The organism is Collimonas sp. GW821-FHT07E08, assembly GCF_059418905.1.
Genome location: NZ_JBWKQR010000007.1, coordinates 168,631 through 226,301 on the forward strand (window position 1 = coordinate 168,631; position 57,671 = coordinate 226,301).

A 57,671-nucleotide genomic window follows, 5' to 3' on the forward strand; every position below is an offset into this window, starting at 1 on the left:
CATATTAACTTGCGAAACTTTGCCATGCGCCCTTACAAACGGCTGTTGATCGTTGTTCTTTTCCTGTTGCTGCTGCTCGCCTTGTTTCAATTTTCCGGTTTGCGAGAACATTTCAATTTGACGTTCCTTCGTCAACAGATCGCCGACAACGAAGTTAGCGGCTTGCTGATCTTTGTTTTGCTGTTTTGCCTGGGCAACCTGATCCAGATACCCGGCTGGATATTCCTCGCCGCCGCGGTACTGGCCCTGGGCAAGACCTGGGGTGGCCTTGCAACCTATCTCGCCGCCGTCGTCTCCTGCGTGTTTACTTTCCTGACGATCCGTTTCATCGGCGGCGATGCATTCCGGGAATTGAAGAACCGCCATGCGCTGAAGATACTCCGCGGCCTGGATGCGCATCCGGTTGCAAGCATTGCGTTGCTAAGGGTATTGTTTCAGACCGTTCCTGCGCTCAATTACGCGCTGGCTTTGTCCGGCGTGAAATTCTACAAGTACCTGGCTGGCACCATGCTCGGCTTGCCGTTGCCGATCATGGCGTATTGCCTATTCTTTGACTATATCGGCCAGGCGCTGCATGTGCATTGAAGCGCAGCTGGCCGCTGCCATCAATGCGGAAGCGACAGGTACAGCCGGCCCAGGCCGGTAAGCTGCCCGGGAGCGCCCAGCAAGCTGGTGAAATGGCTGTCGTTATTCCAGCGGCCGGTAAACCACGCATAGCGGAATACGTCGGCGCGCGCCTCGCAGGTCGCCACCATGTCGGTCATCTGCGCCTCCTGCTTGGCAAGCGTGTCGATCTGCGCGCCGTCGGCTTGCGCATGCCAGTTGGCGAATTCGGTGACCCAGAACGGTTTGCCATACTTGGCGAGACGGTCGAGCTGCGCCGCCAGGCCGTAGTCGTACCAATGGAAGGCCAGGTAGTCGATTTGCGGATCGCGGTTGCCGTTGGCGCTGCGATAGGCGGCATAGAAGGCATCCAGCCATACCACCGGATCGGCATAACCCGGCATGGTGCCCCAGCTTATCGCCGGCCCGACGATCTTGACGCCGGTGTGCGCGGCAATCGCCTCGAAGCCGGGCCACAGGCTTGCGGCTTGCTGCGGCGTCAGATTGGACTGGTCGGACTGGTTAGGTTCGTTCAGCACCAGCAGATACTTGATTTGAGGATTTTGCTTCAGGGACGCTTCGATGCTGGCCGCGTCGTAATTGCCATTCCATAGCATGGGATAAAAATCCATCTGGTACTGTGCGCGGTAGTCAGCGGGGACCAGGGCATTCGGCTGCGAACTCCAGTTGTACCACCAGCTCACGCCAGGCGCGAGCGCGGCAAGGTCAAGCGGATTGGCCAGGTCATAGGCGACGCCGCGCTTTGCGCTCTTCGCAGTTACCGTCCCGGCTGGCGGCGTAGTGCCGGCCGGAGCAGCGGGACTGGCTGGATTCGGCGAAGTTGCCGGAGCCGGCGAAGTCGCCGCAGGTACGGTGGCGGAATTCGGAGATCCTGACGCCGCCGTGGAACCGCTGTCGCCGCCGCCTCCGCAGCCGCCCAGGGCCATGCAGCCGAAGACCAGGGTCCACGCGGCGCAGCGGCGGCGCGATCGCGAAAGGAACGCGCAAAGATATGTCAGGTACATAAAGAAATTTCTTAATAATATTGTTAGAGCGCAGCGGATAGACCAGCCTCGCTGCGATGCGTAAAGCAATATGACGGCTTCGCGTATCACACCGCAAATAACATGCCATAAAGCAATATTGTTTGATGGCCCATGTAGAAACGGACGATAAATATGCTTAAGCAACTGCAATACTCGTTTCTTTTTTACAGGCCCTGCCATACGAGACCTGGCAACGTGCGGGGGATCAGGCTATCAGTCCGATGGCGAAGTTTTCCCTCTTTGGGAGGACGATGCGGCTTCATTTCGTTGTGTCGCGCGCCAATCTGAAGCTGCCCAGCTTTGTCGCTAAGTGACAAGTAATGTCATGCGCGCTTTGGATGAAATTAGTCTTGGTGCGGCAACGCGCTTGCAAAAAAACAATCAGATGAGGATCAGTGCAACTTTGAGAGGCGATTGCTTGGCGCATGAAGCAATCCTGGCGATTCATTCATCCTTGATGCCGCCATCCGCCGCCCAGCGCCTGGAACAGGCTTACCGCGGCAATCAGGCGGTCGGCGCGCACCTGGATCAGGGTCAGTTCCGTCGACAGCAAACTCCGTTGCGCATCAAGCTGCTCAAGATAGGGGGAATAACCGGCGCGATAGCGGCTGCTCGCTAACGCCAGCGCACGCGCCAGGGCTTGGCGCTGGGCTGCGATCGCATGTTCCTGGTCGGCGTTGCGCCGGATTGCACTAAGCGATTCGTCGACTTCCTTGAAAGCGGTCAGCGCAGTCTTTCGATATAGGTAGGCGGCTTCATCGCGCCTGGCTGCCGCCGTATCAGCTTGCGCACGTAAACGGCCGCTGTCGAAAATGGGAGCCAGGACACTGCCGCCGAGCGCAAAGATGGCGATCGGACTGGTAAGAAGGGTAGAGGCGATATAACCCCCCGACGCCGTAAGCTGTATGTTCGGCATGAAGGCTGCACGCGCCGCGTCAAGCGAATGATCAGCGGCGACCAGTTGCTGCTCGGCTTGAGCGATGTCCGGCCGCCGCCGCAACAGCGCCGACGGCAGGCCGGATGCGGCAGACGGCGCTGTCAGCGCAGCCAGATCCGAACCGCGCTCGATCCCTTGCGGATTGTCCCCCAGCAGCAAGCTGAGGCCGTCTTCCTGCCGCCTGATCGCTAGCTCGGCTGCCGGGATAAGTTGCTCGGTCGCGCTATATTCCGCTTCTGCCTGGCGCAGATCGAGCATGGAAGAATAACCCGCCTCGGCGCGCCGCCGCGCCAGCTTCAACGATGCCGAGCGCGCCGCCAAGGTATCGCGCAATATGGCGAGCCGGGCATCGAGCGCACGCAATGTGATGTAGCCGCTCGCGGCCGAAGCCGCTACCGCGAGCCGGACACTGTCGTGCGCCGCGGTACTGGCCAGCAATGAAGCACGCGCCGCCGAACTGGCACTGGCAAGGCGGCCGAACAGGTCAAGATCGTAAGACACAGAGAGCTCGGCCTGTCCGGCGGTTTGGGTCTCCGGTTTGCCGAAGGGGCTGACATCACGCTGCCTGCCGCCGCCCAGGCTGCCCGCAAGATTGGGCAAGCGCTGCGCCTCGCTCAAGCGAAACTGTGCACGCGCGGCTTCCACCCGCGCCGCAGACACGGCCACATCAAGATTGTTGGCAAGCGCTGTTTCGACAATCCTTGTCAGCACAGGGTCGCCGAAACCTTGCCACCAGCCGGCCGCGAGTTCGTTGCCGGAAGCGGTGTCGTCCCGCCACGCCGCCGGCGGCGCGACGGCAGCCGCGAGTGGCGGCGCCGGCCTCGGCCCGGCACACGCGGCGAGCGCCACGGCCAGTAAAAGGGCAATCCTCCGCGCCGTCATTTTTGCCTGCGCGTGTCGACCCGCGCCTCCACCGACATGCCCGGCCGCAATCTTTGCGCCAGCGGCTGGCCAGGATCGATCACGATGCGCACGCCTATCCGTTGCGGAACCTTGACAAAATTGCCGGTAGCGTTGTCCGGCTTGAGCACCGCGAACTCCGATCCCGCCGCCGGCGAGATCGTTTGCACCACTCCCGCAAGCTCCGCTCCGCCCAGCGCGTCGACGCTGATGCTTGCCTTCTGGCCCGGCGCCATGCGCGCAGTCTGGGCTTCCTTATAGTTGGCAATAACCCAGCGCTCTGCCGGCACCAGCGACAGCAGCTGCGTACCGTTAGTCACATACTGGCCGAGGCGCACGCCGACCTCGCCGATCTGCCCGGACTCAGGCGCGCGGATCACGGCATTGTCCAGATCGATCTCGGCGAGCTTGAGCTGTGCTTGCGCCGCTTCCGCCTGCGCCTCCAGCCCGCCCTTACCGACATCCACCGTGCGGATATCCTGCCGGGCGATCTCGCCGGCCGCGTCCGCCTGGCGGACCTGCGCTTCCGCCTGGGCGAGTGCTGCCAGCGTCTGGTCGCGCTCGCGAATGGAAACGGAACCGTCGCGCACCAGGTCGTCAATGCGCGCCATATCCGCCTTCGCTCGCAAAAGCTGCGCGCGAGCGTTGGCGACACCGGCGGTCTGCGCTTGCAGTCCGGCGCTACGCGAGGCGCGAGCCTGCTCGCTATTGGCGAGAGCAGCCCGCTGGGCAGCCAGATTGGCACGCGCCTGCTCCACCCGTGCACGATATATGCGGTCGTCGATCCGCACCAGCACCTGGCCTGCGCGCACCTGTTCATAATCCTTGACCGCCACCTCGACCACATATCCGCTCACCTGCGGCGCAATCGCGGCGGTGCGTCCACGGACATAGGCGTTCTGCGTGCTCTCGGTTGAGCTTGCAAACGGCGGCAAATTCCAGGCGTAAAGAATCACCATGACAACCGCGACCGCCAGCAGGATAATCAAGATCGTCGCAGCCGCCCGCTTGGGAGCGGGATGCCAGCCCGGCGTGCGCGCGGGAGGGGATGCTGTGGCTGTAGTACTCACTTTGGTACTCATGTTGGGATTTCCGGCGTAGTTTTCCGTCGATGGCGGACGGCATGAAAAATGACCAAGTAACCGAGGTAGAGCGCAGTCGACAGCGCCAACAGCGCAACCAGCCGGAACACGTCGTTATAGGCCAGGATGCTGGCTTCCCCGGTCATCGCCTGAACCAGGAAAGCGCCGCCCTGCGCGGCGCGCAGCGTCGGATCGGAGACCACCTTGGCGATGGCCGCGCCGCCGCTGACAATGCGTGCCGCTACTTGCGGATCGGCCGCCAACAGGTGTTCCGACAGAGCCTGCGCATGCGCCCGCGCCGCAATCACCTGATAGCTCCCGAGCAGCGCAGACCCGCCGAGGCCGCCGATATTCTGGGTAATGCTGAACAGCACGACGAAGCTCACCAGATGGTCTGCTCCACGGCTGAACATGCGGATGAAGCCGTACAGCAGCGCCGGGCCGATGAAGAGCGTAGTACCGAAGGCAATCAGCGCCTGGCTCAAATACAGCTGCGGCGGGCGCGTCAAGTTGGTCGCGTTGCTGTCCATCCAGGCGCCAAGCGCAATCACCAGTGCCGCTGCAATCACCTGGTAAGGCAAGCGCTTTTCCGACAATGTGGCCGCCGCCGTCATCGTCCCCAGCACCATGGCTGCCGCGACGATTGCAAACAGCGTGCGCAGCTGATCGTTGGTAAGCCCGCCCGAGGTCAACAGTCCGACCGCACCGTAAGTCTGCTCGGCGAGCGCAAGCCGCACCAGCAGCGCGACGATCGCGAAGCGCACTATGTCGATACTGCCCAGCCAGCGCAGCTGCAGCAGCGGTTTTTTTCGGTGCCGCTCAACCAGGAAAGCAATGGCAAACAGCGGCACCGCTGCCGCCAGCGCCCAGCCGAGCCAGGGCGTATCCGTCCACCACAGCAGACGGCCCTCGCCCAGCACGCCGCAGACAAGCATGACCGCCGGCACCAGCAGCGCGATGGTAACCAGGTCGAGCGGCTGAAACGCCTTGCTGCGCTCGCTTGGCGGCAGAGGGAGGGCGGAAATGGCTGCCAGCGCAGCCAGGGCAATCGCCAGTTCGATCAAATGCAAGGTGCGCCAGTTATCGAGCGCCAGCATTTCGACCGGGATCAAGCGCGCAAGCGGCGTGCCCAGTTGCGGAATGCTGATGCCGATGACCAGGCCAAGAGGCCGCAGTTTTGCCGGAAAAGCCTGGAGCAGGTTGTAGATGGTGAGTGTAGTGAGCGCCGCGGCCGTCATGCCGCAAACCGCACGGATCAGCACTGCAGAAGCAAACCCGGGAGAGAGGAATTGCCACAAGCCGGCCAGCGCATAGGCGATCAGGAGTCCCTTGCTTACCGCTGGAATGCCGAACTGGGTACGCGCCTTGACCAAGGTCAGGTTGGCGCTCGCATTCATCGCCACATAGATCGCAGGCAACCAGCTTGCCTGTGCGACATATATTCCCATCGCACCAGACAGGTTGGCGACGTTGACATTAACCAGGGCATTGCCGAACGTTGCAGAAATACCCACCAGCAAGGCTACCGCAACGTAGCCGAGCCGGCGCCAGCCTGGATGCGTGGGCGCGTAAGGAGAACCGGGGAAGGCCGGCTGCTCTTCCGGCGCGAAGCGATAAGCGGGTTCGGGCGTGTCGCTCATGCCCGCTCCATCGCAACGAAAATGGGACAGATCGCCACATTGCCAGCGACGAATGCCTCTCCACTGTGTGAAAACTTGCGCATTTAACCGTCTCCCCCGACCAGCCACTGCAAGCCGCCCAGCCCCGAATTGGCGTTGAAGAAGGCTATCACGATTCCGCGATCCTGTGCGTCGCCGCCGGCGGCGTTTCCCGGCAATAATTCATGGTTAGGCATGGTCGGAACACAGCTTTCAACGGCAAGGGGATGACAGGAAAACCCGAACTTGCCGTGGTGCACGGCAGCCTGCGTATGGTCGCCGGACCGGACATGCCTGTCTTTTGATCTCGTGCGGCCATAGCGCAATCATGCGGCCGCTCCGCACGGCGGCGCCGGGAGCATGCAAAAAACACGGGTACAGCCGTCGCGCTATCGGCGCCGTTTCCGCACCGGCGGTTTCAGCACTTTCGCGATACGCGCGCACGTATCCGAAAGACGCATGCGGATGTCCCTCCTACTATCTTCCTCAAGCTGCCGCCAGAACTTCGTCAGGCGTCCCCACTCCGCCCACCACATTGAGGAATGTACACATGGTCAAGACTATCCAACGGGTTGCCGTCATCGGCACCGGCACCATCGGCGCCAGCTGGGCCGCCCTATTCCTGGCCCGCGGCCTGCACGTGACGGCCACCGACATCGCGCCCGGCGCCGAAGCCAGATTGCGCCAGTACATCGACCAGGCCTGGCCGGCGCTGATACGGATTGGCGTGGCCGACGGCGCCGACCGGAGCAAGCTGCGCTTCACGGCCGACATCGCCGACGCCGTCGCCGGCGCCGACCTGGTGCAGGAAAACGGTCCCGAGCGGCTCGATTTCAAGATCGCGCTGTACGAGCAGCTTGACAGCCTGCTGCCGGCCGACACGCTGATCGCCTCCAGCTCGTCCGGCCTGACCATGTCGGCGATCCAGGCCGGCTGCAAGCTGCATCCCGAGCGCTGCGTGATCGGCCACCCGTTCAATCCGCCGCACCTGATTCCGCTGGTCGAGATCGTCGGCGGCAAGCTGACGTCGGAAGCGACCATCGCGCGCGTGACGGCCTTCTACGACGGCCTGGGCAAGCGCACCGTCCGGCTGCACAAGGAAATGCCGGGTCACGTCGCCAACCGCCTGGCGGCGGCGCTATTCCGCGAAATCGTTTATCTCGTTTCCGAAGGCGTGCTCAGCGTGGCAGACGCCGACACCGCCGTCTGCTGGGGCCCAGGCCTGCGCTGGGGCGTGATGGGTCCGTCGCTGCTCTACCACCTCGGCGGCGGCGAAGGAGGCATTGAGCATTTCTTCGATCAGTTCTCGGGCCCCATGCAAGCCTGGTGGCAAGTTCTGGGCAACCCGGCGCTTACGCCGGAAATCAGAAAGAAAATGATCGACGGCGTAAAGGCGGAAGCGGACGGACGCTCACTCGGCGAGCTGGCCGAGCAGCGCGACGAAACGCTGCTGAGCCTGCTGGCCGCGCGCGCCAACGAATAAAGCCGGACCACGTCCAGGCTGGTGCGCCGGCCGGTACGTCAATTACCAGGAGCCCTGTTCCATGTCGCACTATGACAACCTGCTCTACCGCACGGCCGGCAATATAGCCTATATCTCGCTGAACCGCCCCACCGTGCTCAATGCACTCAACCAGGCCACCTTGGCCGAGCTGCTATCCGCCTTCGATGCGGCCGCGGCCGACGACGCCGTGCAGGGAGTGATCCTGAGCGGCGAAGGCAAGGCCTTCGCGGCCGGCGCCGACATCGGCGAACTGGCCTCGATCGGCGCCGTCGACGCCCAGCGCTTCACGCGCCAGGGCCAGTACGTGTTCGATCGCATCGAACGCCTCGGCAAGCCGGTCATCGCCGCCGTCAACGGCTACGCCTTCGGCGGCGGCTGCGAGCTGGCCATGGCTTGCACGCTGCGCGTCGCGTCGGAGCGGGCCGCGTTCGGCCAGCCGGAAGTCAGGCTAGGGGTGCTGCCCGGCTTCGGCGGCACACAGCGCCTGCCGCGCCTGGTCGGCGCCGGCCGCGCGCTGCAGATCATCCTGACCGCCGCCACCATCGATGCCCAGGAAGCCTGCCGCATCGGCCTGGTCAACGAGGTAGTCGCGGCCGATGGCCTGGTCGCGCGCGCCGAAGCCATCCTGCAGCAAATTGGCGCCAATGCTCCGCTGGCCGTGCGCCTGGCCGCCGAGGCGGTGCTGCGCGGCATGGACACGGCGCTGAACGACGGCCTGGCGCTCGAAAGCGCGCTGTTCGCCGTCTGCGCCGCCTCCGACGACAAGCGCGAAGGCACGGCTGCTTTCCTCGCCAAGCGTCCGCCGCAATTCACCGGCCGCTGACAGCGCACCGCGTCCTGGACCGGCGGCGCATCCACTCTCCCACTGAAAACGAGGATAACCATGAGTCATCTCCCTCCCGCCGGCGACGGCCTGCTGTATGTGCTCGACCTGAGCGGTGGCCGCATCCTGTCAGTCAGGCCCGACGGCAGCGACTGCAAGACCTTGGTGCGGAACTGCCGCCTGCCGGACGGCATTGCCATCGACACGGCCGCCGGCCACCTCTACTGGACCGACATGGGCGTGCCCAACATGGACGACGGCGCCATCGAACGCATCGACCTCGATGGCGGCAACCGCTGCACCATCATCCCGGCCGGCACTACGTTCACGCCCAAGCAACTGCAGCTGGACCGGCGCAACCGCAAGCTCTACTGGTGCGACCGTGAAGGGATGCGCGTCATGCGCGCCAATCTCGACGGCAGCGCCATCGAGACGCTGGTCCAGGCCGGCGAGGGCGCGGCCGACCGTACCGGCCAGGAGCGCTGGTGCGTCGGCATCGCAGTGGACGCCGAGCGCGGCCACATCTACTGGACACAGAAAGGCCCGGACGACGGCGACCGCGGCCGCATCTTCCGCGCCGGCATCGGCCTGCCGCCTGGCGAGCAGCCGGCCGCCCGTAGCGACATCGAACTGCTGTACGACGGCCTGCCGGAGCCGATCGACCTCGAACTGGACCTGCGCCGCCGCCTGCTGTACTGGACCGACCGCGGCAGCCCGCCGCGCGGCAACACGGTCAACTGCGCGCCGATGGACGCACCGGCGCACGGGCCGCGGCCGACACCGAAAATCCTGTTCACCCACCTGATGGAAGGCATAGGCATCGCGCTCGACCTCGACGGCGACCGCATGTTCATGACCGACCTCGGCGGCTCGGTCTACTCGGCCCGGCTCGATGGCTCGGATCGCAAGACGCTGCTCTACGCGCAGGGCAACCTGAGCGGGATCGCCTACGCGGAGGCGCGCTGAAGGCGCAGGGCGCGCGCCGACGCAAGAGAATGCAAAAAAAAATCGACCTCCCCCACTGCCGACGCCGCGCATGACGGCGAGATCGGCAGCGCTCGCCTTGACAGGCCCGGGCTGAAGCCCGGGCCTGGCCGCGTCGCGTTTTGTTCATCCAGCACACCGAGACCTCGGCCCGGCATCATCCGGCGCGCGTTCAAGCGCCGGGCCAAGCAACCGCCTCAGGCCTTCCGCCACGGCGGCAAATAAGGACGGCGCAATGTGTTTGCGAGGTACTCCAGCACGATCCTCGTCACTGTCCTATTTTGTCGCACTAATTGTCCGAAACAGTACTCCCGGTCCGATGCGGCCAGTGCGAGAATCAGCACGACAGCAGTTGAACCAACCCCTGCAGGTCATCTCACTTCATAGGGATACACCATGCGTCAGTGTCCACGAACTCTACCGCAGACCGCCCGGCCGTACCGCGTGGCTGGCGCTGTCAGCCGGCCCGCGACGGTGGCCGTGGCGGCCATCATGACCGACGGCGCCGGAGGTCTGCCATGATGCCGTGCGTGGCCGAACGCGCTTGCGGACAGCAAGACATCCTCGAAGCACGCTGCAACGACATGCGCATCCGCACCGGCAAGGGCCTGCGCGCCAACGCACGCGAACGGATCCAGGACGACCACGAGATCACCGCGCCGGGCATGCACGCGTCAGCCATCCTTACCTATCGCGGCGCCCACGGCGAGCCGCAGCAGATCAAAGTATCGGACCGCCACGTCTGCATCGTCCCGGCCGGACATACCCTCACCGCCGCATGGACTTCCGACGCCCAGATAACCAGCATCGCCGTCAAGCCCGCCTTCCTGGCCGCGCTGGCTCAGGCCAACGGCTATCACGACTGCCAGATGACCCCGCAGTACGCCTCGGTCGACCCCTTCATGTGGCACCTGGCGCGCTCGATCGAGCAGCAGATGCAGAGCCGGCGCGAACTGGAAAAATCCTACATCGAGTCGGTTGCCATCGTCATTGGCCAGCACCTGCTGTGCACCTACACCGACACCCAGGCGCCGTCAGTGATCCTGGGCGGACTGCCACGCTACAAAATCCGCCGCGCCGTCGATTACATCCGGGCCCACCATCAGGAAGACATCGGCTTCAAGGACATCGCCGACCAGCTCGACATGAGCCCCTATCACTTCGCCCGCATGTTCAAGCACTCGACACAGGAATCGCCGCACCAGTGCATCATGCGCTTCCGCATCGAGTCTGCCAAAAAGATGTTGATCGAAAGCGACAAGAGCATTGCCGACATCGCCTTCGAAGTCGGCTACAAGAGCCAGAGCTATTTCACAACCCGCTTCGCGCTGCTGGTAGGCGTCACGCCGGCCGCCTTCCGCGGCGCCCGTTAAGCGCCGGCTGCAGCGCCGGCATCGTGGCCAGGCCACTGGCCAAGGGCCTGGACGCCTTTTCACAAGCCCTTTTCACAAGCCCTTTTCACAAGCCCTTTTCACAAGCCCTTTTAACAAGCCCTTTTACAAGCCCGCGCAGCTTGGCGCCGCATGATTGCGACATGCGCGCACGAGAGCAGAAGACAGGCGGTTCGGCATGGGGGAGCATATGCCATCAGGGTTGCTGCCGCGGCAGCCTCGCCAGCAACTCTGCTCCCCCACTTGATCGCCGAACCAGAAGAGGAAATCCATGACCGCCACGCCGCAAGCCAGTTTGTTTTCCGGCCTCAAGGTCCTCGACCTGGCCAGTTTCATTGCCGGGCCAGCCGCCACCACCATCCTGTCCGACTTCGGCGCCGACGTGATCAAGGTCGAGCCGCCAGGCCTGGGCGATCCCTACCGCTATTTCTACATGACTCCGCCCAATCCGGCCTGCGAGAGCAACTACGCATGGCAGCTCACCAACCGCAACAAACGCAGTATTGCGTTAGACCTGAAGTCGCCGGCCGCGCGCCGCGTGCTGCGCCGGCTGGTGAAGTGGGCCGATGTGCTGGTGACGAATTTCCCGCCCAAGGTGCGCAAGTCGCTCGGCCTGACATACGAGGAACTGGCTCCGCACAACGACCGCCTGATCTATGCCGACATCACCGGTTACGGCCTGGACGGCCCCGAAGCGGACAAGCCAGGTTTTGACGTCACCGCATACTGGGCGCGCACCGGACTGATGGACGTGACCCACGACGCCGACAGTCCGCCGACGCTGCCCATCCCCGGCATCGGTGACCACGCGACCGCAGTGACGCTGTACTCGGCGATCGTCACCGGGTTATACCGGCGCACGCTGACCGGCAAGGGCGGTCATGTAACAACCTCGCTGATCGCCGAGGGCGCGTGGGCGGCGGCAGCCTGGATCGAGGGCGCGCTGAACGGCGCCAAGTTCGTCGAGCAGCACGACCGCAAACGCCCGGCTAACGCGCTGCTCAATCCTTACCGCAGCTCTGACAACCGCTGGCTGCTGCTGGTGGCCGCGCAGGAAAAGGATTGGCCGGGTTTCGTGCAGGCGCTGAGCCTGCCGCAGCTGTCGGACGATCCGCGCTTTGCCACCAAGCAGCTGCGGGTGCAGCACGCCGCCGACCTGGTGGCGCTGCTCGATCCGGTCTTCGCCAGCCAGCCGCTGGCGCACTGGCGCACCGTGCTCGATCAGGGCCGCGTCATTTTCGGCGTGGTTCAAACCTTCGACGAAATCGTGCGCGATCCGCAGATGATCGCCAACGATATCCTGGTGCCGCTGGAAGGGCCATACGGCGAGGCCTCGCACACCGTCAACAGCCCGATGCGGCTGGTGGACGTCCCGAAGGTGACGCCGCGCCTGGCGCCGGAACTGGGCCAGCACAGCATCGAAGTCTTGCAGGAACTAGCCTTCAGCGCGGCCGAGATCGCCGAGCTGAAATCGTCCGGCGCCGTCGTGGCCAAGTCTTGACGGCCTCGCCGCAATCCAGCCCTCCACCATTCTTTTGATACGGATCCCGCCATGCCATCGAACGACCACACCCAGCGCTCGCCCAAACCCCTGCCGCCGGCCAACGGCGATTTCTACTCGGTCAGCCAGACCCTGAGCGACGACGACAACGCTATCCGGCTGAAGGTCCGCGCCTTCATGGAAAGCGAAGTACAGCCGATCATCAACGACTACTGGGCCAGGGATGCATTCCCGTTCGAGCTGCTGCCAAAAATGCAGAAGCTAGGCATCGGCGGCTTGCCTTACCAAGGTTACGGCTGTCCTGGCAAAAGCATGATGCTGATGGGCTTCGTCATGATGGAGATGGCGCGCGTCGACGCCTCCATCTCGACCTTCTTCGGCGTGCACACGGGACTGGCGATGGGATCGATCTTCCTGTGCGGATCGGAAGAACAAAAAGCCAAATGGCTGCCGCCGATGGCCGCGCTCGACAAGATCGGCTCGTTTGGACTGACCGAACCGGAAACCGGCTCCGGCACCGCCGGCGGCCTGCAAACGACGGCCAAGCGCGATGGCGACGGCTGGATCCTGAACGGCCAGAAAAAATGGATAGGCAACGCGACCTGGGGCCAGTTGACCATCATCTGGGCCCGCGATGTCGATGACAATCAGGTCAAGGGTTTCATCGTCGAAAACGACGCCGCCGGATTTTCGGTGGAAAAAATCGTCACCAAGATGGCGCTGCGCGTGGTCCAGAACGGTTTGATCACGCTGCGCGATTGCCGCGTCCCGGATTCCCAGCACCTGCAAGGTGCGAACTCGTTCAAGGATACCGCCAGCGTGCTGCGCATGAGCCGCGCGGCCGTGGCCTGGGAGTCGGTGGGCTGCGCCACCGGGGCTTACGAGCATGCATTGCGCTACGCCCAGAAGCGCGAGCAGTTCGGCAAGCCGATCGCATCGTTCCAGCTGATCCAGGATTTATTGTTCCGCATGCTGGGCAACATCACGTCGACGCAGGCGCTGTGCCTGCGCCTGTCGCAGCTGCAGGAGCAAGGCATCATGAAGGATGAGCACGCGTCGCTGGCCAAAGGCATCTGCACGGTGCGCATGCGCGAGACGGTCGGCTGGGCACGCGAATTGCTGGGCGCCAATGGCATCTTGCTCGAACATCATATCGGCCGTTTCGTCGCTGACGCCGAGGCGCTGTATTCCTACGAAGGCACGCGCGAAATGAACAGCCTGATCGTAGGCAAGGCCGTCACCGGCTTCAGCGCCTTCGTCTGACCCGGCGCGGAACCGTTGCCGGCGGATCGCGGTTGCCCCGCCTGTCTGCAGACGCCGGAGCGTATATGATAGTCGCCAACAGTCATGATTGAGCTATCCACGAAGCGCGGACGGCGGTTCCGCATTCCGCGGCCGGCACCGGAGACAGGAGAACAGGCGTGGCGGAAGTCAAATACATCGGCTCGACGGAGCGCATCTATCCGGTCTATAAGCTCATTCCGCTGACGGCGCACCTGGCCGCCAACGACATCACGGCTGAACAGGCGCTGGCCGGCTCCGGCATTACGACGGCCCACTTGAGCGATCCCTATTTCTTTATTTCGCGGCAACAGGTCACCACCGTGTTCGACAATTTCCTGCGCCTGGCGCCGGGCCGGACCAGCCCGCTGGAACTGGGCGCCTCCTTCCACCTCACCGACTACGGCTTTTACAGCTACGCCCTGCTCAGCAGCGCCACCGTACGCGACGCCGTCAATTTCGGCCTCACCTATAGGGAACTGGCCACGCCCATCGTCGACCTCGAGCTCGACGAATCGGGCGGCGACGCCGTCTGGATCATCCGCGCCCTGCCGGACTTTACGCTGCACGAAGCGATGGAACGCTTCGTGCAGGAATACCAGAGCGGCATCCTGCTGTCGCTGCATAAAAGCGTATCGGGCAACGCCTTCCGGCTGAGCTCTGCCAGTTTCGCGTTCAGCGCGCCAGCCGGGGCCGCCCATTATCACAGCGTGCTGAACTGCCCTATCGAGTTCGACGCTGCAAGCACCGAGCTGCGCTTTGACAAGGCCTGGCTGGAGCGGCGTCCGCTGGGCTCCCACGTCATCACCTTTCAACTGGTACAGGATGCCTGCCACGACATGCTGGACCGCATCGACGGCGGGCGCGGCGTCGTCGGCCAGATTTACCGGCACTTGCTGAGCCAGTCGGGTCAATTCGCCTCGCTGGAAGAAATGGCGGTCCGGCTCGGCCTGCATTCGCGCACGCTGCGGCGCAAGATCATCAGCGAAGGATCGACGTATCAGAAAATCGTCGATGAGGTGAAGTTCAAGCTGGCGACCACCTACCTGACGCGCACCGAGATGACCCATGAATCGATCTCGGAGCGGCTAGGCTTCAGCGACGCGTCAAGCTTCCGCCGCGCCTTCAAGCGCTGGGCGCATGTGTCGCCGAATGAATTCAGGAAGCGGCCATAGCGCAGCATCCAACTTTCAATCAATACGTAAACAAAATAAAACCCCAGCCAAATCAATGGCTGGGGTTTTATTGTCGACGGAATATCTTCTATTCCACTTCAGAACGGAATATCGTCATCCATGTCCGAGAAGTTCGGCGCCGGACGCGAAGCCGGGGCCTGGCGGGCCGGAGCCGCCGGCGCGCTGGTGTTTTGCTGGCGTGCCGGCGGCGCGCTGCTGTAGTCGCCGCCGTCCATGGGCGCGCTGCCGCCTGCACCCTGGCGGCTGCCCAGCATCTGCATGGTGTCGGCGATGATTTCGGTGGTGTAGCGCTCAGCGCCGTCCTTGTCCTGCCACTTGCGCGTCTGCAGGCGGCCTTCGACGTAGATCTGCGAACCTTTTTTCAGGTACTGGCCGGCGATCTCCGCCAGCTTGCGGTAGAAGGTGATGCGGTGCCACTCGGTTAATTCTTTTTTCTCGCCGCTATTCTTGTCTTTCCAGCTTTCCGTGGTGGCAACGGCAATGTTGGTGACCGCTTCGCCGTTCGGCATGTAGCGTGTTTCCGGGTCGCGGCCGAGATTGCCGACGATGATGACTTTGTTGACCGATGCCATGTGATGCTCTCCTAAATACGAATATCTTGAAAAAATGCCTTGGAAATCATGCCGCCGCGGTGGTGGCCGTCCGGCCACGGCGCGGCAGATTTTTCATGCTGGATGCGATTATAAGCCAGCCGAGGGTCGCTGCCCCTCCTAAAATGAAAACCGCAGGAGCGCCGGCATGCTGTTTAAGCAATCCGCCTAGGGCGCCGCCACAGAACAAACCCAAGGCCTGCATGGTGTTGTACACGCCCAGCGCGGCGCCCTTGGCGGCCGGCGGCGCAATGCGCGACACCAGCGACGGCTGGCTGGCTTCCAGCACGTTGAAAGCGATGAAAAAACCCAGCAGCAGCACGACCAGCCACTGCCAGTGGATAGTTGCCATGGAGAATGTCAGCAGCAAGCCGAGTTGCACCGCAAACAACAAAGCCACGGCAGCCACCATCACTTGCTTCATCTTGCCTTGCTTCTCGCCGGCAAATACCGGCGGCAGCATCAGCACGAACGAAGCCAGCACTACCGGCAGGTAGATTTTCCAGTGCGACTCCAGCGGCAGGCCGGCGTATTTGACCAGCGCCGCCGGCATCACCACGAACATCGCCATTTGCGTCATGTGCAAGGCGAATACCCCGTAATTGAGCCGCATCAGCTCGCCATTGCGCAGGATCTCCGACCAAGCCACGCGCCGCGCCTTGACCAGCGGCGCCGCAGGCACCAGCCACACCACCACGGCAATCGCTGCCACCGACAGGATGCCGGTCATGGCGAAAATGCCGCCCATGCCCACCCATTCGTACAGCAGCGGCGAAATGATCAGCGACAAGGCAAAGGTCAGGCCGATGGAGCCGCCGACCAAGGCCATGGCCTTGGTGCGGTGCTCTTCCCTGGTGGAATCGGCGATGAAAGCGGTTACCGCCGCCGAAATGGCGCCCGCGCCCTGTATTGCGCGGCCGATGATGACCCAGTAGATATTGCCGGCAGCGGCGGCGATGAAAGAGCCCAGTGCAAACAGGATCAGTCCGATGACGATGATTTTCTTGCGGCCGTATTTGTCGGAAGCGACGCCGAACGGAATCTGCCCGAACGATTGCGCCAGGCCGTAGATGCCCATGGCGAGGCCGACCAGCGCGGCGCTGTCGCCGCCGGGCAGGGTTTTGGCGTGCACCGCGAACACTGGCAGGATCAGGAACAGGCCCAGCATGCGCAAGGCAAATATCGACGCCAGGGCGCCGCTGGCCTTGACTTCCGCGCGGCTCATGCCGCTGCCGGCATCGTTATCGAGAGAGGAGGAAGAACTATTCATATGGGGCATTACCGGATGACGAGTTAAGGCTGCACAACGACGAAGATCGCAACCCGTTATAGTATCAGGGAACGGATTCTCCGTAACCCGCATGGATATTAGGTCTAAGCAAAATTTGTCTAATACCGACGCGGGTTATGGTGATTTATTTGCGGGGCTTAGCGTCTTGTTATCTGGCAAATATTAGACACGTTTCCATATTGGAGTGTGCATGACTAACCACCCTACAAGACTAGTGCCTTGTACGATGGAGGGTGACCATCTCATTACTCTGGCATAAATTGAGTGCTACGAATTTGCTACAGCAAATGACTCGAGGCATAACTGGAGCTGTGCTTCAGTCTCATTCCACGCCGTGAACTATAGGATGGATTTCGCTGAGCCTGACGCCCATTGTTTGGGCAATAGTTGAGTGAAGAATGGAGGCGGAATGTGTCTAATATTTGTTTGATAGTAAAACTCTATGCCCCGAAAACAAATCAACGTATTACGCATAGATATTAGACAAATTCCTCGTAGACCTGCCGACCCATGCTATCTGCGCGGCGCCTCTGATTTTCTAAGAACTTAACAACCCCTGTTATCTGCACGGTGTATTTAAGATCTTAGTAAGAACTGTTTGCGGCAACACAAATTTGTTCGCCTGGGCCGTTTTATTAAAGCTAGAGCGTGCCGGTATTTTATGACTGCGTCACAGGTGTTTTGGCTAAGTAGGTAAGTGGTCCGTTGGGACTTGTCTGCGCGATATACGCCGCACACCATCCCGCCCCCCACAATTGGTTAGTATTAAAGGGGCTATTTTCAGAGTCCCACACCCATGCTTTCACTTGTTGCGTTGGATCGGAGGGGAAGCTACCCGCATAGAGGGCGAGTCTACCTTGCTGTGCCCTGAACGGCGCATTGGTCGACCATTTAATCCAACATTGGCCGCGCTCCTCATAAAGCTTGATGTCCCAAGTGTAAGTGCCGGTTCCGGTTACTGGCGCTACTTCTGCAATTGAAGGGGAACTCATAATGTTTCCTTTTGAAGTTGTGTCATGTCTATATGGCTTTTAAAAATCGGCCCCGTTTATTAAAGTGGGTTCTGGCCTCCACTATTGCCTCATGCCGATAGCGTCAACATTAAAAAATAAGCGGTATCCGCAAGAGAATTCATTTTCTTTGTTGTAGAGTTGGAAACAGCTGACAATTTCGCTGCGGATGATATGCGTATAAGTTCAGAACGCATGCTCTTCGCCAATGAAGGTCCAAGCGTCGGGCCATCGAGATATGGTCCATCGCCAATTGGAAAAGTGACTGAATATAATGACATTAAATTTCCGCATGGAAACTTAATTCAATTTAGGCGACTTTTCTAACTTTGCAAGGACCGGCTTTTGTGACTACGCGGCAGTAGTGTTTCTTGGGATTTCGGGCGGCAGCGGGGGTCATCCATCGGGTAGCGTACATCTAGTCTTGACGCCCCTGATCCAAACAGCGCGATTCCTTCGGCCATTCCGCGAGGTGGCGTGAGCCCGCCTGAACAGGAGAAATTACTGCCGCCCATCACCCTCGGGCATCGGGCGTTGACCGAGGAAGCTCACCATGTCCTGAGCATGGCACTTGACGGCGAAGATTTTCGATACGATAATTGAGCATCCACTTACTCAATAGAAGATATCAGACTATGGCTCGTCCCTTGAGCGAGGAGAAGCGTGATGCCCTGCTTGAAGCTGCTTCAGACCTCATCGCCCAACTCGGCACTGGCGCCTCTACAGCGAAGATCGCCAAGGCCGCCGGCGTGTCTGAGGGGACGCTGTTTACCTACTTTCCGTCGAAGGATGATCTCCTGAATGATCTGTTCGTTGAGATAGAAGGTGAGCTTGCGGAGACGATGCTGGCGCCATACCCGATCGAGGCGTCAGCACGTGACCGACTGTTCATCGTTTGGAGTCGGCTGATTGAGTGGGGACTGAATCACTCCACGGTGCGCAAGGCGTTGCTCCAGTTGAAAGTGTCGGACCGCGTGACGGCGCAGAGCCGCCAGCGCTGCCACGCCATGTTCCTCGACTCCCGCTCGATGGTCGAACAGTGTCTCGCGGGACATGCTGCGCCTGAGCGGATCGCTTTCTACATAGACACGATTCTGTTCGAGCTGGCGGACATCACCATGAACGCCATTGCGGCCAAGCCGAAGGAGCGTGAAGCGATTCAACAGGCTGGGTTCGACCTCTTTTGGAAAGGCTCTGCAGCCTGATTTTTTTGTCAATTAAATGAGTATGTAATCACTCATATAGGAGTTTATATGTCAGATCACCAAGGTTTTACTGATACAGATGTTCCTGATCAGTCAGGGAAGTGTTTCATCGTCACAGGTGCTAATGCGGGCGTTGGGTTCGAGCTGTCCAGGGTGCTGGCCGCACAGGGCGCCCGCGTGCTGATGGGCTGTCGCGAACGGGGTCGGGCTGAGGAAGCCTTGGCGCACATCCAGCGGCTGACGCCGAACGCCGACCTCGCCTGGTTGCCGCTGGACCTGGGCGACATCGAGAGCGTGCGTGCGGCCGTCGCACAGGCGTCGAAGGAGCCTCGCATTGATGCCCTCATCAACAACGCGGGCGTCATGAACCCGCCCCTGACGCTCACCAAGCAGGGATTCGAATCGCAGTTCGGGGTCAACCATCTCGGCGTGTTCGCGCTGACCTCGTTGCTGCTGCCCAAGTTGGCCAAGGCGCCGGGCTCACGCATCGTTGTCACATCCAGCATCGCGCATTTGAAGGCGAAGATCGACTGGGACGATCTCAATGCCGAGCGCAGCTACTCGAAGACCGACCGCTATGGCGCGAGCAAGCTGGCGAACGCGCTGTTCTTCTTCGAACTGGACCGGCGCCTGCGTGCGAGCAACATTCCCGTCACGGCCGTTGGCGTCCACCCCGGCGTGGCAAGCACCAGCCTTGGCAGGCACATGGGGCTAGCTCAGTTGGCAGGTCCCATCGTCGGCCTGTTGCTCAACAGTGCGGCCAAGGGCGCATGGCCGGCCTTGCTGGGCGCGACTGGCCACGTGAAGCCAGGCGGCTATTACGGCCCAATCGGCTTCGGAGGGATCAGGGGCGTCGCCGGAGAAGCCAAGCGCGCACCGCAGGCGACTGACCACGTACTTGCCCAGCGGCTTTGGGATGTCTCCGTCGCCATGACGGGGATCGACCCCGGACTGCCTACCGTCTGACCGCGTTACCTCTCTCCACCCAAACCCACCGATCTAGGGCGTCGGACAATAAACGAAGGAAACTGACATGACTGCAAAATTTGGAGCCACATCTACGACCGACGATGTTCTTGCAAGACTGGACCTGAAAGGCAAACGAGTTCTCGTCACGGGTACGTCGTCTGGACTGGGCATCGAGACATCTCGGGTACTCGTTGCTCACGGGGCTTATGTTGTGGGTGCGGCGCGCGATCTCGACAAAGCATATGCAGCAACCGGAGTCGTGCGCGCGGCCGCCGCCACGAGCGGTGGTTTCGAACTAATCAAGGTCGATCTCGGATCACTCGCGAGCGTCAGGGCTTGTACCGATAAATTATTGTTGAGGGCCGAGCCGTTCGATGCAGTCATCGCGAATGCGGGCGTCATGGCAACACTGCACGGACATACGGCCGATGGCTTCGAGACTCATATTGGAACTAACCATTTAGGCCATTTTGTCCTGCTGAACCGACTCGCGCCGTTGCTGCTCGCAGGTTCACGCGTCGTTGTGTTGTCATCCAACGCTCACCGAATGAGCGACATTGATCTGGAAGACCTGAACTTTGAGCGGCGAGCTTATAACCCGGTAGTCGCCTATGGACAGTCGAAGACGGCTAATGCGCTTTTTGCCGTCGAGTTCGACCGACGCTACAAGGATCGGGGCGTCCGCGCTGTCGCGGTGCATCCAGGCGTGATCAATACAGGTCTCACCCGCCACGTTGACATCGAGATGCTGAAGGGCTGGATGGCAGGCATCAACGCAGCCCGTGCACAGCAGGGCCTATCACCGTTCGAACCGAAATCGGTTCCTCAAGGCGCGGCAACTTCGGTCTGGGCGGCTTTCACGGCCTCCAGCGACGAGATCGGTGGCAGGTACTGCGAGGATTGCCATGTCTCGATTGAGTTCAAAGCGCCGCAGGACGATGGCGTCTCGGAAGGCTATCGCTCCTACGCCCGGAATGCAGCACGAGCAGGCGAACTGTGGCGCAAGAGCGAAGACCTTGTCGGCGAGCGCTATTGACCAATTAGCTGACTGAGTCACGAATACGTACTCACGTCACTCAAGGCGCACGCCATGCCACCTTCCATCGCACTGAGCGTAGAGTGGTGACGGACGCGGGTTCGATTCCCGCTGCCTCCACCAATAATTCATTTAAAATCAATAGCTTAAAAATATAGCGCCGTCATTAATTGAGGTGTTTTGGGGCTGATTGGGCTCCAGAATGACAACGTAATGACAGCATTTTTTTTATGATTGATTTGAAATGCCATCTAAAGCTTCCCAAGCTGATCTAGTTTTCTATATATGGCGTAGCTTTGCAGCCGATTCCCGCTCCGCAACCAGTCCAGACCATCGCAGATCTTGTAAATACTAGAGACTGAAAAGACTACGAGGTCTGACGATGGCTTAAAAGGTCTTCATTTTCGCTCAAAATTTACCCGAACTTGAGAGCTGCATCCGGTGCATCTATCTCATGCAGCTATTGGCCTATCCAATATCGACGTTATTCTCTACTGTGGTTGAATCCCATTATGGAGAGTGACAATGAATACAACCGTAAGAATTGACGAAACAGGCGTGCCAGAGGTCATGAAACTGGTCGCAACAGAATGCCAGCGACCTGGCGCTGGGGAAGTGTGGATTGAACACACAGCGATCGGTGTCAATCCGCTTGATGTTAGCCAGCGCGCCGGTCAGGCACCGCTCAAGCAGCTTCCTTCTGCGCTGGGTCTAGAAGGTGTAGGCAAGATTGCCGCCATTGGTCCTGGCGTGAGCGGTTTCGAACTTGGTGAACGGGTGGGATATATGATGGGGCCGCTCGGTGCATACGCTACTGGTCGACTTTATCCGGCCGAGCGGCTGATCAAGTTGCCCGATTCGATCAACGACGACGATGCTGCCGCGCTACTGTTCAAGGGCATTACCGCCGAATATTTGCTGAACTCGGTATATCCCGTAGGTAAAGGATCACGCATCGTCGTCTATGGTGCCTCAGGGGCGGTCGGGCAATTGATGGTGCCCTGGGCCAAGCATCTGGGCGCGCAGGTAATTGGTGTGGTGTCCAAAGAAACCAGTGTTGAGCGCGCTCGCCGTGTCGGCTGCGATGAGGTACTTGTCTTTGATGCAAACACTTTGGCTGCCAGCGTGGCTGAAATTACACAAGGTAAAAAGGCAGATGTGGTGTATGACGGTGTCGGCCGTGCGTCTTTTGAGGCGTCGCTCAATAGCCTGCGTCCCCGCGGAATGATGGTCTCATTCGGCATGACCACCGGCGCACCGCTGCCAGTCGAGATTTCGACTCTGAATGCCAAGGGTTCCTTGTTCCTGACAAGGCCGTCACTGGCGATCTATACCGCCGATACGCAGGAATATCAGCAACGTGCAGCCAAGGTATTGCAGGCTCATGCAGATTCGGTGATCAAACCAGCCGTGCGGCACACCTACGCGCTGACTGATGTAGCCAAGGCACATGCGTTGCTGCAAGAAGGTAAGAGCGAGGGAGCGGTTATACTGCATCCTTGACCAAGCTGCACCGCGCCTTCACCCGTTCCGGCGTGGTGGCGGTGCAAATTCATGAATCCATTCGACAACAAGTACAGCGATCAGATTTCCGCCCTCCTGGCGCTATATGAGGGCGGATCGTTCGTGGCTGCCAGCAGAATTCTCCAACGCCACCCTACCATCATCTCCAAGCGCATTTCAGAGTTGGAATCACGGCTCGGCGTTAGGCTTGTAGAACGAACTACGCGGCAGATCCACTTCACCGAAGCGGGCCTGCTATACGTCCAGCGGGCGGAGTCGGCGCGGGCTGTATTAGTGCATGCCGACGAAGAGGTGTCGGCCACTGCTCTGCAGGCAAGCGGCACGTTAAGGCTTGCCCTGCCGGCGGCGATGGGACGGATGTGGCTTGCGCCCCTGATCGCAGAATTTGTTCAACGGCATCCGGCTGTGTCAGTGTATGCCGAATATTCCGACCGATTCGTGGACATCGTGACCGAAGGTTTCGACGCTGCGATCCGGATTGGCGAGCTTCCCGATAGTCGGCTCAAAGCCACCCGATTGTGTGAAAATCATCGAATTCTTTGTGCTTCACCGCACTATCTCAAACACCGCGACACTCCCCGCACGCCATCAGATCTCTGCAATCACAACTGCCTTGGCTTCACTGGCCTTTCCTCGTTCCCAACGTGGAAGCTATACAAGGGGGCACAAAAAGAAACCATCACCGTTCGCGGTACCCTAGTCAGTAACGACAACGAGGCATTGCTCGCCGCAGCATTGCAAGGTGTCGGCATCCTCGCCGGCGGTGATTGGTTGATGAGCCGAGATTTGGCTAGCGGACGCTTGGTGCATGTCCTCCCTGACTGGAAGCTGGATACCCGCTCTGGGGTCTACTTTGTCCGACCTTCGGCGCGACATGCGCCCGCCAAAACTAAGATGTTCAAACAATGGATCGAGAAAAAGCTTGTGCCGCATCAACCGTGGCGAGCAGAGAAAGAAAATGGTTGAAGGCAGCCTGTGCGCTCAGGATAAAAATCTTCAGTTGTGCGGATCAATGGTTCCTGTGAAATGCCTCGTAGATCCCCGCATAAACATTGGCTGCGCAAGGTAGTCAGAATAAACTCAAAAATCCCGACCCTGATATAGTATCAGGTTGATCCGTTTGATATGGCATGGCCGCGCCCGGCAGCGATTCCCGCCAAGGGCCCGCGGCAAGCCTTCCAGACGTGAAAATTGCAATTCCAACAAGCCAACACGGCCTTAAACTCACGCTGAAAGCTGTAAATGGAAGAGATCCGCATCCGGGGTGCGCGTACGCATAACCTCAAGAACATCAATCTGGATTTACCGCGCAACAAACTGATCGTGATCACCGGCCTGTCCGGCTCCGGCAAGTCGTCGCTGGCGTTTGACACGCTGTATGCGGAAGGCCAGCGGCGCTACGTCGAATCGCTGTCGTCCTACGCCAGGCAATTCCTGCAGCTGATGGAGAAGCCGGATGTCGACCTGATCGAAGGCCTGTCGCCGGCGATTTCGATCGAACAGAAAGCCACCTCGCACAATCCGCGCTCCACCGTCGGCACCGTGACCGAGATTCACGACTACCTGCGCCTGCTGTACGCGCGGGTCGGCACGCCGTATTGCCCGGACCATCCAGAGAAGCCGCTGGCGGCGCAATCCGTGTCGCAGATGGTCGATGCGGTGCTGGCGATGCCGGACGACACCAAGCTGATGATCCTGGCGCCGGTGGTGGCCAACCGCAAGGGCGAACACGTCGACCTGTTCGAACAGATGCAGGCCCAGGGTTTCGTGCGCTTCCGCATCCAGAGCGGCACCGGCACCGCCAAGATTTACGAAGTCGACGACCTGCCCAAGCTGAAGAAAACCGAGAAGCACACTATCGATGTGGTGATCGACCGCCTGAAAGTCAAAGCCGACACCAAGCAGCGCCTGGCGGAAAGCTTCGAGACCGCATTGCGGCTGGCCGAAGGCCGCGCGATTGCGCTGGAAATGGACAGCGGCACCGAACACATGTATTCCAACAAGTTCGCTTGCCCGATCTGCGGCTATTCGCTGCAGGAACTGGAGCCGCGCCTGTTCTCTTTCAACAATCCGATGGGCGCCTGCCCGGAATGCGACGGCCTGGGCCACATCGAATTTTTCGATCCGAAACGCATCGTCGCCTTCCCTAACCTGTCGCTGGCCAGCGGCGCGGTCAAGGGCTGGGACCGGCGCAACCAGTTCTATTTCCAGATGCTGACCAGCATCGCGGCGCACTACGATTTCGACATCGACGTGCCGTTTGAAAAACTGCCGGAAAAGGCCCAGCAAGCCGTGCTGTACGGCTCCGGCCGGGAAACCATTCCGTTCAGCTATGTCAACGAACGCGGCCGCACGGTGATCAAGGAACACACCTTTGAAGGCGTGGTCAACAACCTGCAGCGCCGTTATCGCGAAACCGACTCGATGGCGGTCAAGGAAGAGCTGGCCAAGTTCATCAACGAAAAAGAATGCCCGTCCTGCCACGGCGCGCGGCTGCGGGTCGAAGCACGCTTCGTCAAGGTCGGCAACGGCAAGCAGGAAAGAGCCATTTACGAAATCGCGGCGACGCCGCTGCGCGAAACCCTGGCGTTCTTTGAAAAGCTCAAGCTGACCGGCGCCAAGAAAGAAATCGCCGACCGCATCATCAAGGAAATCGTCTCGCGCCTGACCTTCCTGAATAATGTCGGCCTCGATTACCTGTCGCTGGAACGCAGCGCCGACACCTTGTCAGGCGGCGAAGCGCAACGGATCCGGCTGGCCTCGCAGATCGGCTCCGGCCTGACCGGCGTGATGTACGTGCTGGACGAACCGTCGATCGGTTTGCACCAGCGCGACAACGACCGCTTGATCGAAACCCTGCGCCACCTGCGCGACATCGGCAACAGCGTGCTGGTGGTGGAGCACGATGAAGATGCGATCCGCACTGCCGACTATGTGGTCGACATGGGCTTGGGCGCGGGCGTGCACGGCGGCGAGGTGATTGCCGAAGGCACGCTGGACCAGATCCTCAAGAACAAGAAGTCGCTGACCGCAAAATACCTGAACGGCACGCTCAAGATCGCGGTGCCGAAAACGCGTACGCCGGCCGACCCCGAGCGCCAGTTCATCATCACCGGCGCCACCGGCAACAACCTGAAAAACGTCACGATGAACCTGCCGGTCGGCTTGCTGACCTGCGTTACCGGCGTTTCCGGTTCGGGCAAATCGACTTTGGTCAACGATACGCTGTACCACGCCGCCGCACGCCACCTGTACGGCTCGCAAGCCGAGCCGGCGGCACACGAATCGATCGGCGGCCTGGAACATTTCGACAAGGTGATTTCGGTCGACCAGGCTCCTATCGGCCGCACACCGCGTTCCAATCCTGCGACTTACACCGGCTTGTTTACACCGATCCGCGACCTGTTCTCGACCGTGCCGATGGCCAAGGAACGCGGCTACAACGCCGGCCGTTTCTCGTTCAACGTCAAGGGCGGCCGCTGCGAAGCCTGCCAGGGCGACGGCGTGATCAAGGTCGAGATGCACTTCCTGCCAGACGTGTATGTGCCTTGCGATGTGTGCCACGGCAAGCGCTACAACCGTGAAACGCTGGAAGTGCATTACAAGGGCAAGAGCATCACCGAGGTGCTGGGCATGACGGTGGAAGAAGCCTATGAATTCTTCAAGCCGGTGCCGGTCATCGCCCGCAAGCTGCATACGCTGCTCGATGTCGGCCTCGGCTACATCCGCCTTGGCCAGAGCGCGACCACCTTGTCCGGCGGCGAAGCGCAGCGGGTCAAGCTGTCGCTGGAGCTGTCGAAACGCGACACCGGCCGCACCCTGTATATCCTGGACGAACCGACTACCGGCCTGCACTTCCATGACATCGACCTGCTGCTGAAGGTGATCCATCGCCTGCGCAACCAGGGCAATACCGTGGTCATCATCGAACACAACCTGGATGTCATCAAGACCGCGGACTGGCTGATCGACCTCGGGCCGGAAGGCGGCGCCGGCGGCGGCCGCATCATCGCTACCGGCACGCCGGAGCAGGTGGCGGCAAACCCGGCCAGCGTTACCGGCAAATACCTGGGACCTTTACTGCAAAAAAAATAAACAGCCATTTCATATCGACAGCGGCCTTGGCCTGGGTGCGGCAGCACCCAGGCCCGCGCTTCGCCAATGGATGCGATAAACGAGATAACCATGTCTACCCACACCACTCCGGCGCTGTCCGCAGCGCAAATCGACGCCTTTGAAAAAGACGGTTACCTGATCCTGCCGCGCATGGTGCCGGCGGCGGATTGCCAACTGATGATCGCCACCGCCAATGCACACCTGGAGCAGGCGATAGCGCCGCTGGAATACGAAGCCGAAGTCGGCTATGCCGGCGCGCCGAAGTCGCTCGACAGCGCCGGCGGCCGCACCGCGCGCCGCTTGCGCAATGCCTACCAGCGCCACGGCAGCTATCGCGCCTGGGCCAGCAATCCGCAACTGGTGGCCATGCTGGAACTGCTGCTCGGCGAGCCGGTATGCCTCACCTTGTCGCACCATAACTGCGTGATGACCAAGCACCCGCATTTCGGCACCGCCACCGGCTGGCATCGCGATATCCGCTACTGGTCGTTCCCGCGCAACGAGCTGATCTCGGTCTGGCTGGCGCTCGACAGCGAGAACCAGGACAACGGCGGCCTGCGCTTCATTCCCGGTTCGCACCGCTTCGACATCAAACCCGAGCAAATGGATGAGCTTGATTTCCTGCGCCCGGAAGTGGCGGCAAACCAGGCCTTGTTTGCGCAAGGGAAAGCAGTGGAACTGCAGCAGGGCGACGTGGTGTTTTTCCATAGCGGCCTGTTCCATGCCGCCGGACGGAACAATACCGAAGCGGTCAAGCAATCGGTGGTGTTTGCCTATCACGGGCAAAGCAACCAGCCGCTGCCCGGCAGCCGCTCCGCCGCTTCCGAAAATATCTTGCTGAGCCATTGAAGCTCGCCTTCAGCGTGCAGCCGCCATGCTGCGCATAGCCATCGTCGGCGGCGGCACCGCGGGAGCCGCCAGCGCCCTGTTCCTGGCCCGCGCCGGCCATCAGGTCACCTTGTTCGAACGCGTGGCGCAACCCACTGCGGTGGGCGCAGGCATCTTGCTGCAGCCGACCGGCATGCACGTGCTGGCGGCGCTCGGCCTGCTCGACACCATCCTTGAGCACGGCGCCCGCAACGACCGCCTGTTCGGCACCACGGCCGGCGGCCGCACCGTGCTGGATGTGCGCTATCGCCACCATGATCCGCAATCATTCGGCCTCGGCCTGCATCGCGGCGCCTTGTTTTCCGTGTTGTGGCAAGCGGTGCAGGCAGCGGGAATCGCAGTCCGCAGCGCGACCGACGTCATCCGCATCCAGCAGTCGGGCGGCAAGGCCTTGCTGTTTTCCCGCGACCCTGCGCCAGGCAGCATCGAGGCCCTCGCCGGCGAATTCGACTGCGCCGTCATCGCCGACGGCACCCGTTCGCAACTGCGGGCGGCGCTGGCGATTCCGCAAAAGGTCACGCCTTATCCCTGGGGTGCGTTGTGGGCGCTGGTGCCTGACGATGGCTTGACCCAAGGCGGGCTGCGCCAATGGTTCCGCCATGCGCACCAGATGCTGGGCCTGATGCCTACCGGCTTTGCGTATCGGCAAATGGAAAGGCCGATACTCAGCCTGTTCTGGAGCCTGCGCGCGGACCGCCTGCAGCATTGGCAGGAGCATGGGCTGGAGACGTGGAAGAAATCGGTGCTGGAACTGGCTCCGGTTGCCACGGTCCTGCAACATATACAAAGCCCGGAGCAGCTGACCTTTGCGCGTTATGCCGATGTGCAGATGCGGCACTGGCATGATGCGCGGGTAGTCTGCATCGGCGACTGCGCCCACGCCACCAGCCCGCAGCTGGGGCAAGGCGCCAACCTGGCGCTGGTCGATGCGATGACGCTGGCCGCCTGTTTTGCCGAGGCGCCGGTGGTGGAGCAAGCGCTGGCCCTGTATTCGCAGCGGCGGCGCGCGCATTTGCGTTATTACCAGGGCGCCAGCAAGCTGTTGACGCCCTTTTTCCAGTCCGATTCGCGCATCGCCAGCACCTTGCGCGATATCGCCCTGGGCCCGTTGTGCAGCATGCCCGTCGCGCGCCAGCAGATGGCGATGACGCTCAGCGGCAGCAAGACCGGCTGGTTGTTCGGCAAGCTGCGGCAACCGAAGTAGCTATCGCTGCCTCGGCCGCCGTCAGGCCGGGTGCAGGTGGCGCGCTCTCACCAGCGCTTCCGATTTGCGCTTTTGCAGCCAGATGGCGATGCCGGTAATCATGAACAATAGCGGCAGGAAACCGAGGAAGGCGACCAGCATCTTGCCCGGCAAGCCCATTATCTGGCCGGTATGCAAACCGTATTGCACGCCGATGAAGGTATCGCCGGCCGAACCTTTCAAGGGATCCAGCGAGCGCAGCACACGGCCGTCGGCGGCGTCGATAAATACCCGTACGCTGCCGCTGTCCTGGATATCGTCCGGCTTGCGCAGGCGGACCTGGTAAATGCCGTGTTTTTCGTCACGCGCGATGCGCGCCGGGGTGGCAAGCGGCAGGCTGGCTTGCGCCGAAGCCAGCGCCTGTTGCCAGCTGATCTGCCGCTTGTTCTCGGTAGCCAGCGATTTGGCGACTTCCTTGGGCGGCGGCGTCAGCGGCGACAGGCTGGAGACCAGCGGACGGGCAACGTCCGGCAGGTTCATCACGGCGCCGGTAAACGCGGTAATCACCAGCAGCACCCCGGCAACCAGGCCGACCGTACGATGCAAGTCATACATCAGGCGAAAACTGCCGGCGCCGCGCTTGATCGACAGCGCCTTGCCCCAGCCCTTGCGATGCCTGGGCCAGGCCAGCGCGAAGCCGATCAGCAGCGTCGCCAGCCATAACAGGCCGAGGCTGCCGGAAATGATGGCGCCGGGCTTGTCCAGCAGCAGGTAGCGATGCAGGCGGAACAGGAAAGGCATGAGGTTTTGCGGCGCCAGGCTGACCGCCTTGGTATTGCGCTCGCCGACCACGGCCGCCGTGACCGGATCGATAAACACCGTATCCACCGCCAGCTCGTCGCTCGGCTTGCGCGGCCGCAGTTTTGCCTCGAGCGGCGCGCCAACGTCCGGCCCCATCGAGAAAAAGGCCAGCCGCGCGTGCGGGTAATCTTGCTCGACCCGGGTCACCAAGGCATCGATCGGCTGCCGGTTGCCGCTGGGGCCGAGATGGTAGAACTGCGGATTGAGCCAGGCGTCGATGTCGTCGTTGAACGCCAGCGCGGCGCCGGTCAGGCCTGCCATGACAATATACAAAGACAGCAGCAAGCCGCTGTAGCGGTGCAGCTTGACCAGCCAATGACGTATTTCTTTTTTCACAATCACAAACCCGCTTACTCAAAGTCAAAGTTCGTATTGTAAATGTCGATTGAATGAGAATGGGTATTATTTCAAAAATCTTCGTCGCTGTTCTGGCTGGCGCTGCTCCAGGCTTGCAGCAAACGCCCTTCGGCGCGAGAGATGGCGTCGGCGGCGCCGCGCAAGACAACGATGTCTCCTGCCTGCAACACTGCTTCCGGCGTCGGCGCAATGCCGCTGCGGCCGCGCCGCAAGGCGGCGATCTCGGCGCCCATTTCCGGCAAGCCTAGCCAGGCCAGCGAGCGGCCGATGGCGCGCGCGCCTTCCGGCAAAGCCACCGAGTGCAGGCGCACCTGCAGGTGGTCGGCGGTATCCTGCGCATCGTCGATGCCGTGGAAAAACCCGCGCAGCGCGGCATAACGTTCGTCGCGCGTCGCCTGTACCCGGTGCACCACCCGGCGCAAGGGCACACCCAGCATGACCAGCGCGTGCGAGGCCAGCATCAGGCTGCCCTCCAGCGCTTCCGGCACCACTTCAGTGGCGCCGGCGGCGCGCAGCTGGTCGAGATCGGTGTCGTCGTAGCTGCGGACGATCACCGGCAGGGCCGGCGCCAGTTCGCTTACATGGTGCAATACCTTCAAGGCCGAGGGTGTGCTGGCGTAGGTGATCACCAGGGCGGCGGCGCGATGCACGCCGGCCGCCACCAGGCTTTCGCGGCGCGAAGCGTCGCCATAGGAGACATGCGCGCCGGCCGAGCGGGCGTCGCGCACGCGGTCGGGGTCGAGATCGAGCGCATGGTAATCGATGCCCTCTTCTTCCAGCAGCTTGGCCAGGCTCTGGCCGCTGCGGCCGAAGCCGGCAATGATCACGTGCTTCTTGGTGGCCATGGTGCGCGTCGCGATCTGGGTCAGGGCCAGCGACTGCATCATCCATTCGCTGGAAGACAGTTTCATCACGATGGCGTCGGATTTGGCCAGGATGAATGGCGCCGCCAGCATCGACAGCACCATCGACGCCAGGATCAGCTGGATCAGCAAGGGATCGACCAGCTGCAGGCCGCCGGCCTGGTTCAGCAGCACGAAGCCGAACTCCCCTGCCTGCGCCAGCGCCAGGCCGGTGCGCAACGCGACGCCGGTGGATGAGCGAAAGATTTTCGCCAGCGCCGCGATCAGCACGAACTTGAGGAACACCGGGCCGATCAGCAGCAGCAATACCAGCCACCAGTGTTCAATCACCAGGCGCAGGTTGAGCAGCATGCCGACGGTGATGAAGAACAGCCCCAGCAGCACGTCCCGGAACGATTTGATGTCTTCTTCCACCTGGTGCTTGTATTCGGTTTCCGAAATCAGCATGCCGGCAATGAACGCGCCCAGCGCCAGCGACAGGCCGGCGCGCTCGGTAATCCAGGCCGCGGCCAGCGTGATCAGCAGCAGGTTCAGCATGAACAGCTCCTGCGAACGGCGCCGCACCACGATCTGGAACCAGCGCCGCATCAGCTTCTGGCCGAAGAACAGCAGCAGCGCCAGCACCAGCACCGCCTTGCCGCTGGCCCAGGCCAGCGTCGCCAGCAGGTTGCCGTTATGCTCGGCCAGGGCCGGCACCACGATCAGCAAAGGCACCAGCGCCAGGTCCTGGAACAGCAGGATGCCGATGATGCGGCGGCCGTGCTCGCTTTCCAGCTCCATGCGTTCAGTCAGCAGCTTGGACACGATAGCCGTGGAAGACATGGTCAGCGCGCCGCCCAGGGCGAATGCGGCCTGCCAGCTGATATTGGTGAGCTGCGGCAGGATGACCGCCATCAGCCAGCTGAACAGCATGGTGGCGCCGATGGTCAATCCAACCTGCGCCATGCCCAGGCCGAACACGATATGCCGCATCGCCGTCAGTTTCGGCAGCGAAAACTCGAGGCCGATCGAAAACATCAGGAACACCACGCCGAATTCCGCCAGCGCGTGGGTGGTGGCGTTGTCTTCGGCAAAACCCAGCGCATGCGGGCCGATCAGGATGCCCACCGCCAGGTAGCCCAGCATCGGCGGCAAATGAAAGCTGCGAAAAGCCACCACGCCCAGTACGGCGGAGCCAAGCAGCAAGATTGTCAGTTCTAGTCCGGTAAGCATCATTAGGGATTAATTAAATCAATATCAACATTATGTTGCAGCAACGCTAATACGGGCCGAACTAAAGACAGATTAATTGAAGCCGATCGAGACTGGCAAGTTTTTTGCTTTAGGATTTCGTTTATACTTTCGGGATGAGTCTAACCGATACCAAAATTTTGTCCCAAACCCTGCCCAAGCCATTCGACGCCGGCCGTGCGCTGAAACTTGCTCGCAGCACCCTGCAAATCGAAGCCGATGCCATCATCGCCCTGAAGAACCGGATTTCCGACGACGTCAACGATCCTTTTGCCCAGGCGATTGCCTTGCTGCTCAATTGCAGCGGCCGGGTGGTTGTGTCGGGAATAGGAAAATCCGGCCATATCGCCCGCAAGATCGCCGCCACATTGGCTTCTACCGGCACTCCTGCCCTGTTCATCCATCCAGCCGAAGCGGCGCACGGCGACCTCGGCATGGTGACCGAGGACGATGCGTTCATCGCCATTTCGAATTCCGGCGAAACCGCCGAGCTGATGGCGATCGTGCCGATCATCAAGCGCATGGGCGCCAGCCTGATCGCGATGACCGGCAACCAGGACTCGGCGCTGGCGCAACTGGCCAATGTGCACCTGGATGTCAGGGTCGACCAGGAAGCCTGTCCGCTGAACCTGGCGCCGACCGCCAGCACCACCGCGACGCTGGCGATGGGCGACGCCCTGGCGGTGGCGCTGCTGGACGCGCGCGGCTTCCGCGAAGAAGATTTCGCCCGTTCCCATCCCGGCGGCGCGCTCGGACGGCGCCTGCTGACCCATGTGCGCGACGTCATGCGCAGCGGCGAAGCGATTCCGGCGGTGACCGCGGACGTATCGCTGTCGCTGGCGCTGCTGGAAATCACCCGCAAGGGCATCGCCATGACCGCCGTGGTGGATGAAAAATTCCATGCCATCGGCGTCTTTACCGATGGCGACCTGCGCCGGCTGATCGAACAGGTGCAGGATTTCACCAAGCTCACGATCGCCGACGTCATGCACGCCAACCCGCGCTCCATCGGCCCGGACCAGCTGGCGGTCGACGCGGTGCACATGATGGAGCAATTCCGCATCAACCAGCTGCTGGTCACCGACGCCGCCGGCATGCTGGTCGGCGCGCTGCATATCCATGACCTGACACGCGCCAAGGTAATCTGATGAATATCCAGGCCAAGCACGGCGAGACTGCCGATCTGACAGCGCGCGCAGCGCGGGTGCGCCTGATGATTTTCGACGTCGACGGCATCCTGACCGACGGCGGCCTGCTGTACGGCGCCGACGGCGAACAGCTCAAGCGCTTTAACGCGCTCGACGGCCACGGCATCAAGCAGCTGCAGCAGAGCGGCGTCGCCACCGCCATCATCAGCGCGCGGCAGTCGGCGATTGTCAGCCGCCGCGCCGGCGACCTCGGCATCGCCCACGTGCAGCAGGGCGTGCATGACAAGCATGCGGCGTTTGTCAGATTGCTCGCACAGCTGGGACTGGCGCCGGATGCCTGCGGCTTTATCGGCGACGATGTGATCGACTTGCCGATCCTGTCGCAGGTCGGCCTTGCGGTCAGCGTTCCCAACGGCCATCCCGATGTCCGCAGCCGCGTCCACTATGTCACCCAGGCCGGCGGCGGCCACGGCGCCGCGCGTGAGATCTGCGACCTGATCATGCAAGCGCAAAATACCTACGCAGCGACGCTGGCGTCGTACCTGCGCACCACACCGCAGGGCATTGCATGAAAAACCTGCGCTCCACCTACCGCTTTCGCTTCCTGCTGCTGCTGATATTGTTCATCTTGCTGGCGCTCGGCAGTTTCTGGCTGGTGCAGGTGATGCACCAGAATACCGAAGACCTGCTGCCGAAAGCGGCGCGCACCGAACCCGATTATTTCGTCGAGCATTTCAATTACGTGCAGATGTCGCCCACCGGGCAGCCGCGCTACAACATTTCCGGCGACCGGCTGACCCATAATCCAGGCGACGATTCGTTCGATGTGCAAAAGCCGCTGATCCACAGCCTGGACAAGGAAAAGCCGCCGATGAACCTGCGCGCCGACCGCGGCAAGATCGAAGACAACAACAGCAAGGTGCATCTGTACGGCGACGTCAATGCGGACCGGCCGAAGACGCCGCAGGCCGACAATTTCCACCTGAAATCCGAATACCTGCTGCTGCTGCCCGACGACGACGTCATGCAGTCCGACAAACCGGTGGAGCTCACGCTGGGACAATCGGTATTGCATGGCACCGGCATGGATTTCAATAATTCCACGCGTGTACTGAAACTGTTCAGCAAGGTCCACGGCGTGTTTCCGCCCAAACCTCGCTGATCCAGGCAAACAGGCCATTTTATGCACACCGTTCTATCCTTTACCCAGGATTTTTCATGAAACGAATATTTTTCATATCCCTGCTGTTGCTTAGCGCCATAGGCGTGGCGCATGCAGAAAAAGCAGACTCCGAAAAACCGACGCTGATCGATTCCGACCAGCTCACCTATGACGACGTCAAGCAGGTCAATGTCGCTACCGGCAACGTGGTGCTGACGCGCGGTACGCTGCTGATGAAAGCCGACCGCGTGGTGGTGACTACCGATCCGTCCGGCTACCAGTTCGCCACCCTGTACGCAGATCCCGGCAAGCTCGCTACGTTCAAGCAAAAACGCGACGGCGGCCCGGACCTGTGGATCGACGGCCATGCCGAACGTATCGAATACGACGGCAAGACTGAAATCACCAAGCTGTTTTCCAAGGCGCAGATGCGCCGCCTGCAAGGCGACAAGCCGACCGACGAAGTGAACGGCGAATTCATTTCCTATGACAGCCGCACCGAATTCTATTCGGTCAACAATACCGTCAACGGCAATAGCCAGGCTGGCGCCGGACGCATACGCGCCGTCATCCAGCCGCGCCCGAAAGCTCCGCAATGACCGCTCCCAGCACCCTGATCGTCAAAGGCCTGCAGAAAAGCTACGGCGCGCGCCAGGTAGTCCACGATGTGTCGCTGACAGTGCATTGCGGCGAAGTGGTCGGCCTGCTGGGCCCCAACGGCGCCGGCAAGACTACCTCGTTCTACATGATCGTCGGCCTGGTGCCGTCGGACGGCGGCGAGATCGACCTCGACGGCGTCGACATTTCGCGCTTGCCTATCCACCGGCGCGCGGTGCTCGGCCTGTCGTACCTGCCGCAAGAGGCATCGGTGTTCCGCAAGCTGACGGTGGAAGACAATATCCGCGCCGTGCTGGAACTGCAGCGTCCCAACGGCAAGCCGCTCACCAAGGCTCAAATCGACGAGCAGCTGCAGAAGCTGCTGCACGAACTGCAAATCGAAAAGCTGCGTGAAAACCAGGCGCTGTCGTTGTCGGGCGGTGAACGCCGGCGGGTCGAAATCGCCCGCGCGCTGGCCACCAATCCCCGCTTCGTCCTGCTGGATGAACCGTTTGCCGGGATCGACCCGATCGCCGTGATCGAGATCCAGCGCATCGTCCGCTTCCTCAAGGAACGCGGCATAGGCGTGCTGATCACCGACCACAATGTGCGCGAAACACTAGGCATCTGCGATCGCGCCTACATCATCAACCAGGGCAGCGTGCTGGCCAGCGGCAGTCCGGACGACATCATCGCCGACGAGTCGGTGCGGCGCGTATACCTGGGCGAGCATTTCCGCATGTAGCTTCATCGAGACATGCCCGAACGGTCGGGGACAAGGGAATGCGCCGCGCTGCCGCGGCAGCTTGCCCCGGATAAAGAAATACCAGTGAATTGTCTGCACGGAAGCCATGAAACAATCACTCCAGCTACGCACCTCGCAGCATCTTGCGCTGACACCCCAGTTGCAGCAGTCTATCAGGCTGCTGCAATTGTCCACGCTCGAACTGCACCAGGAGCTGGAACAAATCCTGTCGGACAATCCGCTGCTGGAGCGGGTCGACGACCCGCTCGACAATTCCGTACGCTTGCTGGCGGACGGCGCCATCAGCGGCACCACGTCGACCATGGATGCCCCGGTGGGCGACAGCGAAGTGAGCAGCTCGCCGAGCGAAAGCGAAACCGGACTGGACACGCCGCCGGCGGCCGAGAGCGGCCCGGAAAGCGGCGACGGCGAGTGGAGTTTCGACGATGTCGCGCGCAGCTCAAAAACCCCGGATGACGAAGATGCGCGGCCGCAGCTGGAAGCCCATGAATCCACCTTGCGCGAACATCTGCTGCAGCAGATGCGCGAGACGCTGCACGACATGCGCGACCGCGCCCTGGTCGAACTAACCATCGATGCGCTCGACGACAACGGCTATCTGGAAGAATCGCTGGAAGAAATCCTGGAGCGCCTGCCGCCGGAACTGGAAATCGCCATCGAGGAATTATCGACGGCGCTGAAGATGGTGCAGAGTTTCGACCCGGCAGGCGTCGGCGCCCGCAATGCGGCGGAATGCCTGAGCTTGCAGATCAAGCGTTTTATCAAAGTGCCATTTGTCACGCGCCGGCTTGCATTGGCGATTGTGCAAGACCACCTGATGCTTTTTGCGCAACGCGATTTCAATAAAATCAAGAAGGCGCTCGATTGCGACGACGAAGACCTGCGCGAGGCGCAGGCGGTCATCAAGCAATGCAATCCGCACCCTGGCGCGCCGTTCGCCGCCAACACCTCCGACTACGTCGTGCCCGACGTGATCGTCAGGCGCAGCAAGCAAGGCTGGCAGGTCATGCTCAACAATGACGTCATGCCAAGGCTCAGGGTGAATGTCCTGTATGCCAACATTCTGAAGCAAAGCAAGGGCGACGGCGCGCTCACTTCGCAGCTGCAGGAAGCCAAGTGGCTGATCAAGAATATGCGGCAGCGCTTCGACACCATCCTGCGCGTGGCGCAAGCCATCGTGGAACGCCAGAGGAATTTCTTTTCGCACGGCGCGGTGGCCATGCGGCCGCTTGTGTTGCGTGAAATAGCTGATACACTGGGACTACACGAGAGTACTATTTCTCGTGTAACCACTCAGAAATACATGCTCACTCCCCACGGGATGTTTGAACTGAAGTATTTCTTCGGCAGCCATGTTGCTACTGAGGCAGGTGGAGAGGCTTCCTCAACGGCAATCAGGGCACTCATTAAGCAATTGATAGGAGCGGAAGATACAAAAAATCCTTTCTCTGACAGCAAGATTGCCGACATGCTTGCGGAACAAGGTATGGTGGTAGCCCGCCGCACCGTCGCAAAATATCGCGAAGCACTGAAAATTCCGTCTGTTAATTTACGCAAGGCCTTGTAGTTCTTTTGGTTTGATTGTAAAGCTTACCCTTGCTGTGTCCAGACGAAGCGGGTTTCATTGGTTCTTGCCAGGACTGTCTGTTTTCGGACCGTCCGCCTAAAGATCCTGCGTATCCGGCTCCGGACCGCCAGCAATATTCTTGATAGGAGCGCTGTATGAACTTCACCATCAGTGGGCATCACCTCGAGTTAACCCCTGCCATTCGCGAATACGTACAAAGCAAACTAGAGCGTATCAAACGCCATTTCGACCAGGTCATCGATATCAGCGTGATCCTGACGGTCGACAAGATTACTGAAAAAGAAAAACGCCAGAAAGCGGAAATCAACCTGCGCGTAAAAGGAAAAGATTTGCATGCCGAAAGCATTGCCCACGATCTTTACGCCGCCATCGACGCCCTGATCGACAAACTCGATCGCCAGGTGATCAAATACAAGGACAAGATGCAAGACCACCAGCACGATGCGATCAAGCACCTGCCGGAAGAACTCCCCGCCGCGACCTGATCCGGCCTGCGCGAGCCGTGTGGCTCGCGCCAATAAATGAACAAGGGCGCAGTCAATGCGCCCTTTGTTATTATCAAACCATATTATTGTTTATCGCTGCGGCGCGTCCTTATTTCAATGCGCCGAACACCTTGCCGATAATCGCGCTGCCGGCGCCGACCGGATCCTGCCGTATCGCTTTCTCTTCGTCGCCGATGATGGTGTACAGGCCGTCCAGCGCACGCTGCGTGACGTAACCTTCAACGGTGCTTTGCTGGGCCGGCACCATGCCGGTCTTGCCGACTTGCCCCATGACCGAATTGTATTGCGCCGACAAGCCGTTGCGGTCGGTCACGCCTTTGACGATAGGCAGGAATTTCTGGCCCAGTTGCGCCGAAGTCTTTGACTTGAAGAAGTCAGTCACCGAAGTATCGCCGCCGGTCAGGATGTTTTTTGCATCCGTCACCGACATCGATTTCACTGCATTCAACAGCAGCGGCTTGGCCAGCGGCACTGCCTGTTCCGCGGCATGGTTCATCGACACTACCAGGTCGTCCAGTTTCTGTCCCTGGCCGGTCATCCTCAAGAGCGGCATGGCTTTATCGAGCACGCTGGGCAAGCCGATCTTGACCTTGTCGTTGTTCAGGAAGCCATTCTCGACGCCCAGTTTGGACACCGCGACATCCGCGCCTTTTTGCAGCGCGGCTTTCAGGCCGCTGCTGGCGTCCTGGTTGCTCAAGTCGCTTAAGGACAAGGCAAGCGCGGCGGAAGCGGTTACTGCCAGGGTCAGGGTCACTGCTGTTTGGTATACGCGACGCATAACGGTCCTCATGAAATGATTGGATAACGACAAAGTCTACCCTAACTTGTTGCGTTTTGATCAAGGGATCGGAAATCCCTTCGGTGCGCATGTCAAAGATGGCCTTCGTCTACCAGGAACAAACGCCGGTGCTCGCGTATCGCATAACGGTCGGTCATGCCGGCGATGTAATCGGCGATCGCGCGCGCCTGCGGGCTTGCTCCTGCCGTGCCGGGCTGGCCCAGCTGATAGTCGGGCGGCAGCAAGGTCGGCTCGGCGCTGAAACAGGCATACAGTTCGGCGACGATGCGGCGCGCCTTGGCCGTCATGCGATTGACCAGGTAGTGGCGGTACAGGTTTTCGCGCAAGAAGCGCTTCAGCAGCGCGGCCTGTTGCGCCATGCCATCGGAAAATGCAATAAGAGGCGGCGCATTGCGCACGTCGTCGACGCTCTGCAGGCGAGCATCCAGGATGCACTGCTGCGAGGTCTGGATCAGATCGGTGATCAAGGCGTTGATCATGCGCCGCACCGTTTCATTGATCGCTCGGCGCCCGCCGAGGCCAGGGTACAGCCGCTCGACCTCGCGGCTGTGGGTTGCATAAAAATCTATCTGGTTCATCTGCTCCAGCGTCAGCAGGCCCGAACGCAATCCGTCGTCGACATCGTGGTTGTTGTAGGCAATCTCGTCGGCCAGGTTGGCGACTTGCGCCTCCAGGCTCGGCTGCTTGCGTTGGATGAAGCGTTCGCCGATATCGCCCAGTTTCTTGGCGTTGGCCAGCGAACAGTGCTTCAGGATGCCCTCGCGGGTTTCGAACATCAGGTTCAAGCCGTCAAAAGCGCCGTAGCGCTGCTCCAGCTTGTCGACCACCCGCAGGCTCTGCAGGTTGTGTTCGAAGCCGCCATGCGCCTCCATGCAGTCATTCAAGGCATCCTGGCCGGCATGGCCGAATGGCGTGTGCCCGAGGTCGTGGGCCAGTGAAATCGCCTCAACCAGGTCTTCGTTCAGCTGCAGGTTGCGCGCAATCGAACGGGCGATTTGCGCCACTTCAATGCTGTGGGTCAGGCGGGTACGGAACAGGTCGCCCTCATGGTTGACGAAAACCTGGGTCTTGTATTCCAGCCGGCGGAACGCGGTGCAATGGATGATGCGGTCGCGGTCGCGCTGGAAATCGCTGCGGGCGCTGGGCGGCGCTTCCTCGAACAGGCGTCCTCGCGACAGCGCAGAATGTGCGGCATAGGGAGCGAGAGGCTGAGCGAGAAGCGCGTCCGGGTTCATCGCGGCAAGTCTCCCGAGGCTAGCTGCTGCAGTGTCGCCAGCAGCGCTTCTTGCGGCACGCCGGTGACCAGATGGCCGCCCAAGGGGTTCATCAGGATGAACTTGATCTGGCCGTCTTCGTTCTTTTTGTCGACCTGCATCAGCTCCAGCCAGCGCTGGGCGCCGAGGTTGGGCGCCTCGGTCGGCAGGCCGGCGGCGCGCACCAGCGCACTGACGCGTTCCTTGTCGACGGCGCTGATGCGCCCGAGCCGGTGCGACAGGTCGGCCGCCATCACCATGCCGCAACCAACCGCTTCGCCATGCAGCCATTTGCCGTAGCCCAGGCCGGATTCGATCGCATGGCCGAAGGTATGGCCGAAATTCAGGATGGCGCGCAAGCCGCCTTCGCGTTCGTCTTGCCTGACCACGTCGGCTTTCAGTTCGCAGGAGCGGCGGATGGCGTAAGCCAAGGCAACGTTATCGCGCGCCATGAGCTTGCCGATATTGCCCTCTATCCATTTGAAGAATTCGGCGTCGATCACCGCGCCGTATTTGATCACTTCCGCCAGCCCCGCCGACAGCTCGCGCTCCGGCAGGCTGTGCAAGGTCATGGTATCGGCGATCACTGCCTGCGGCTGGTAGAACGCGCCGATCATGTTTTTGCCGAGCGGATGGTTGATGCCGGTCTTGCCGCCCACCGAGGAATCGACCTGCGCCAGCAGGGTGGTCGGGATCTGCACGAACGGCACGCCGCGCATGTAGGCCGAAGCAGCGAAACCGGTAAGGTCGCCGATCACGCCGCCGCCCAGGGCGATCAAGGTCGTCTTGCGGCCGCATTTTGCGCTCAGCAGCCGATCGAAGATCTGCATCAGGCTGGCCCAGTTCTTTTCTTCTTCGCCATCCGGCAATACGATTTCCAGCACGCTCTTGCCGGCGTCTTTCAACGCCTGGCTAAACCCTTGCAGGTACAGCGGCGCGACGGTAGTGTTGGTCACCACGGCGACCTGCTTGCCGATGATCAGACGCGCAATCCGCTCACGGTCGTTCAGCAGCGACGGTCCGATCTCGATCGGGTAGCTGCGCTCGCCCAGTTCTACCTGGAGCGTGATGGTCGGCGCCGGGGCCGGAGGGGGCGACTGCTGGTTCATGGAAGAATTTGCTGAAATAGGGGTGATAGCGCCAGCCTGGCTAACCGTGCCCGATCCTGCTTCAGGCTCGTCGGGCAGCAGTTCCAGCTGGCTCAGGATACTGTGTACCAGGAATTGTACGTTAGGTCGGCCAGTGTCGATGACAATGTCGGCCACGTCGCGATAATACGGCTCTCGCTGCCGTGACAGTTCTTCCAGGCGTCGGCGCGGATCGGCTGTTTGCAATAGCGGCCGGTTCTTGTCGCGGCTGGTGCGCTGCAGGATGTTGTGGATGCTGGCACGCAAGTAAATCACGGTGCCGCGGTTTTTCAGGTATTCGCGGTTTTCCGGCCGCATGACAGCGCCGCCGCCGGTGGCCAGCACGATGCCGCGCCTGCCGCTGAGGTCGCGTATCACTTCCGTCTCGCGCTGGCGGAAGCTCTCTTCGCCTTCTATCTCGAAAATCAAAGGAATCGAGACGCCGGTACGCGCCTCGATTTCGTGATCCGAATCAATGAATAGCTTGTTGAGTTTTTTTGCCAGAGCGCGGCCAACCGTAGTCTTGCCCGCGCCCATCAGGCCTACCAGAAAGATATTGCCTGTGTACCGCACCATTTCACCACTCAACCTTTTGCTCAAAATACAGACACCGGCGCCAGGCCGGTGTCTTCTGTGCAATTAATGCCCAGCGAGCCGGTCGATGACGATTTTCGGTGTCAGGAAAATCAATAATTCAGTTCGTTTGTTAACAACTGCCGTTTGTTTGAAAAGATAACCCAGAACCGGAATATCTCCAAGCAGTGGCACTTTAGTAATATCGTTTGAAATCGTCTGGGTATAAATACCGCCAATCACCACCGTCCCGCCATTTTCAACCTGGACCTGGGTCTGGACATGCTTGGTATTGATAGCCACACCGCCTGGAACCGTGGCGCCGACGCTGTCATTCGTCACATCTACTGTCAAAATGACATTGCCGTCAGGAGTGATTTGCGGCACAACTTCCAGTTTCAGGTTAGCTTTCTTGAACTCAACCGATGTGGCTCCGCTGCTGGTGGCATTTTGGTATGGAATTTCAACACCTTGTTCAATCAGAGCCTTCTGCTGGTCAGCCGTGACAACGCGCGGACTGGAAATGATCTTGCCTTGCCCGTCCGCTTCCAGCGCCGACAACTCCAGGCTGATGAATTTCGATGCAGCGGAATTGAACAGAGTCAAAGCCAGCGAACCTGCCGTGCCAGTGCTAGGATTGGCCGGCAAATTCACCGAATTTCCTCCTATGATTGGAAGCGTGCCAGTCGACGCCGTCGCGGTTTGAGTGCCGCCTGCAGTGACATTTTTGCCATTAAAGCCAAAACCAAGCTTGGCGCCGAGATTACGGCTAAAGCCATCATTCGCTTCCACCATGCGGGCTTCGATCAAGACCTGTCTCGATGCGATATCGATCTTTTGCACAAGATTGCGGATATTCTGCAGAATGGTCGGCGTATCGGTAACGAACAATTGGTTAGTGCGAGGATCGATCACAGCACTGCCACGATTTGACAGAATGCTATTTTTCTTGCCCCCACTGCCGGCATCATCAATCCCGAACACTTTCTTGAAGGCTTCAGCTTTCTGATAATTCAATTGGAAGGACTCTGTGCGCAGAGGCTCCAGTTCGGCGATTTGCGAACGCTGCTCAAGTTCCAGTTTTTCTTTAGTCAGCAATTCGTCTTTCGGTGCGATCCAGATGACAGAACCGTTCTTGCGCATGTCCAGACCTTTGGCCTGCATCACGATATCCAAAGCCTGGTCCCAAGGAACATCTTTAAGGCGCAGGGTCAGGTTGCCGCCGACGGTATCGCTGGTAATGATGTTCAGGCCGGTAAAGTCAGCAATCACCTGCAGCACCGAACGCACTTCCACGTTCTGGAAATTCAGGGAAAGCTTGTCGCCGCGATATCCCTGCGCGCCCTGTGCCAGCTTGTTCGGGTCTTCCTTGATCGGTTTGACTTCGATCACCAGCTGGCTGTCGCTTTGGTAAGCGCTCTGCTCCCAAAGACCTTTCGGCTCGATGATCATGCGTACATTTTCACCTTGCGTGACGGTAGTGATGGTTTTGACCGGAGTACCAAAATCACCGACATCAAGCTTGCGGCGCAAGACATCCGGCAAGCTGGTTTTCAAGAAATCCACCACAATTGTCTGGCCTTGCTGGCGGACGTCGACACCAACCTGGGTATTCGGCAGGTCAATCACAACTCGGCCTTCACCCGCGGTGCCGCGACGGAAATCGATATCGCGCAGGGCGGGTTTCCCGTTCAGCAATGCTGCAGGGGCTGGCGCCGCGGCCACAGGTGCAGCTGCGGCTGCCGCGGGACGTACCGGCATGCCGGCAGCATTGACCGGCGTCGCCAGGCCGCCAGAACCGTCGATGGTGACGATCAGGGAATTGCCGTCCATCGCGGTAGCGTACGACAAAGAACGTTTCAGGTTGAACACCAGGCGTGAGCGGTCGTCAGCTTGCGCCACCACCACATTGCGCACGTCGCCCATGCTGATGTCTTGCGATGTCTTGCCGGTAGCATTGCCAACCCCGATGAAATCGAAAGCGATGCGCGCCGGGCTGATCACGGCAAACGCCGTCGGCTGCGTAGCCAGCGGACGCTTGAAGCTGATCTTGACAATGACATTGCTGCCTTGCTGGTTAGCGTTGATCGAAGTGATCGCATTATCTTCCGCCGCCATTGCCGGCGCCCCTGATACCAGCAAACACAGCAGCGCACCTAACATCAAGGCTTTTTGCCGAACCACGCTCAGCCGGCTCACGCTCAGGTTAACGAATTTTTTTCCTGCTGCAATCATTTTGTGCTCTCCTGCAACGCTAACTTGGCTTCGCGCTCGACCCATTCGCCGGACGCATCTTGTACGATTTCTTTCAAAATTACCTCGGACTCAGTGATACCGGTGACCATGCCGAAATTCTGCCCTATGTAATTCCCCACTTTGGCCTGGAACACGGTCTTGTCGACTTGCAGCAAGACATAGCTCAAACCCACTTTTTGCAACGTCCCCACCATCTTGATGGTGTCCAGCGGATAGTTTTCCAGCGTTTCACGGCGCCGGTCCATATTCGGCTTCAGGCCGTTAGACTTGCCTTGCAGCTTGGCCAGCGCCACCAGCAGCTTGCTGGGATTGTAGGGATCGATGCTGGTCGCACCGGCATAAGTAAAGGGAATGAACTTCTTCGGTTCGCTCAGTTTCGGTATCCCGACCTTGGTATGGCTCTTGACGTCGGCCATCCACTCTTTCAGTTCTTGTATACCGCTGTCACCACAACCTGACAAAGTTGAGATAAATACGACAAAAAATGTCACCTGGGTCAGACGCCCAATGCGAAAAAACGTCATTTTTGACCTTTCTGCTTAGCTGTATCGGCGACCTTGCGCTGCGCCGCCACTTCGTCCTTGTCCAGGTAGCGGAAGGTCTTGGCAATCGCGTCCAGGCTCAGCGCCCCATCCTTGCCGGCGGTCAGATTCATGTTGTTCAAGGTCACGATGCGCGGCAGGTTAGCGATGTCGCTGGCAAATGAGCCGACATCGTGATAATTGCCGGTTACCTTGATATTGATCGGCAGCTCAGCGTAGTAATCCTTCACCACCACCTGGCCTGGCTTGAACAATTCAAACTGCAGCCCGCGTCCCAGGCCGGCCTGGTTGATATCGGACAGCAAGGCGTCCATTTCGGCTTTGCTAGGCAGTTGCTTCTCCAGCGTGGCGACATAATCCGCCACCTGCAGTTTTTGCTTTTGCAAAGCATCCAGGTTGATCGCTTGCTGGATCTTTGATTTGTACTGCTCTTTCAGCTGCACTTCCTTCTGTTCGCCGGCGTTCAGCTCATCCTGCTGGTCGCTCCAGTAAAAATACCAGCCCACCAGCAGCACCAGCAGGAACACTGCCACGCCCGACAGCACGCGAGGAACTATCGGCCATTGGCCGGGATGGCGGCCATTCAGTCCGCGGAATTGCGCGCTCAGCGACGCGCTCAAATTATTCATATCCATCACTTGGCGTCTTTCAAGGTTGCTTTGGGCGCGGTTGCAGCGCCGGCGCCGGTTGCAGCAGCTGCCGCCGTTTTTGGCGTTCCTGCGGCAGGCGTTCCTGCGGCAGGCGTTCCTGCGGCAGGAGCCCCTGCCGCATCTTTGGCGTCCTTGTCAGACGGTCGCTTGATGCCGACATTGACAGTGAAAGCGAAAACGCGCTTGCTGTCGCGGCCAGTACCGCCGATATTGGCGGAACGGATTTCAATCAGGTCAGGGCGTTCCAGCCAGGCCGAATTGTTACCCAGGTTGCGCAGCAGCTCCGACACCCGCTCATTCGACTGGGCATAACCGTTCAACGCTACCCGCTGGCCTTCCTGCTTGAGGGAGTTCAGGTACACCCCTTCCGGCACCTGCTTGACCAGCTCATCCATCAGGTACACGGGCTGGTTGCGATCGCTTTGCAAATCCTCGACCGCTTGCTGGCGCGCCTTCAATGCTTCGATTTCCTGCTTGAGGGTGGCGACTTCCTTGATTTCTCCATCAAGACGGGTGTTTTCCGCGGTAATGAAACGATTGCGTTCGGTCTGGTTGGAGATGCTGTTGGCGAAGAACGCGCCGACCAGCAACACCACTACCAGGCCCACGATTGCCGACAGCAGCAACATGGCGAAATAAGTATTCTTGCGCTGCTTGCGCTTGGCTTCGCGATGCGGCAGTAGATTAATCTTGATCATCAGCCAAACCTCCGCATGGCCAGGCCGCAGGCGACCAGGTAAGACGGTGCATCCATGCGCAATTGTTTTTCCCGCACATTCGGCCCCAGTTGCATGCCGGTGAAAGGACTGACCACCGAAGTGGAAATCTTGGCGCGCCCGGCCACCACTTCAACCAGGCCAGGAATAGTGGCGCATCCGCCGGCCAGGAACAGCTGGTCGAGACGGGTATATGGCGTCGAGGTAAAGAAGAACTGGATCGCCCGCGTGACTTCCAGCGCAGCGCTCTCAAGGAACGGATTGAGAATCTCGCGCTCGTAGCCTTCAGGCAGGTCATTGTTGCGTTTTTTTGTTTCCGCCTCTTCATACGAGAGGCCGTAGGCGCGCACGATGTCCTGGGTCAGCTGGTTGCCGCCAAACGGCTGTTCGCGCTCATAAATCAGCTGGCCATCCAGCAAGGCCGACACATGCGTGGTTTGGGTGCCGATCTGGAACAGGCCGACAATCTGCCCCTGCCCGGCTTTCGGCAACTGCCCGATGATGCGGTTGATCGCGGCACGCGCCGCGTAGGACTCGATATCCATCACGGTCGGCTTGAGGCCTGCTGCCTCCGCCACCGCCACCCGGTCTTCAACCTTTTCCTTGCGGGTCGCCGCCAGCAGCACTTCAACGTCCTCCGGCGAATGCTGCGCCGGGCCGATCACGTCAAAATCAAGGCTGACTTCATCCAGCGCAAATGGAATATATTGGCTGGCTTCGGATTCAACCTGCATCTCCAGCTCTTCCTCCAGCATGCCGCTGGCCAGGATGATCTTTTTGGTAATCACCGACGCCGGCGGCATGCCCAGAGCCACCAACCTGGTGCTCGAGCCGCTTTTTTTCCACAGCCGCCGCACCACTTCCGTGACTTGCTCGATGTTTTCAATATTGCCATCCACCACCGCGCCGCGCGGCAACGGTTCCGAGGCATAGCGCTCCAGGCGCAATTGATCCTTGCCCGTCTCCGACAGCTCAACCAGCCTGACGCCCGACGTGCTTATATCAATCCCCACCAGAGGCGGGTTCTTTTTACCGATCAGCGATCCAAGATCTAATGCCAAGAGCATTTCTCCCGAGTATGTATTATTTGGGGAACATTCTGCCTGCAAGGCGGTCGCATTAGCGGGATACCGTCTCGAAGTTAGGAAAAACCTGTAAAACAGGGCTTACAGCAATGTTAAATTTTGTAACGTGAAATCGTAGCAATAAGAGGGGCCTACTGTAAAGAAATTTTCCACAGGGAAATTGTTCAAGTAGTGCAAAAAACCGCTCCATAGCGCCCTCACCGGTCCAAATTTGGTTTTTATCGACAATTTCTGTCTGAATTTCGCAACGTAGTTTGCGGTTCATCAAGAACGCATGATGCAGAGCAAGTTTTGAGCCAAGGGCTGTGCCGTTATAATGCGTGGCATCCATCTTTCATAAAACGCATCGAATGACGCCTCCAGACACAGCCAGCGACACCCAGCAGTACCCCTCTCCTTCGCGCCGTCGCTTGCCGCTGCTGCTACGGCTCCTGCTTGGCTTTTTTGGCATCGTTGTCGGCCTGGCTGTTATCGGCTGCCTAACTTTTTTCCTGATGCTGGCGATGGCTTACCCGAATTTGCCGGAACTCGATTCGCTCACCGACTACAAACCCAAGATTCCTCTGCGCATTTTTTCGGCCGACGGCGTGCTGATTGGCGAATTCGGTGAAGAGCGGCGCAGCCTGGTTCACATCAACGAGATTCCCGATGTCATGAAAAAAGCCGTACTGGCGATTGAAGATGATCGTTTTTACCAGCATGGCGGAGTTGACTACCAGGGTATCTTGCGCGCCAGTTTTTCCAACCTGACCGGCGGCGGCGGCGGCGGCGGCGCCAGCACGATCACCCAGCAGGTCGCCCGCAATTTTTTCCTGACCAGCAACGAGCCGACCTTCTTCCAGAAAGCATCGCGCAAATTCCTGTATGAAATTCCGCTGGCGTGGAAAATCGAGCGCAACCTGAGCAAGGACCAGATCCTCGAGGTCTACATGAACCAGATTTACCTGGGCCAGCGCGCCTACGGTTTTGCCTCTGCAGCGCAAATCTATTTTGGCAAGCGGCTGCAAGACATCACCACCGCGGAAGCGGCGATGCTGGCCGGCCTGCCGAAGGCGCCGTCGGCCAACAATCCGGTCGTCAATCCGAAACGGGCGACGGTGCGCCAGCAGTACATCCTGCTGCGCATGCTGCAGCTGGGCTACATCAGCCCGACGCAGTATGAACAGGCCAAGAATGAAGCCTTGCACATCAAGACCGGCGCCAGCGAATTCGGCATCCACGCCGAATTCGTCGCTGAAATGGCACGGCAGCTGGTGTACGAACAATTTAAGGAAAATACTTATACGCTTGGACTCAACGTCTTCACCACCATCACCAAGGCAGACCAGGACGCGGCGTATATAGCACTGCGCCGTGGCGTCATGGACTACGAAAAGCGGCGCGGCTACCGCGGCCCCGAGGGTTACATGGAGATCCCCGACGGCACCAAGGAAGAGGCTGAAGATGCGATCGAAGTGGAGCTGGCCGACCATCCCGACAGCGATGAAATCGTCGCTGCGGTGGTGCTGGAGGCAAACCCGAAGCTGGTGCGCGCGGTGCTGTCCTCGGGCCAGGAAATCAGCATCAGCGGAACCGGCCTGGGCATCGCCACCAACCTGCTGAGCGACAAAGCGCCGCCGCAGCGCAAGGTCAAGCGCGGCGCCATCATCCGCGTCATGCTGGAAGGTAAAAACTGGACCATTACCCAGATGCCGGCGGTGGAATCGGCCTTTGTCGCGGCCGACACCAAGGATGGCGCCATCCGCGCCCTGATCGGCGGCTTCGATTTCAACCGCAACAAATTCAACCACGTCACCCAGGCCTGGCGCCAGCCGGGCTCGTCGTTCAAACCCTTCATTTATTCCGCCTCGCTGGAAAAGGGCTTGTCGCCGGCCACCATCATCAATGATGCGCCGCTCAGCTATGGCGGCGGCCAGACCGGCGGCCAGATCTGGCAGCCGAAGAACTACGGCAACAAATATGAAGGTCCGATGAGCATGCGCAAGGCGTTGACCAAGTCGAAGAACGTGGTCTCGGTGCGCATCCTGGACAAGATCGGCGCCAAATACGGACAGGAATATGTGACGCGTTTCGGCTTTGATGCTGACAAAAATCCGCCCTACCTGACCCTGGCCCTGGGCGCCGGCGCGGTGACGCCGCTGCAAATGGTGGGCGGCTATGCGGTATTTGCCAATGGCGGCTACAAGGTCAGTCCCTACATCATCAGCAAGATTACTGACGCCAACGGCAACGTATTGTCGCAGGTGCATCCGGAAACCGCAGGCGATGAAGCCAACCGCATCATCGACCCGCGCAATGCCTTCATGATGGACAGCATGATGCGCGACGTGGTGCGCTACGGCACCGCGGTCAAGGCGCTGTCGCTCAACCGTACCGACCTGGCCGGCAAGACCGGCACCACCAACGACTCGCTGGACGCCTGGTTTGCCGGGTACCAGCCGTCGCTGGTGGCGGTCGGCTGGATGGGCTACGACCAGCCGCGCACCTTGGGCGACAAGGAAACCGGCGGCGGCCTGGCGCTGCCGATCTGGATCAGCTTCATGCAGCAGGCATTGAAAGGCGTGCCGACAGAAGAGCGCGCGGTGCCGGAAGGCCTGGTCCATTCCGGCGGTGAATATTATTACGCGGAATACCCGCCTGGCATCGCCACCCAAAGCCTCGGCGTCGGCACCACAGCGCCGACGGAAGAAGAAAAAGCCAGGGACGAAGTCAAGAACGAATTGTTCTGATCAAACCGGGCAGGCGGCCGGACAGACAAAAAGGCTTCCCTGGCAATCCAGGGAAGCCTTTTTCAATTCGAATACAGGTCCAGCAAGCGCCGGGTATAGATTTCAATATTCTCCGGCAAGCTCACATCCAGCGTACGCAGCAAGGTCTGCGCATGGCGCCGGTAATCCTCCAACTGCGCGTCGTGCGTGGCAAACGCCTGCAGTACCGCCTGGCCGCCGGCGAAAGAATCGAACTCAGGGTAATAGTAGCCGTAGTCCTTGATGAATTCCGAATTGTGGATCAGCGGATAGGCGCCGTACAAAGCCTCGTAGTACAGGTAGTTCTGGCCGTTTTCCCAGTGATGCGAAATGATGCAGTCGCCATAATTGGCCATGAACTCGTACACCGCGAAGCGCCCTTCGAAAGACGCCAGGCCGTGATTCACCACATCCAATGCACGCGCGAACTGCGAGAACTTCAGGTGCTCTTTCAGATGCAAGGTGTTGCAGACGCTCAGGTGCTGCAAGAATCCCGGTTGCGCACGATATGCCTCTTCGCAAGCCAGCATCGGCAGCAGCGAGGTTTTGACCATGCAGACGTTCGGCTCGAAACTGCACACCCGCCAGCGCGGCTTGCCCGGCTGGTAGCCATAGCTGAGATGGCTGGGCAAGGTAGCGATGCCTTTTGCAAAGAACAGCGGCGTCCACAGGTGCGGCACGATGTGCACCGGCGCCCGCGCCGTCAGGCTGAAATAATCCTTGCAGCTGCGCAGGTACTCCGGCAAGGTCCACACTGCATCGTAGGGCTTGTCGCTGCACAGCCCGCCATGCGGTTTGTCGAATATTGCGCGTTCAACGTCGATCACGTAGTCGTTGCCGACCCGCATCCAGGCGTAACGCCCGCCGCGCTCGCGGAATCTCCTGACCCAGTCTTCGTTCAGCTGGGCGCTCATTTCAATCACGACGTCCAGGGTTTCCATGGCCTGTTCCAGGCCGATCATGTCGATTCCCAGGTCGCCCATCATCATGGCGTCGTTGACCTGGTCGGTCTGGCCGTCCAGCACCAGCACTGCGCGTTCGACCGCCGGCGACTGGTTGAACAGCTGCACCAGGAACGCGCAGTTCTGGAAGATGCCGTTTTCCCAGATCGATTGCGGTCCGGGACGCACATACAGCGTCACTCCGACGCGCAGCTTGCGTTGTGGCAGAGGGTGGTTCATGCCTGCCCCTCCGTGGTGTGCTGTAGTCTTTTCACAAATGCTTCCACATTCTCGGGGCGTACCGGATCGAGCTTGCTCAGGTAGGCGGCTCCCGCTTTTTTATAATCGTCCCAGAATTCCGGTTCCTGGTTCCAGGCGTCGAGCAAGGCATGGCCGCCGGCGCTGGCTTCGAAATCGGGATAAAAGATGCCGACGCCGCCGGCCTTCAGATATTCCGAATTATGTATCAGCGGATAGCCCCCGTAGAGGGTGTCGTAATACAGGTAATTCAAACCCCACTCCCAATGGTGCGAGACCACGGCATCCATCTTCTGCTGCGCCATGCATTCGACAAACGCCACGCGCGGCTCATAACTGGCCTTATGGTGCTTGGTCAGATCGAGATTGATGGCGAAACGGTTGAAGGTTGGATGCTCTTTCATATGCACCGTGTTCATGACCATCATCATGCTCACCGAGCGCTGGTCCAGGCGGTAAGCCTGCTCGCATACCAGCATCGGGATAAAGCAGTTTTTGCCGACCGATATATTCGGTTCGAAAATCGCCGTGCGCCAGCCAGGGCGGTCGGCGCCGGTCCTGGCCTGGTAACCGAATTGATGGCCGCCTTTTTCAACCACATCGACATGCTGCTGGATAAACAGCGGCGACCAGATGTGCGGTATGGAAAACACCGGCACCCGCGACACGGTGCGCAGCAATGGCCCGCTGCTTTTCATGAATTGCGGCAGCGTCCATATTTCATGCCAAGGCGTGCCGTTGAAGATCTGGCCGCTGGGGCGGTCGAACATCGGCGCTTCGGCATTGTCGGCATAAGTGTGGCCGACAAAAAAAGTGATGATCTTGACGCCCAGCGCGCGCACGTGACGCAACCATTCCAGCGGCAATTGCGCGCCCATTTCGATCACGACATCAAGTTCGAAGGTGACATCCTCCGGTTTCACCAGGGGCGCTTCCAGCCCATTCAACCCCATCGCCTCGGGCATATGGTCAAGCGCGCCGCCGTTCAATAAAAACACCCGGCCGACTTGCGGACTCTGCTGCAACAGCAGCACCAGGAACGCCAGGTTCTGGTTGAGGCCGTTGGACCAAAGCTGCGCGCCCTGGACGGGAAAGATGGAGATGCCTACATTGATTTTTTTCATGAATTAGGAAAGATTGAAAATCATTGGTTCATACAATCGGCTGTTCCAGCAATGCAGCCAGTAAGCGCTCATATTCCGCCGTCACTTGCGGACTGCCGGGCAGGTACCGGTTCAACACCTGCCGTTGGCGCGCCAGATAATCCTGCCAGCTGCCGTCATGCGTACCCAATACTTCGAGCAACCTGCGACTGCCGTCTTTCACGTTATTGCCTTCGTAGTAGTAGCCGAGGTCGCTGCACATATATGCGTTATGCACCAGCGGATAACCTTGCCAGCAGACGTCGAAATAAAAATAATTCAGCGCATTCTCGATCTGGTGGGAAATCACTACATCGGTCATCTGGCTCAGGAACTGCGGTGTATCGAAACGCCCCAGGAACACTGCCTTGTGCTGGCGCACGATATCGAGCTGGTTCATCACTGCAATGAACTCCTTGCTCTCGCGCGCCAGGCGCTCGGCATTGGTGACCTGCAGAATCTCGATATCTTGCGGCCGCTGCCGATAGGCTTCTTCGGCAATGAATGCCGGATACATGCAGAATTTCACGATATCGTTATTCGGCTCCATCACGGTCAGCCGCTTGGGGCCGGGGCGCGGGCGATATTCGCCGTGATGGTCAAAACCTTGGCTGCGCTGGTTGACGAAAATCGGATCCCACACAAACGGCACCACTTGCGCCGGCCGCCGGCGCAGGGTTTCAAAGTAAGACTGGCTGTTGGTGGCGACCTGGGGCACCATCCAGATCGCATCGTAGCGCTGGTTGACGAACAGGTCGTAACCCCACATCGGCCGGTTGAACAATACCGATTGCATCACATGCACATACTCGAATCCGCAGCAGTACGATATCAAGCGGCAGTCTTGCGTCTTCAGGTAGGCAGTCTGGTCAGCGCTGACCTGGCCGCCGAGTTCGATCAGCACATCCAGGTTGTCCTTGGCCTGCTCGAAGGTGACCGTCGGCCAGCGCGCCTGGTCCCACGGCAGCGCCGCGGTGATGGCAACCGCGGTGGTGTTCACCAGATGCACCGATGCAACGCTCGGGCACTGTTTTAAAGTTTCAGCCAGGTATACGGCATTCTGCTTGATGCCGTTGTTCCATAGCGATTCGTTTTCCTGGTGCAAACCGATGGTGATGCCGATACGCAAGGTGCCTGTGCTCATGTCTTGGATTCAAGTTAAGGGTGTATCGTGCTTGTCATTTGCGCGCCGGCGCCGCCATTTTTGTCTGCTCGGTCCAGTTGTATTGCACATAGCGCCGGATGATCAGGCAACCCGGCGGCGAGTCCACCAGAGAGACCGAACCGCCTGGCTCGGCCGGCGACACATATACCGTGAAAGTCGGCAGCAAAGGCGTGGCGCTATAGCCTTTCAGTTCGGTATCGGCAATGCTCTTGCATGAATACGGCGCGATGGAAATGCGCTCGGCGGCCACCGAACACGCGCCGCCATCCTGCGGCACCGCCGTAATCGATACTGCCGCCGATGCGCCGGCATATTCGATCCCGGTCAGGGAAAAGAACGGCCCGCGATCCGGGTGGGCGCGGTCCCAGTCCACCAGCACATCGTGGGCACTGGTGCCGTTGATAGCCAGCGCCGACAAGCGCGTGACGGCTGGCTGGCATTGCTTGACGCCGACGCTGCGCGCTGCTTCCGCCAGCAAGTTCTTCGGCGCTGCGGCAGCGGCCTTGGCGCCAGGCAGGTCGGATTTCATTTGCCCGTGTGCGGCCGGCATCGTCAATATAAGAGCGGTACAAAACAATGCCGCCCATGGCCGCCGGCATGTCCTTGATGGACTGGTTGAATCACTTGGTTCGCCTGCTTTCAAAATATGTGGTGCATGCATCATCAGCTAGATCCGTTTGTAAAAAGCGGAACGCCAGGTCCGGCATCCGTGGTAGCGGGCGTTGTTGCCTCAGGCGCCGGCATGACAGCAGGCACCGTATCGGGGGCGACCTGCGGCACAGGCTCGCCAGGCTCGGCGGCGGGAATTGCCGGCGCTGACATCGGCGGCATGGCGGCGGGCTCCGCGACAGGCGGTCCGGGATTTGGCGCCGTTGCGGCAGGCGCCGGCTCGACATCAGGCGCGCCGGGTGCCGGTGTTGCCGGGACAGGTTCCGCGGCGGGGGTAACCGGCTCCATGGGGGGCAGCTCCGGCACCGTTACCGCAGGGGCCATGGCGGGAATGGCCGGTGTGGGCGCCGGCACTACGGGCGCGGCGACAGGCTCTGCAGCAGGAGCAACCGTCGGCCCCGGCGCAGGGGCCGCAGGGGCACCGGCCTTGGCTGCTGCGGCGGCTTGCTCACGCTTCATCAAGGCCACCACGGCCTTTTCACATTCTTCTTCACTATCGCATGGGATCACGAAGGTTTTACCCTCCCACCAGCCGCGCAGCACGTAAATGCCATTCTCCGCTTTCCTGCCTTTACCGTTGTTCAGCATCTCCTGGTACTGCGGGTGGGCAGGGGGGAAAGTCATGATTCCATAGCCCAGCTGACGGCCGCGATGCCATATCCCGCTATAAGTAGTGCCATCGGCAAAGCTGGCCTTGCCCTCGCCTTCCGGCAGCGAATCGATGAACATGCCGTCAAAGCGGTTGCCCGGCTCTTCAACACCGGTAGTACGGCCACGCATTTTTCCTTGCTCCATGGCGCCTGTCAGCTCTGCCACCTGCTTGTTGTTGCTCATCCAGCGCACCGTTCCCGGTCCCTGCGCCAGGCCGTTCTCGCAGCCCCCGCTCCAGCGCGCAGTAATGCCCTCGGCGACCGGCTCCGGGCTCCATACTTTACAGCCATTGCTGGTATCGGCAATCCAGTGCCTGGGTGTTTCAGCCACATTACTGCCCACCGGATTGTTCAGGTTGGCTGCGCTGACAGCGGCGGGAACATTGGCGGCCTCGGCCGGCTTCGTCATGGATAGCAATGCGCCAAGTAAAAGAACGGTGTTCAGGCCAGCCCGCATCCGCCTCGATGGGGATCGACAGCTGCTTGCCTCGCTGCAGGCAAAGCTACCGCGCCAATCATTTGGTTCTTCCGAATCCCTGATTATCATCGTGTTCATTGGTGGCTATCGATGGTTGAGAAGCGTTGAACAACTCTCCTTGATACAGTTTTCTCCCAGCCCAAAAGCAAACCGGTATCAAAATAATATTGTATTGTTCATATCTTACGACAAATGCAGCCTGGAAAATCTCTCGTCCAGCGTCTCCGCCAATAAAAACTTACAGCGTTATCGACACCCCGCCCTGGGAACTGATCATGGCCGACAAGGCAGCAAAGAACTCTGAGCCGTCACGCGTGTTAACCCAGGCATCTCCCTGTTGCCGGTAGTGGAAGCCGCCGGATTTGGCCGCAATCCACAATTCCTGCATCGGCGCCTGGCTGTTGACGATAATCTTGCTGCCATTGTCGACAAATTCAATCTCCAGCACATTGCCGCTGCGGCTGCACTCCACATCCAGGTCGGTATGGTCGGCAGCCTGCTCCAGCGCCGTCTCGATCTTGCCCAAGGCAGCTTCTGCCGCAGCCAGGAATTCTGATTCTGTCATGCTACACTCCAATCCATTTCGTTAAACTGTGATTCTAATCCGTGAAGCCCATTTTTGATTTGCCGCGTATTCCCATGATCGTCGCCGTGGCCGCCGCTACGCTCAGCCTGGCTGCGTGCGGCCAGAAAGGCCCGCTGTTCATGCCGGCCAAGCTGCCGCCGCCTATCGTCAGAACCGCGCCGGCCAAGCCAAATGTTGCTCCGGCGACATCTGATGAAACCATGACTCCCGCGCGGCCGGAAGCCGTAGACATGCCAACAACACCCGCCACCACCAAATAAGCTGCTCCTATGTCGTATTTTTCATACAAGAATGGCGTCCTGCACGCTGAGAACGTCGCGCTAACCGCTATTTCGCAGCAATTTGGCAGCCCTACCTATGTCTACTCCAAGGCCGCGCTGACAGCCAATTTTTCAGCTTACGCGAACGCCTGCAAACAACACAGCCGTGAAGCAGACGGCGCACTGATCTGCTATTCGGTCAAATCCAATTCCAACCTGGCGGTGCTGCAATTGCTGAACCAGCTCGGCTCCGGTTTCGACATCGTCTCGGGAGGCGAATTATTGCGCGTAATCGCTGCCGGCGGCGATCCGTCCAAGGTGATTTTTTCCGGCGTCGGCAAATCGCGCGAGGAAATGCGCCTGGCCCTGTCGCACGACATCCTCTGCTTCAACGTGGAATCGATTCCGGAACTGCACCGCCTGAACGAAGTCGCCGGCGCCATGGGTAAACGCGCGGCCATCTCGCTGCGCGTCAACCCCGACGTCGACGCCAAGACCCACCCTTACATCTCGACCGGCCTCAAGGAAAACAAATTCGGCGTGGCGTATGACGACGCCCTGTCCTGCTACCGCACCGCCGCCGCGCTGCCGCATATCGATGTGGCCGGGATCGATTGCCATATCGGTTCGCAGCTGCTGGACGACGCGCCGATGCTGGAAGCGCTGGACAAGCTGATCGAGCTGGTGGACCAGCTGGCCGGCGAAGGCATTCATTTGCACCACCTGGATATCGGCGGCGGCATCGGCATCACCTATGACGATGAACAGCCGGTCGTGATCGGCGACTACCTGGCCCGCCTGTTTGCCCGCATCAATGCCTGGCGCGAAGAAAAATACCAGGGCGCGCCGATCAAAGTGATGTTTGAGCCGGGCCGTTCGATCGTCGGCAATGCCGGCATCCTGCTGACCGAAGTCCAGTACCTGAAGCATTCCGAAGCCAAGAATTTTGCGGTGGTGGATGCTGCCATGAACGACTTGATGCGGCCTGCATTGTACGAGGCCTGGCACGGCGTGCAGACCGTCAGCCAGCGCAGCACGGAAGCGCAGGTGTATGACGTGGTCGGGCCGGTATGCGAGTCGGGCGACTGGCTGGCGCGCTCCCGTTCGCTGGCGATCGAAGCAGGCGACCTGCTGGCGCTGATGTCGGCCGGCGCTTACGGCATGACGATGTCGTCCAACTACAATACGCGCGGGCGCGCGGCTGAAGTGATGGTGGACGGCGCCCAGGTGCACCTGATCCGCCGGCGCGAAAATCCAGCCGACCTGTTTGCCCTGGAATCGCTCATATCGCCTTAAGCCAAGGGCGCAGGAAGACTATGCGACAGTTCATGCTCAGCGCCATATCTTCCTGTTTCCTGATCCAGGCCGCGCACGCCGCCCATCCTCTGGTGACCGACGATACCAGCACCCAGGACAGCGGCAACCACCAGGTCGAATTGAACACTGACTGGCTGCGCCAGGATGCCATCCACAGCCACGTGGTGAATTTCACCTACACCTACGGCTTGCTGAAAAATCTCGACGTGTATGCCAATCCGCCGGCGACGCTATCGAGTCCATCCGGCATCAATGACGTCGCGCTAGGCGTCAAATGGCACCTGTTCGAGAATGGCGATTTCAGCCTTGGCCTTAAACCGGAATTGACGCTGCCCAGCGGCGATCCGAACCGGGGACTGGGCCACGGCCGCGGCAGCATGTCCTTGACGCTGATCGGCAGCTACCAGATCGATTCCTGGGCATTCAGCGGCAACCTGGCGGCCTATTACAACCGCTATCGCTTGCTGGCCGACCAGCAAGCCAACCGCAGCGTGGTCTGGCGCGCTTCTGCTTCTGCCCTATATGCGGTGAATCCGAAGTGGAGCCTGGCCTTCGACACCGGCATCGTCAGCAATACCGAACGCGCCAGCGACAGCAGCGGCGACCGCCACAGCAGCAGCAATCCCGGTTTCATCTTGACCGGCGTGATCTATTCACCCAA

General features: G+C 60.1%; 51 protein-coding genes (2 of these 51 only partly in view). 27 read left to right on the top strand and 24 right to left on the bottom strand.

Annotation, left to right across the window (positions count from 1 at the left end; all coding sequences use genetic code 11):
• On the bottom strand, positions 1-135 hold the 5' end (the start) of the coding sequence (locus tag AC07RZ_RS11130; RefSeq protein WP_494667967.1) for a hypothetical protein. It extends 144 nt beyond the left edge of the window; 135 of the gene's 279 nt are visible here — the first part of the coding sequence; it begins with the start codon at positions 133-135; its stop codon lies beyond the left edge, outside the window.
• On the opposite strand from AC07RZ_RS11130, the gene AC07RZ_RS11135 reads away from it, so the two are divergent.
• On the top strand, positions 118-585 hold the full coding sequence (locus tag AC07RZ_RS11135; RefSeq protein ID WP_494667968.1) for a TVP38/TMEM64 family protein: 468 nt from the start codon (positions 118-120) through the stop codon (positions 583-585). The two genes, AC07RZ_RS11130 and AC07RZ_RS11135, sit on opposite strands and share 18 nt — an antisense overlap.
• Positions 586-605: 20 nt before the next feature.
• Here the strand turns inward: AC07RZ_RS11135 and AC07RZ_RS11140 are convergent, their stop codons facing one another.
• From AC07RZ_RS11140 to AC07RZ_RS11160, 5 genes are all read right to left on the bottom strand, one after another.
• On the bottom strand, positions 606-1,628 hold the full coding sequence (locus AC07RZ_RS11140; protein ID WP_494667969.1) for a glycosyl hydrolase: 1,023 nt from the start codon (positions 1,626-1,628) through the stop codon (positions 606-608).
• Between the two features lie 469 nt (positions 1,629-2,097).
• Positions 2,098-3,468 (bottom strand): efflux transporter outer membrane subunit, encoded by a 1,371-nt coding sequence (locus tag AC07RZ_RS11145; RefSeq protein WP_494667970.1) that lies wholly within the window; start codon positions 3,466-3,468, stop codon positions 2,098-2,100.
• Positions 3,465-4,568: an HlyD family secretion protein gene (locus tag AC07RZ_RS11150; protein ID WP_494667971.1), complete on the bottom strand. Its 1,104-nt coding sequence runs from the start codon at positions 4,566-4,568 to the stop codon at positions 3,465-3,467. Before AC07RZ_RS11150 ends, AC07RZ_RS11145 begins: the two co-directional genes overlap by 4 nt.
• Positions 4,565-6,208, bottom strand: a complete 1,644-nt coding sequence (locus AC07RZ_RS11155) for an MFS transporter (protein ID WP_494667972.1) — start codon at positions 6,206-6,208, stop codon at positions 4,565-4,567. Before AC07RZ_RS11155 ends, AC07RZ_RS11150 begins: the two co-directional genes overlap by 4 nt.
• 83 nt (positions 6,209-6,291) lie before the next feature.
• The gene (locus AC07RZ_RS11160; RefSeq protein WP_494667973.1) at positions 6,292-6,423 is read right to left on the bottom strand and encodes a hypothetical protein; all 132 of its coding nucleotides are present in this window, start codon (positions 6,421-6,423) and stop codon (positions 6,292-6,294) included.
• Positions 6,424-6,776: 353 nt separating this feature from the next.
• On the opposite strand from AC07RZ_RS11160, the gene AC07RZ_RS11165 reads away from it, so the two are divergent.
• The 7 genes from AC07RZ_RS11165 to AC07RZ_RS11195 all read left to right on the top strand — a co-directional run bounded on the left by AC07RZ_RS11165 (position 6,777) and on the right by AC07RZ_RS11195 (position 14,885).
• On the top strand, positions 6,777-7,709 hold the full coding sequence (locus AC07RZ_RS11165; protein ID WP_494667974.1) for a 3-hydroxyacyl-CoA dehydrogenase NAD-binding domain-containing protein: 933 nt from the start codon (positions 6,777-6,779) through the stop codon (positions 7,707-7,709).
• Between the two features lie 61 nt (positions 7,710-7,770).
• The gene (locus AC07RZ_RS11170; protein WP_494667975.1) at positions 7,771-8,553 is read left to right on the top strand and encodes an enoyl-CoA hydratase-related protein; all 783 of its coding nucleotides are present in this window, start codon (positions 7,771-7,773) and stop codon (positions 8,551-8,553) included.
• Between the two features lie 60 nt (positions 8,554-8,613).
• Positions 8,614-9,519 carry a 3-hydroxyacyl-CoA dehydrogenase gene (locus AC07RZ_RS11175; RefSeq protein WP_494667976.1) on the top strand — a complete coding sequence of 302 codons (906 nt, stop codon included), beginning with the start codon at positions 8,614-8,616 and terminating at the stop codon, positions 9,517-9,519.
• 536 nt (positions 9,520-10,055) lie between these two features.
• Complete coding sequence (locus tag AC07RZ_RS11180) at positions 10,056-10,910, top strand: helix-turn-helix transcriptional regulator (RefSeq protein ID WP_494667977.1); 855 nt, start codon at positions 10,056-10,058, stop codon at positions 10,908-10,910.
• 289 nt (positions 10,911-11,199) lie between these two features.
• Entirely contained in the window at positions 11,200-12,429 is a 1,230-nt protein-coding gene (locus AC07RZ_RS11185; RefSeq protein WP_494667978.1) for a CaiB/BaiF CoA transferase family protein, read from the top strand.
• Between the two features lie 51 nt (positions 12,430-12,480).
• Complete coding sequence (locus tag AC07RZ_RS11190; protein WP_494667979.1) at positions 12,481-13,692, top strand: acyl-CoA dehydrogenase family protein; 1,212 nt, start codon at positions 12,481-12,483, stop codon at positions 13,690-13,692.
• 158 nt (positions 13,693-13,850) lie between these two features.
• Positions 13,851-14,885: an AraC family transcriptional regulator gene (locus tag AC07RZ_RS11195; RefSeq protein ID WP_494667980.1), complete on the top strand. Its 1,035-nt coding sequence runs from the start codon at positions 13,851-13,853 to the stop codon at positions 14,883-14,885.
• Between the two features lie 98 nt (positions 14,886-14,983).
• Here AC07RZ_RS11195 and ssb read toward each other — a convergent pair whose 3' ends face one another.
• Together ssb and AC07RZ_RS11205 are read right to left on the bottom strand one after the other, a co-directional pair.
• On the bottom strand, positions 14,984-15,478 hold the full coding sequence (gene ssb / locus AC07RZ_RS11200; protein ID WP_092394553.1) for a single-stranded DNA-binding protein: 495 nt from the start codon (positions 15,476-15,478) through the stop codon (positions 14,984-14,986).
• A 46-nt stretch (positions 15,479-15,524) separates the two neighbouring features.
• The gene (locus AC07RZ_RS11205) at positions 15,525-16,775 is read right to left on the bottom strand and encodes an MFS transporter (RefSeq protein WP_494667981.1); all 1,251 of its coding nucleotides are present in this window, start codon (positions 16,773-16,775) and stop codon (positions 15,525-15,527) included.
• 1,669 nt (positions 16,776-18,444) lie between these two features.
• On the opposite strand from AC07RZ_RS11205, the gene AC07RZ_RS11210 reads away from it, so the two are divergent.
• The 8 genes from AC07RZ_RS11210 to AC07RZ_RS11245 all read left to right on the top strand — a co-directional run bounded on the left by AC07RZ_RS11210 (position 18,445) and on the right by AC07RZ_RS11245 (position 28,739).
• Positions 18,445-19,002, top strand: coding sequence for a TetR/AcrR family transcriptional regulator (locus AC07RZ_RS11210; RefSeq protein WP_494667982.1), 558 nt, complete (start codon positions 18,445-18,447; stop codon positions 19,000-19,002).
• A 48-nt stretch (positions 19,003-19,050) separates the two neighbouring features.
• On the top strand, positions 19,051-19,968 hold the full coding sequence (locus tag AC07RZ_RS11215) for an oxidoreductase (RefSeq protein ID WP_494667983.1): 918 nt from the start codon (positions 19,051-19,053) through the stop codon (positions 19,966-19,968).
• A gap of 67 nt (positions 19,969-20,035) precedes the next feature.
• Positions 20,036-21,007, top strand: coding sequence for an SDR family NAD(P)-dependent oxidoreductase (locus tag AC07RZ_RS11220; RefSeq protein ID WP_494667984.1), 972 nt, complete (start codon positions 20,036-20,038; stop codon positions 21,005-21,007).
• Positions 21,008-21,532: 525 nt separating this feature from the next.
• Positions 21,533-22,510 carry a quinone oxidoreductase family protein gene (locus AC07RZ_RS11225; protein WP_494667985.1) on the top strand — a complete coding sequence of 326 codons (978 nt, stop codon included), beginning with the start codon at positions 21,533-21,535 and terminating at the stop codon, positions 22,508-22,510.
• 51 nt (positions 22,511-22,561) lie between these two features.
• Positions 22,562-23,497 carry a LysR family transcriptional regulator gene (locus tag AC07RZ_RS11230; RefSeq protein WP_494667986.1) on the top strand — a complete coding sequence of 312 codons (936 nt, stop codon included), beginning with the start codon at positions 22,562-22,564 and terminating at the stop codon, positions 23,495-23,497.
• 276 nt (positions 23,498-23,773) lie between these two features.
• Complete coding sequence (gene uvrA / locus AC07RZ_RS11235) at positions 23,774-26,626, top strand: excinuclease ABC subunit UvrA (RefSeq protein WP_494667987.1); 2,853 nt, start codon at positions 23,774-23,776, stop codon at positions 26,624-26,626.
• 90 nt (positions 26,627-26,716) lie between these two features.
• Positions 26,717-27,496: a phytanoyl-CoA dioxygenase family protein gene (locus tag AC07RZ_RS11240; protein WP_144740109.1), complete on the top strand. Its 780-nt coding sequence runs from the start codon at positions 26,717-26,719 to the stop codon at positions 27,494-27,496.
• A 25-nt stretch (positions 27,497-27,521) separates the two neighbouring features.
• Positions 27,522-28,739 carry an FAD-dependent oxidoreductase gene (locus tag AC07RZ_RS11245; protein ID WP_494667988.1) on the top strand — a complete coding sequence of 406 codons (1,218 nt, stop codon included), beginning with the start codon at positions 27,522-27,524 and terminating at the stop codon, positions 28,737-28,739.
• Between the two features lie 21 nt (positions 28,740-28,760).
• On the opposite strand, the gene AC07RZ_RS11250 is transcribed toward AC07RZ_RS11245, so the two are convergent.
• On the bottom strand, positions 28,761-29,915 hold the full coding sequence (locus tag AC07RZ_RS11250; protein ID WP_494667989.1) for a PepSY-associated TM helix domain-containing protein: 1,155 nt from the start codon (positions 29,913-29,915) through the stop codon (positions 28,761-28,763).
• 71 nt (positions 29,916-29,986) lie between these two features.
• Positions 29,987-32,011, bottom strand: coding sequence for a monovalent cation:proton antiporter family protein (locus tag AC07RZ_RS11255; RefSeq protein ID WP_494668021.1), 2,025 nt, complete (start codon positions 32,009-32,011; stop codon positions 29,987-29,989).
• Positions 32,012-32,145: 134 nt separating this feature from the next.
• Here AC07RZ_RS11255 and AC07RZ_RS11260 point away from each other — a divergent pair, with 134 nt between their 5' ends.
• The 7 genes from AC07RZ_RS11260 to hpf all read left to right on the top strand — a co-directional run bounded on the left by AC07RZ_RS11260 (position 32,146) and on the right by hpf (position 37,775).
• Positions 32,146-33,177, top strand: coding sequence for a KpsF/GutQ family sugar-phosphate isomerase (locus tag AC07RZ_RS11260; protein WP_494667990.1), 1,032 nt, complete (start codon positions 32,146-32,148; stop codon positions 33,175-33,177).
• Entirely contained in the window at positions 33,177-33,749 is a 573-nt protein-coding gene (locus AC07RZ_RS11265) for a KdsC family phosphatase (protein WP_494667991.1), read from the top strand. Before AC07RZ_RS11260 ends, AC07RZ_RS11265 begins: the two co-directional genes overlap by 1 nt.
• Entirely contained in the window at positions 33,746-34,339 is a 594-nt protein-coding gene (gene lptC, locus AC07RZ_RS11270) for an LPS export ABC transporter periplasmic protein LptC (RefSeq protein ID WP_092394529.1), read from the top strand. The genes AC07RZ_RS11265 and lptC overlap by 4 nt, the downstream gene beginning before the upstream one ends.
• 56 nt (positions 34,340-34,395) lie before the next feature.
• Positions 34,396-34,938, top strand: a complete 543-nt coding sequence (gene lptA / locus AC07RZ_RS11275; protein WP_144740124.1) for a lipopolysaccharide transport periplasmic protein LptA — start codon at positions 34,396-34,398, stop codon at positions 34,936-34,938.
• A complete protein-coding gene (gene lptB / locus AC07RZ_RS11280; RefSeq protein ID WP_144740127.1) occupies positions 34,935-35,681 on the top strand; it encodes an LPS export ABC transporter ATP-binding protein in 747 nt (248 codons plus the stop codon). The genes lptA and lptB overlap by 4 nt, the downstream gene beginning before the upstream one ends.
• A 106-nt stretch (positions 35,682-35,787) precedes the next feature.
• Positions 35,788-37,269 (top strand): RNA polymerase factor sigma-54, encoded by a 1,482-nt coding sequence (locus AC07RZ_RS11285; RefSeq protein ID WP_494667992.1) that lies wholly within the window; start codon positions 35,788-35,790, stop codon positions 37,267-37,269.
• 155 nt (positions 37,270-37,424) lie between these two features.
• Positions 37,425-37,775: a ribosome hibernation-promoting factor, HPF/YfiA family gene (gene hpf / locus AC07RZ_RS11290; protein WP_061532045.1), complete on the top strand. Its 351-nt coding sequence runs from the start codon at positions 37,425-37,427 to the stop codon at positions 37,773-37,775.
• 109 nt (positions 37,776-37,884) lie between these two features.
• Here hpf and AC07RZ_RS11295 read toward each other — a convergent pair whose 3' ends face one another.
• The 8 genes from AC07RZ_RS11295 to AC07RZ_RS11330 all read right to left on the bottom strand — a co-directional run bounded on the left by AC07RZ_RS11295 (position 37,885) and on the right by AC07RZ_RS11330 (position 46,773).
• Positions 37,885-38,574, bottom strand: a complete 690-nt coding sequence (locus AC07RZ_RS11295; RefSeq protein WP_494667993.1) for a DUF4197 domain-containing protein — start codon at positions 38,572-38,574, stop codon at positions 37,885-37,887.
• Between the two features lie 92 nt (positions 38,575-38,666).
• Complete coding sequence (locus AC07RZ_RS11300) at positions 38,667-39,830, bottom strand: deoxyguanosinetriphosphate triphosphohydrolase (protein WP_494667994.1); 1,164 nt, start codon at positions 39,828-39,830, stop codon at positions 38,667-38,669.
• The gene (gene aroKB, locus AC07RZ_RS11305) at positions 39,827-41,551 is read right to left on the bottom strand and encodes a bifunctional shikimate kinase/3-dehydroquinate synthase AroKB (RefSeq protein WP_494667995.1); all 1,725 of its coding nucleotides are present in this window, start codon (positions 41,549-41,551) and stop codon (positions 39,827-39,829) included. The genes AC07RZ_RS11300 and aroKB overlap by 4 nt, the downstream gene beginning before the upstream one ends.
• Positions 41,552-41,614: 63 nt before the next feature.
• Positions 41,615-43,783, bottom strand: a complete 2,169-nt coding sequence (locus AC07RZ_RS11310; RefSeq protein WP_494667996.1) for a type IV pilus secretin PilQ — start codon at positions 43,781-43,783, stop codon at positions 41,615-41,617.
• Positions 43,780-44,328 carry a pilus assembly protein PilP gene (locus AC07RZ_RS11315; RefSeq protein ID WP_425458247.1) on the bottom strand — a complete coding sequence of 183 codons (549 nt, stop codon included), beginning with the start codon at positions 44,326-44,328 and terminating at the stop codon, positions 43,780-43,782. The genes AC07RZ_RS11310 and AC07RZ_RS11315 overlap by 4 nt, the downstream gene beginning before the upstream one ends.
• The gene (locus AC07RZ_RS11320; protein WP_092394502.1) at positions 44,325-44,981 is read right to left on the bottom strand and encodes a type IV pilus inner membrane component PilO; all 657 of its coding nucleotides are present in this window, start codon (positions 44,979-44,981) and stop codon (positions 44,325-44,327) included. The genes AC07RZ_RS11315 and AC07RZ_RS11320 overlap by 4 nt, the downstream gene beginning before the upstream one ends.
• On the bottom strand, positions 44,981-45,694 hold the full coding sequence (locus tag AC07RZ_RS11325) for a PilN domain-containing protein (RefSeq protein ID WP_494667997.1): 714 nt from the start codon (positions 45,692-45,694) through the stop codon (positions 44,981-44,983). Before AC07RZ_RS11325 ends, AC07RZ_RS11320 begins: the two co-directional genes overlap by 1 nt.
• A complete protein-coding gene (locus AC07RZ_RS11330; protein WP_254784950.1) occupies positions 45,694-46,773 on the bottom strand; it encodes a pilus assembly protein PilM in 1,080 nt (359 codons plus the stop codon). Before AC07RZ_RS11330 ends, AC07RZ_RS11325 begins: the two co-directional genes overlap by 1 nt.
• A 374-nt stretch (positions 46,774-47,147) precedes the next feature.
• Here AC07RZ_RS11330 and AC07RZ_RS11335 point away from each other — a divergent pair, with 374 nt between their 5' ends.
• Entirely contained in the window at positions 47,148-49,526 is a 2,379-nt protein-coding gene (locus AC07RZ_RS11335) for a penicillin-binding protein 1A (RefSeq protein ID WP_494667998.1), read from the top strand.
• Between the two features lie 62 nt (positions 49,527-49,588).
• On the opposite strand, the gene AC07RZ_RS11340 is transcribed toward AC07RZ_RS11335, so the two are convergent.
• The 6 genes from AC07RZ_RS11340 to cyaY all read right to left on the bottom strand — a co-directional run bounded on the left by AC07RZ_RS11340 (position 49,589) and on the right by cyaY (position 55,412).
• A complete protein-coding gene (locus tag AC07RZ_RS11340; RefSeq protein ID WP_092394491.1) occupies positions 49,589-50,725 on the bottom strand; it encodes a DUF2827 domain-containing protein in 1,137 nt (378 codons plus the stop codon).
• A complete protein-coding gene (locus AC07RZ_RS11345; protein WP_494667999.1) occupies positions 50,722-51,867 on the bottom strand; it encodes a DUF2827 domain-containing protein in 1,146 nt (381 codons plus the stop codon). Before AC07RZ_RS11345 ends, AC07RZ_RS11340 begins: the two co-directional genes overlap by 4 nt.
• 28 nt (positions 51,868-51,895) lie before the next feature.
• Positions 51,896-53,029, bottom strand: coding sequence for a DUF2827 domain-containing protein (locus AC07RZ_RS11350; RefSeq protein WP_494668000.1), 1,134 nt, complete (start codon positions 53,027-53,029; stop codon positions 51,896-51,898).
• 34 nt (positions 53,030-53,063) lie between these two features.
• Positions 53,064-53,579 (bottom strand): hypothetical protein, encoded by a 516-nt coding sequence (locus AC07RZ_RS11355; protein ID WP_254784947.1) that lies wholly within the window; start codon positions 53,577-53,579, stop codon positions 53,064-53,066.
• A gap of 134 nt (positions 53,580-53,713) precedes the next feature.
• Complete coding sequence (locus AC07RZ_RS11360) at positions 53,714-54,778, bottom strand: hypothetical protein (RefSeq protein ID WP_494668001.1); 1,065 nt, start codon at positions 54,776-54,778, stop codon at positions 53,714-53,716.
• A gap of 307 nt (positions 54,779-55,085) precedes the next feature.
• On the bottom strand, positions 55,086-55,412 hold the full coding sequence (gene cyaY / locus AC07RZ_RS11365; protein ID WP_494668002.1) for an iron donor protein CyaY: 327 nt from the start codon (positions 55,410-55,412) through the stop codon (positions 55,086-55,088).
• A 41-nt stretch (positions 55,413-55,453) separates the two neighbouring features.
• On the opposite strand from cyaY, the gene lptM reads away from it, so the two are divergent.
• The 3 genes in view from lptM to AC07RZ_RS11380 are tightly spaced (at most 32 nt apart) and all read left to right on the top strand, a layout consistent with a single transcriptional unit that may run on beyond the window.
• On the top strand, positions 55,454-55,693 hold the full coding sequence (lptM, locus tag AC07RZ_RS11370) for an LPS translocon maturation chaperone LptM (RefSeq protein ID WP_494668003.1): 240 nt from the start codon (positions 55,454-55,456) through the stop codon (positions 55,691-55,693).
• 9 nt (positions 55,694-55,702) lie between these two features.
• Positions 55,703-56,989, top strand: a complete 1,287-nt coding sequence (gene lysA, locus AC07RZ_RS11375) for a diaminopimelate decarboxylase (protein ID WP_494668004.1) — start codon at positions 55,703-55,705, stop codon at positions 56,987-56,989.
• Positions 56,990-57,021: 32 nt separating this feature from the next.
• A protein-coding gene (locus AC07RZ_RS11380) for a transporter (protein ID WP_494668005.1) crosses the window boundary here: on the top strand, positions 57,022-57,671 show its 5' portion. It continues 106 nt past the right edge of the window; only the first 650 of its 756 coding nucleotides appear in the window; it begins with the start codon at positions 57,022-57,024; the stop codon falls past the right edge of the window.

Bases quoted from the DNA above. Each gene is read 5' to 3' on its own strand.
- AC07RZ_RS11320 (WP_092394502.1), bottom strand. From the start codon at position 44,981: ATGGATATGAATAATTTGAGCGCGTCGCTGAGCGCGCAATTCCGCGGA.
- AC07RZ_RS11340 (WP_092394491.1), bottom strand. From the start codon at position 50,725: ATGAACCACCCTCTGCCACAACGCAAGCTGCGCGTCGGAGTGACGCTG.
- AC07RZ_RS11170 (WP_494667975.1), top strand. From the start codon at position 7,771: ATGTCGCACTATGACAACCTGCTCTACCGCACGGCCGGCAATATAGCC.
- AC07RZ_RS11150 (WP_494667971.1), bottom strand. From the start codon at position 4,568: ATGAGTACCAAAGTGAGTACTACAGCCACAGCATCCCCTCCCGCGCGC.
- AC07RZ_RS11355 (WP_254784947.1), bottom strand. From the start codon at position 53,579: ATGAAATCCGACCTGCCTGGCGCCAAGGCCGCTGCCGCAGCGCCGAAG.
- AC07RZ_RS11225 (WP_494667985.1), top strand. From the start codon at position 21,533: ATGAATACAACCGTAAGAATTGACGAAACAGGCGTGCCAGAGGTCATG.
- cyaY (WP_494668002.1), bottom strand. From the start codon at position 55,412: ATGACAGAATCAGAATTCCTGGCTGCGGCAGAAGCTGCCTTGGGCAAG.
- uvrA (WP_494667987.1), top strand. From the start codon at position 23,774: ATGGAAGAGATCCGCATCCGGGGTGCGCGTACGCATAACCTCAAGAAC.
- AC07RZ_RS11255 (WP_494668021.1), bottom strand. From the start codon at position 32,011: ATGCTTACCGGACTAGAACTGACAATCTTGCTGCTTGGCTCCGCCGTA.
- AC07RZ_RS11285 (WP_494667992.1), top strand. From the start codon at position 35,788: ATGAAACAATCACTCCAGCTACGCACCTCGCAGCATCTTGCGCTGACA.
- lptB (WP_144740127.1), top strand. From the start codon at position 34,935: ATGACCGCTCCCAGCACCCTGATCGTCAAAGGCCTGCAGAAAAGCTAC.
- AC07RZ_RS11260 (WP_494667990.1), top strand. From the start codon at position 32,146: ATGAGTCTAACCGATACCAAAATTTTGTCCCAAACCCTGCCCAAGCCA.
- AC07RZ_RS11220 (WP_494667984.1), top strand. From the start codon at position 20,036: ATGACTGCAAAATTTGGAGCCACATCTACGACCGACGATGTTCTTGCA.
- aroKB (WP_494667995.1), bottom strand. From the start codon at position 41,551: ATGGTGCGGTACACAGGCAATATCTTTCTGGTAGGCCTGATGGGCGCG.
- AC07RZ_RS11230 (WP_494667986.1), top strand. From the start codon at position 22,562: ATGAATCCATTCGACAACAAGTACAGCGATCAGATTTCCGCCCTCCTG.
- AC07RZ_RS11345 (WP_494667999.1), bottom strand. From the start codon at position 51,867: ATGAAAAAAATCAATGTAGGCATCTCCATCTTTCCCGTCCAGGGCGCG.
- AC07RZ_RS11300 (WP_494667994.1), bottom strand. From the start codon at position 39,830: ATGAACCCGGACGCGCTTCTCGCTCAGCCTCTCGCTCCCTATGCCGCA.
- AC07RZ_RS11295 (WP_494667993.1), bottom strand. From the start codon at position 38,574: ATGCGTCGCGTATACCAAACAGCAGTGACCCTGACCCTGGCAGTAACC.
- AC07RZ_RS11205 (WP_494667981.1), bottom strand. From the start codon at position 16,775: ATGCCCCATATGAATAGTTCTTCCTCCTCTCTCGATAACGATGCCGGC.
- AC07RZ_RS11160 (WP_494667973.1), bottom strand. From the start codon at position 6,423: ATGCCTAACCATGAATTATTGCCGGGAAACGCCGCCGGCGGCGACGCA.
- AC07RZ_RS11335 (WP_494667998.1), top strand. From the start codon at position 47,148: ATGACGCCTCCAGACACAGCCAGCGACACCCAGCAGTACCCCTCTCCT.
- AC07RZ_RS11140 (WP_494667969.1), bottom strand. From the start codon at position 1,628: ATGTACCTGACATATCTTTGCGCGTTCCTTTCGCGATCGCGCCGCCGC.
- AC07RZ_RS11245 (WP_494667988.1), top strand. From the start codon at position 27,522: ATGCTGCGCATAGCCATCGTCGGCGGCGGCACCGCGGGAGCCGCCAGC.
- AC07RZ_RS11180 (WP_494667977.1), top strand. From the start codon at position 10,056: ATGATGCCGTGCGTGGCCGAACGCGCTTGCGGACAGCAAGACATCCTC.
- hpf (WP_061532045.1), top strand. From the start codon at position 37,425: ATGAACTTCACCATCAGTGGGCATCACCTCGAGTTAACCCCTGCCATT.
- AC07RZ_RS11310 (WP_494667996.1), bottom strand. From the start codon at position 43,783: ATGATTGCAGCAGGAAAAAAATTCGTTAACCTGAGCGTGAGCCGGCTG.
- AC07RZ_RS11240 (WP_144740109.1), top strand. From the start codon at position 26,717: ATGTCTACCCACACCACTCCGGCGCTGTCCGCAGCGCAAATCGACGCC.
- AC07RZ_RS11155 (WP_494667972.1), bottom strand. From the start codon at position 6,208: ATGAGCGACACGCCCGAACCCGCTTATCGCTTCGCGCCGGAAGAGCAG.
- AC07RZ_RS11175 (WP_494667976.1), top strand. From the start codon at position 8,614: ATGAGTCATCTCCCTCCCGCCGGCGACGGCCTGCTGTATGTGCTCGAC.
- lysA (WP_494668004.1), top strand. From the start codon at position 55,703: ATGTCGTATTTTTCATACAAGAATGGCGTCCTGCACGCTGAGAACGTC.
- lptC (WP_092394529.1), top strand. From the start codon at position 33,746: ATGAAAAACCTGCGCTCCACCTACCGCTTTCGCTTCCTGCTGCTGCTG.
- AC07RZ_RS11360 (WP_494668001.1), bottom strand. From the start codon at position 54,778: ATGACGAAGCCGGCCGAGGCCGCCAATGTTCCCGCCGCTGTCAGCGCA.
- AC07RZ_RS11315 (WP_425458247.1), bottom strand. From the start codon at position 44,328: ATGACGTTTTTTCGCATTGGGCGTCTGACCCAGGTGACATTTTTTGTC.
- AC07RZ_RS11165 (WP_494667974.1), top strand. From the start codon at position 6,777: ATGGTCAAGACTATCCAACGGGTTGCCGTCATCGGCACCGGCACCATC.
- AC07RZ_RS11190 (WP_494667979.1), top strand. From the start codon at position 12,481: ATGCCATCGAACGACCACACCCAGCGCTCGCCCAAACCCCTGCCGCCG.
- ssb (WP_092394553.1), bottom strand. From the start codon at position 15,478: ATGGCATCGGTCAACAAAGTCATCATCGTCGGCAATCTCGGCCGCGAC.
- AC07RZ_RS11215 (WP_494667983.1), top strand. From the start codon at position 19,051: ATGTCAGATCACCAAGGTTTTACTGATACAGATGTTCCTGATCAGTCA.
- AC07RZ_RS11185 (WP_494667978.1), top strand. From the start codon at position 11,200: ATGACCGCCACGCCGCAAGCCAGTTTGTTTTCCGGCCTCAAGGTCCTC.
- AC07RZ_RS11145 (WP_494667970.1), bottom strand. From the start codon at position 3,468: ATGACGGCGCGGAGGATTGCCCTTTTACTGGCCGTGGCGCTCGCCGCG.
- AC07RZ_RS11350 (WP_494668000.1), bottom strand. From the start codon at position 53,029: ATGAGCACAGGCACCTTGCGTATCGGCATCACCATCGGTTTGCACCAG.
- lptA (WP_144740124.1), top strand. From the start codon at position 34,396: ATGAAACGAATATTTTTCATATCCCTGCTGTTGCTTAGCGCCATAGGC.
- AC07RZ_RS11325 (WP_494667997.1), bottom strand. From the start codon at position 45,694: ATGATCAAGATTAATCTACTGCCGCATCGCGAAGCCAAGCGCAAGCAG.
- AC07RZ_RS11265 (WP_494667991.1), top strand. From the start codon at position 33,177: ATGAATATCCAGGCCAAGCACGGCGAGACTGCCGATCTGACAGCGCGC.